This window comes from Actinomadura harenae, from assembly GCF_003696215.1.
In the GTDB taxonomy this organism is placed as follows: Bacteria; Actinomycetota; Actinomycetes; order Streptosporangiales; family Streptosporangiaceae; genus Spirillospora; species Spirillospora harenae.
The window spans coordinates 1-56,177 of record NZ_RFFG01000008.1 but is presented as its reverse complement, the minus strand read 5'-3'; the positions used below and the strand labels follow the sequence as shown (position 1 = coordinate 56,177).

The window sequence follows — 56,177 nt, the reverse complement described above, 5'->3', positions numbered from 1 at the left end:
GTGATCGTCGGCTGGTCCCCGTGCGGCTGCCCGCCGTGCCTGGAACGGGGCCGGGGCCTGCGCGGCCACCGCACCTACCTGTGCCTGGCCTGCAAGGACGAGCACGTGACCACCATGTGCTACCTCCCGCCCCACCTCCCCGGCGCGGACGCCGCGCACCGCTGGCCCTGAGCCGTGCGGTGCGCGGCGTCCCCGCTGAGTTCCTGCGCTGTCTTCCCGCGCCGTGTGCCCACGCAGAGTTCCCGCGCCGTGTTCCGGCGCGGCTCACTCGGTGCGCAGCGCGGTGGACGTGCGGGTCCGGGCGGCCCATCCGGCGGGCAGCAGCGCGCCCGCGACCGCGATGAGCACGCCGCCGAGCAGCAGGGCGCCCAGTAGCGGCAGGTGGAAGACGGCCGTGTCGGCGGCCGGGATGCCGGTCCCGGCGGCCTTCCCCATCAGCGGCAGGACGGCCGCGTGCAGCGCCATGCCGATCGGGATCCCCGCCGCCGCGAAGCACACCCCGACCGCCCCGACCGTCGTGACGATCATGGCGACGACCTCCCGCGGCGCCATCCCGAGCGCCTTCATGATGCCGAGGTCGCGCACCCGCTCGCGGGTGTCCAGCACGACGGTGTTGAGCACGCCGAGCCCGGCCACCGTGACGAGCAGCAGCGTCATCGTCCCGGCGAGGGCGTCCATGGCGACGACGGTGGTGCTCAGGTGCGGGCCGTCGTTCGGCCGGGCGGACGCGCCGATCTTCGCCAGCGCGGTGTTCAGCGCGGTGGCGTAGGACTGCGTGTCGGTGCCGTGCCTCGGGTCGATCTGGAACTCGGTCATCCCCGTGTCGAAGCGCACGCCGAGGGCGGCGACGGACGCCGCGTCGGTCATCACGTCCATGCCGTCGTTGCGCGTCGAGAGGACCTCGCCGACGATCCGGACCCCGGCCGTCCGTCCCGCGTTGGTCAGCGTGAGGGTGTCGCCGACCCGCGTGCCGGTCGCCTTCAGCAGCCCGGACGGCACGACCGCCTCGCCCGCGCCGTGGAACCAGCGTCCGGAGACCATCTGGAGGGCGCCCCACGACGCGTCCCCGGTGTAGGCGACGAGCGGGACGGCCGTGGTCAGACCGGAGAGGCCGATCCGCGTGTCGGACGTGCTGAAGTACCGGCCGGTGCCCGGCTGCGCCTCGATGAGCCGGGCGACCGCGTCCCGGTCGGCGGGCTTCCGCGGCCCCCCGCCCAGCGCCGTGGTCCGGTGCGGGTGCGGCTTCGCGGACGCGGGCCCCTGCGACGCGGTCGAGTCCTGTGTGGGGCCCGGGGCCGGTGGGGCGGGCGGTGCGCCGCCCGGGCCGTCCATCGCGACGGTGTGGGCGATGACGGCTCCGGGCTCGTTCCGGTCGATGCCGTTCTGGATGCCGTTCAGCGACAGTGCGAGACCGACGCCGAACGCGACCGACGCCGTGCCGAGCATCAGCGCCAGGCCCATCGCCACCGACCGCGCCGGACGGGCGAACGGCGCGGCGAGCCCGAGCGCCAGCGGGCGCGACAGCGGCAGCCCGCCGAGGACGCGGCGGACCGCCCGTCCCCGGCCGGGACGCGGCGCGCGGCCGACCGCGATCGCCTCGGCCGCGCGGAGCCGTCCGGCGCGGAGCGCGGGCACCAGCGCCGTGAGCGCGACCGCGGCGAGCGCGAGGACGGGCACCGCGACGTCGATCCACGGCGCGACCGTCGTCTGCGCCCCGGCCTGGTAGGCGGTGGCCTCCTGGCGCAGCGTCGGGATCGCCAGCAGGTTCCCGAACACGACGCCGAGCCCCGTCCCGATCGCCGCGGGGATCAGCGCCTTCCCCACGTACCCGGTGACGACCTGCGCGGGCGTGAAGCCGAGCGACTTCAGCACGCCGATCCGGTGCGTCGCGGCGGCGACGGCCGCGTTCACCACGACGCCGATCGTCAGCACCGACATCACGAGCGCGAGGATCCCGAACGCCACGATGAACGGCACGAACGTCGCGGTCTCCCGCTGCGCGGCGTGCCGGATCGACAGGTAGGAGCCCGTGCCCGTCAGCGCGCCGCGCGGCGCGGCCGCGGCGACGGCGGCCTTGCCCGCCGACACCTGCGCGTCGGTCGCCGCGTGCTTGAACCGGTAGAGCATCTGGTACTCGGGGGTGCGCGAGGTCAGGGACGGAACCTCCGCGGGCGCGACCCACGCGTCGGCGCTGCGTCCGATCGAGCGGGCGCGTCCGACGACGGTGAGCGTCGGACGGCCCGGCACCTGCGTGAACGCGACCTTGTGGCCGACGGGGACCGGCGCGCCGTCGAAGTCGAGGACGATCTCGCCCGGCGCCGTCGCCCACCGGCCCTGGACGAGGTCGACGTCGTCCACGGGGCCGTCCGGCCGGGGGCGTCCGGCGATGGTCATCGGGGGAGCGAGCGGCGCGGCCGGGTCGGGGTCGGCGTCCTCGACGAAGGACGGGCGGAGCGTCAGCACCGCGAACGGCCCGGCGGCCGCCGTCACCCCGGACGCGCGGACGGTCGCGGCGAGTTGGTCCGGCGTGGCGCGGTTCCCGTCGAACCGGGCGGTCAGCTGCGCGCCGTGCTGCCTGGCGAAGGCGTGGTCGAACGGCCCCTGCGACGCGGTGATCAGCCCCATCGCCAGGACGGACGCGGTCACCGCCAGCATCGTCGTCAGCGTCAGCACCAGCGTCTGCACCCGCTTGCGCGCCACGCCCGAGCGGACGATCCCGCCGAGCGCGCTCACCGGCTCACCATCCGCGTGATGCGGCCGTCGGCCAGCTCGATCGTCCGGGTCGCGCACGCGTCGGCGAGCGCGGTGTCGTGCGTGACCAGCAGCATCGTCTGGCCCTCGGCGTTCAGCGTGGTCAGCAGGTCCCGGACGTCGGCGGCGGACGCCGTGTCGAGCGCGCCGGTCGGCTCGTCCGCGAGCAGCAGCGGCGGCCGGTTCATCAGGGCGCGGGCGACCGCGACGCGCTGCCGCTCGCCGCCCGACAGCCGTCCGGGGAACACCTTGGCATGCCGGAAGATCCCGAGCTTGCCGAGCAGTTCCTCGGCGCGGTCGCGGGCCTCGCGGCGCGGCACCCGGGACAGCTGCGCGGGCAGCAGGACGTTGTCGATGACGGTCAGATCGTCCAGGAGGTTGAAGAACTGGAACACCATCCCGACCCGCGCCCGCCGGTACCTGGCGAGGGCGGTCTCGGACAGGTCGTCCACCCGCGTCCCGGCGACCGTGACCGTTCCGTCGGTCGGGCGGTCGAGGCCCGCGACCAGGTTGAGCAGCGTCGACTTCCCGCTGCCGGACGCGCCGAGCACGGCCAGCGCCTCGCCCTGCTCCACGGTCAGCGTCAGGTCCGACAGGGCCGGCCTGCCGTCGTCATAGGACTTCGTCACCGCGCGGATCTCGATCACGGCGTCTCCTCATCGTCTTCGGGGGGTCGGCCTCGACGGTAGGAAGAGGGACGCGGGTCGCGCGTCGCCCGCGCTGATGGAATCGGGTCGGCCGCGCGGACGACTCCCGCGGCGGGTCATCCGCGCGATGTACGCCTCGCGGCGGTCCGCGGGGGTCGCCGGGAGGATGTGCCGTGAACTGGCGGCTTGTCATAGTTGTCCGGTGAGCAGAACCGTCCTGACCGACCGCCGGGCCGCGCTCTGGTACGCCGTCTCGCGGGTGACCCCGGACCCGCCGTCACGCACGTCCCGCTGGGCCGTCGTGGCGGACGTGGTGCTCGCCGTCATCCTGGCGGCGGGACTGCTGAGCGTCACGCTGGACGCGTCCAGCGGCGACGGCCCGGGGAACGTTCCCGTGCCCCCCGCCCCGCCCGAGGGGGACGGGGTGGGCGGCGTCCCCGCCGCCCAGGTGCCCCCGCCGATCCCGCGCGGCGCGCACCTGCTGGAGCTGTCGCACACCTCGCTCTCCGGGACCTCGCTGTGGTGGCACTACGCGCTGGCCTTCCTGATCGCCCTGCCGCTCGCCGTCCGCCGCCGCTACCCCCTCGCCGCGCTCGGGGCCGTGTCGGTGGGGGCCCTGCTCTACCACCTGCGCGTGGACCTGGACCCCACGTACACCTTCGCGGCCCTCGTCATCGCCGGTTACAGCGCCGTCGTCTACAGCCCGCACCAGAGGCCCGCGATCGCGACGGCCGGCCTCGACCTCCTGCTGCTCGTCGTGTTCCGGCATGAGCTGCTGCCGCAGATGAGCCCGGGGCTGCTCGGGTTCCTCCTGCTGACCCCGGTCGGCCTCGCCGCCAACGCCGTCCACACCTGGCAGCAGCGCGTCCGCGAGGTCGAGGCGCGGCAGGAGGCGGCCACCCGCCGGGCCGTCGAGCGCGAACGCTCGCGCATCGCCCAGGAACTCCACGACGTCGTGACCCACAATGTGAGCGTGATGGTGGTTCAGGCGGGCGCGGCCCGCATGGTCCTGCGGGACGACCCGGACCGGGCGGAGACCGCCATGCGCGCCGTCGAGACCGGCGGGCGCGCCGCGATGACCGAGCTCCGGCACGTCATGAACCTGCTCACCATGGACGGCGAGCCCGAGGAGGCCGACCTCGCGCCGCGTCCCGGCCTCGCGCAGGTTCCGGCCCTCGCCGACCGCGTCCGCGCGACCGGCGTCCAGGTCGAGCTCGTCGTCACCGGCGCCCCGTCCGACCTGCCCGAGGGCAAGGACCTGGCCGCGTACCGGGTCGTCCAGGAGGCGCTCACCAACACCGTCAAGCACGCCGCCGGAGCGCGCGTCGGCATCGTCGTCGCGCACTCCCCGGACGGGCTGGCCATCGAGGTCACCGACACCGGCGGCAGCGCCACGTCCCACGCGGGGAACGGGCGCGGCCTCATCGGCCTGCGCGAACGCGTCGCCGTGTACGGCGGCGTCCTGGAGCACGGTCCCCGGGCCGTAGGCGGCTACCGCGTCCACGCGACCTTCCCGGCGGCCCGGTGACCGCGCCCGCAGGGCCCGAGGGCGCGCCCGGAGGGCCGGGGGCCGCGCCCCGCGTCGTGATCGCGGACGACCAGGCGCTCGTCCGCACCGGCTTCGGCATGATCCTCACCGCCGCGGGCATCGACGTGGTCGCCGAGGCCGAGGACGGGGCGCGCGCCCTCGAGGCCGTCCGCGCGCTGCGTCCCGACGTCGTCCTGATGGACATCCAGATGCCCGTCCTGGACGGCCTGACCGCCGCCCGCCGCGTCCTGGCCGCGGGCGACCCGCCCCGCGTGATCATGCTGACGACCTTCGACCTCGACCGCTACGTCTACGCCGCGCTCGCCGCCGGGGCCAGCGGCTTCCTCCTCAAGGACGTCTCGCCCGAGCACCTCGCCGCCGCCGTCCGGCTCGTCCGCACCGGCGACGCCCTGCTCGCGCCGACCATCACCCGCCGCCTGGTGGAACGCTTCGCGACCCGCGAGGACGCGTCCGCCCTGCACCGGGACCTGTCCCCGCTGACCGGCCGCGAACTCGAGGTCCTGCGCCTGCTCGCCCGCGGGCGCACCAACGCCGAACTCGCCGCCGACCTGCACCTGAGCGAGGCGACCGTGAAGACCCACGTCGCCCGCATCCTGTCCAAGCTCGACCTCCGCGACCGCGCCCAGGCGATCATCGTCGCCTACGAGACGGGCCTCATCACCCCAGGAAGCCCGTGATGTCCGAGTTCACCCGGATCAAGATCCGCGTCGGCGCCCTGGTCTTCCACGCGGACGAGGTCGCCCTCATCCACCGCGTCCGCCGGGCCGCGCCCCTCCACACCGTCCCCGGCGGCAACGTCGAACCCGCCGAGGACCTGCTCGCCGCGCTGCGCCGCGAACTCGCCGAGGAGCTGGCCCTCGACCTCGCCGACGCGACCCCGCCCCGGCTCCTCTGGACCGTCGACCAGATGGTCACCCGCCCGGGCCCGACCCCGTCGCCGCGCAAGCTCCACCTGGTCTACCGCGTCCACATCACCGGGGACGTCCGGCGGACGCTCGCGACCGAGGAGACCGACGACACGCCGGGCGGCCACGACGTCGGCCGGATCGTCTGGGTGCCCTACCGCGACACCGCGGGGCTCTCCCTGTACCCGCCGGTCGCCGCGCGGCTGGCCGCGCTGCCATCCCCGGACGCGCCCGTCACCGACGCCGCGGTCCCGCCCTTCAACGACACGAACTACTCGTGGCTGTGAGGACGGCGTCGATCGTCCGGCGGCACATGGCGGCGAAGGACGGATTCGTCTCGCGATAGTACGGAAGCCCGAGCAGCGCCATGGAGAGGGCCCAGCCGCGGCCGCGCAGCCAGGATGCGTCGTCGACGCCGAGCGCCTCGCGGAAGATGCCACGCTCGCCCGCGGGGAGCACGGCCCACGCAGGCATCAGGTCGCAGGACGGATCACCCAGCCCGGCGGTGCCGAAGTCGAGGACGCCGCCGAGCCGCCCGTTCCCCGCGACCAGCAGGTTGGCGGGGAGGAGGTCGGAGTGCGCCCACATCGGCGGCCCGTCCCAGGCGGGGGCGGCGACCGACTCGTCCCACAGGGCCGTCGCGCGCGCGGTGTCGAGGTCGGCTCCGAGACGCGTGATGGCCTCGCGGGTCGCGGCGTCCACGTCCGCCAGGTCACCGCCCCGGTAGGACGCCGGGCCGTCGCGGTAGGGGACGCCGCGGACGGCCCTGATGAATCCGGCCAGGTCGAGGGCGAGGCCGAGGGGCTGATCGGCTCCGGGAGCGGGGTGCGTTCCGTCCAGCCAGCGGTGCACCGACCAGGGCCAGGGGAACCCGGGGCCGGGTTCGCCGAGCGCGAGCGGTTCCGGGACGGGGACCGGCAGGTGCGGCGTGAGGAGGGGCAGCCATTCCCGCTCGTTGAGCAGGGCTTGCACGCCGCTCTCAACGCGGGGGAGACGGACGGACATGGTGTCGCCCAGCCGGAACAGGGCGTTCACCGTCCCCGGCGAGCTGACGCGGTCGATCGGCAGCTCGGCCCAGGCGGGGAACCGTTCGCGCAGGAGGCCGCGGACGAGTTCTTCGGTGATGGTCGCCTCGTCGGCGTGCATCCGGCTCATTCCCGGTATGAGACCTGGCGGGGGGAGGCGTGGGCAACGGATTTACGATCGGGGGATGCGGATTGATCTTGTGGCGCTGGTGGTCGACGAGTACGACCCGGCGATCGAGTTCTTCACCGGGGTGCTCGGGTTCGAACTGGTGGAGGACACTCCGGCGCTCACGAACGACGGGCGGCCGAAGCGGTGGGTGGTGGTCCGTCCGCCGGGCGGCGGGACGGGGCTGCTGCTCGCGCGCGCGGACGGGGAGCGGCAGAAGGCCGTGGTCGGGGACCAGGCCGCCGGGCGGGTCGGGTTCTTCCAGTGGGTGGACGACTTCGACGCGGCGTACGAGCGGATGGTCGCGGCGGGGGTGCGGTTCGTGTCGGAGCCGCGGGACGAGCCGTACGGGCGGGTCGCGGTGTTCCTCGACATCGCCGGGAACCGCTGGGACCTGCTCGGGGAGGCGGACGGGTAGGCGACCCGCCCGCCCCGGCCGAGGCGTCAGTTCGTGCGGATCAGGAGCTTGCCGATGGTGCCGCGTCCGGCGAGGTCGCGGTGGGCCTGCGCGGCGTCCTCGAGCGCGTACTCGGCGTGGACGCGGATCTTCAGCTGTCCCAGGAACGCCCAGTCGAGCAGGTCGCGGTAGCGGAAGCGGAGCTCGTCCGGGTCGGCGACGAAGTCGTTGAGGGTGGGACGGGTGAGCTTGACCGAGCCCGCGGCGGCGAGGCGCATCGGGTCGACCGGCGGGACGGGCCCGCTCGCCCCGCCGAACAGGACGAACGTGCCCCGCCGGCGCAGGGACGCGAGCGAGCGGTCGAAGGTGCTCTGCCCGACCCCGTCGTAGACGGCGTGGACGCCGAGCCCGCCGGTCAGGTCGCGGACGCGGCCGTCGAACCCGTCGTAGCCGACCAGGACGTGGTCGGCGCCCGCCTCGCGGGAGATCTCCGCCTTCTCGTCGGTCGAGACCGTGGTGATGACGGTCGCGCCGAGGATCTTCGCGACCTGCGTCAGGACGAGCCCGGTGCCGCCCGCCCCGGCGTGGATCAGGACGGTCTCCCCCTTGCGGATCGGGTGCGAGTCGGTCGCGAGGTAGTGGGCGGTCAGGCCCTGGAGGGGGAGGGCCGCGGCCTGCGCGTCGTCCACGCCGTCCGGGACGGGCAGCAGGCGCGCGGCCGGGGCGACCAGGTGCCGCGCGTACGAGCCGGGGACGCTCTCCCAGGCGACGCGGTCGCCGGGCTCGACCTCGGTGACGCCCTCGCCGACGGCGACGACGCGTCCGGAGCCCTCGCTGCCGGGCACGTACGGCAGCTCCATGGGGTAGCGGCCCTCGCGCTGGTAGATGTCGAGGAAGTTGACCCCGGCGTAGGCGGTCTCGACGATCGCCTCACCCGGTCCGGCCTCGGACGGCACGTCCACCCGCTCGGGCCGCAGGACCTCGGGTCCGCCCTGCTCGCGGATCACGATCGCCGTCGATTCCATGTGCCACTCCCCAGTTCTCGCGCCGTTGTGTCCCTTCACCGGGCAAACCCGCGGCGAAGGCTGGTCATTCCGATCGGAATGATCAACGTTCCACGATCCCACGAAGCTCCCGTCCGGGAGTGAAGCGCGGTCCTGGGTGGGTATGTGTGCCTATGTGTGGTGGCTGGGGGGCCTCAGCCCGCGGCGGCGCTGGTACGTCGGCGGGATGACGGCGCTCGCCGTCGTGGTCGTCCTGGTCGTCGCCGGACGGCTCACGCTCGCCCGCGCCGTGCGGCACGCCGGGCCCGCCGCCGACCAGTCCGCGCCCGGCCCGGTCGTGCTCGTGCCCGGCTACGGCGGCGGGACGGACGGCCTGGCCGCCCTCGCGATGCGCCTCGAACGCCTGGGACGCCGCACCGCGATCGTCGTCCCGCCCGGCGACGGCACCGGTGACCTGCGGAAACAGGCGAGCGTGCTGGACAAGAAGGTGAACGCCCTGCTGCGCGGCGGCGCGCCCTCGGTGGACGTCGTCGGCTACTCGGCGGGCGGCGTCGTCACGCGGCTGTGGGCGCGCGACCACGACGGCGCGCACAAGGCCCGGCGGATCGTCACGCTCGGCTCCCCGCACCAGGGCGCGGACGTCTCGGCGGCGGGCGCGGCGCTGTCGCCCGGCGCGTGCCCGGTCGCGTGCCAGCAGCTCGTCCCGGGCAGCGCGCTGCTGCGCAAGCTGGGCCACCGCGTCGGCGACCGGCCCGAGTGGATGTCGGTGTGGACGACTCGCGACCAGGTCGTCACGCCGCCCGGGTCCGCCCGCCTGGACGGCGCGGTCAACGTCGTCCTCCAGCAGGTCTGCCCGGACGCCGCCGCCGGTCACGACGACCTGCCGTCCGACCCGCTCGTGGACGGCATCGTCCTGCGCGCGCTCGGCGGCGACCCGATGACGGCCCCCGCGCCGTCCGACTGCGCGTCCCTCCGCGCGCCCGGATCGTGAAGCGCCCGGATCGTGACGCGCCCGGATCGTGACGCGCGCGGTCAGGCGGTGATGTCGCGGGTGGCGAAGTTGGCCCAGGCGGCGGCGAGGAACACCGCCACGTAGACGGCCTGGAGCGCGAGGCCGCGCCCGATGTCGTGCCAGAGGACCGGGGCGCGGAAGAAGTCGATCCAGGCGAGCCAGTACCGCGTGGGCAGGTAGGGGTGGACGGACGCCGCCGCGTCCAGCGACACGAGGATCTGGCTGGTCACCAGGGCGGCGAGCGCGCCGAGGGCCGCGCCGAGCGGCGAGTCCGTCACCGTGGACAGGAACAGCGCGATCGCGCCGACGCCGAGCATCGACACCCCGACGTAGAGCATCGCGCACGCCAGCCGCAGCAGCACCTGCGGCGTGGTCAGGCCCGTCCCGGACATCGAGGTCACCAGGCTCGCGCCGGTCACCGCCGAGGCGGGCTTCGCGCCGAACACCGCGATCCCGACCGCGTACGAGCTGACCGTCACCGCGACCACCGCGACCAGGACGAACCCGGTGAGCGCGGCGAGCTTGGCGACCAGCAGCCGCGTCCGTCCGACGGGACGGAGCAGCAGGTAGCGCAGCATCCCCGAGCCCGCCTCGCCCGCGACCGCGTCCCCGCCGACGACCGCGACCGACACGGGCAGGAACAGCGGCAGCACCATCGCGAGCGCCGCCGCCGGGTACAGCGTCCCGTTCGACAGGACGGCCGCCAGGAACGCGGGGCCCTGCCCGGCGGGCGGCGCGACCTTCGTGACGCCGAGGAACGCCGCGACGAGCCCGGGCAGCCCGCACAGCAGGAGCAGCGACACCCACGTCCGGGGCCGCCGCAGCATCTTCACCAGCTCGGTCCGGATCACGCGCCCTCCCCGGCCGGACGGTCGAAACGGTCGGCGCTCGCTCCGGTCAGGGACAGGACGACCTCCTCCAGCGTCCGCCGCTGCGGGCGGATCTCGGCGACCCGCATCCCGTCCGCGACGAGCCGCGTGTTCAGCTCTGCGGCGTCCGGGGCCTTGACCAGCAGCCGGTCGCCGTCGCGGTGCTCGACGAGGCCGTCCAGCAGGACGGCGGCGCGCGCCGCGTCCGGGGTGCGGACCTCGACCAGCCCGGTCGGCGCGCGCAGGTCGGCCATGTCCCGCTGGAGGACGAGCCGTCCCCGGTCCATCACGCCGACGCGCGTGCACAGCTCCTCGACCTCGCCGAGCAGGTGGCTGCACAGCAGGATCGTCGTGCCGTCGTCGTTCAGCGCGCGCAGCAGGTCGCGGATCTCGCGGATGCCGCGCGGGTCCAGGCCGTTGGTCGGCTCGTCCAGGATCAGCAGCGCCGGGTCGTGCAGGAGCGCGGCGGCGAGGCCGAGCCGCTGCCGCATGCCGAGCGAGTACGCCTTGACCGGACGGTCGTCCACACCGCCGAGCCCGACCCGTTCGAGGGCCTCACCGACGCGGCGGCGGCGCGTCCGCCGGGACCCGCGTCCCGGCCCGGACGCGTCGAGCAGCGCCAGGTTCGCGCGCCCGGACAGGTGCCCGTACGCGCCCGGCCCCTCGACCATCGCGCCCACGCGCGGCAGCACCTCGCCGGTGCGGCGCGGGATCGGCCGGCCCATCACCTCGATCTCCCCGGACGTCGCGAACACCAGCCCGAGCAGCATCCGGACCAGCGTCGTCTTGCCCGACCCGTTCGGCCCGAGCAGCCCGTACCGGTCGCCCTCGCCGACCGCGAGGTCCACGTCCCGGACGGCCACGACGCGCCCGTACCGCTTGGTCAGCCCCCGCGTCGCGATCATGACGCGAGCTCCCCGGCGGCGGCCGTCAGAACCTCGGGCCGGACGGCCCCGACCAGCAGGAACGTCGGCCCGGCGTCGGAGTGGAAGAGCATCGCGTTCAGCAGCGGCGTGGTCAGCATGAGGTACTCGCCGCCGCGTCCGCGCGGCGGCCGCAGCGGGGTGAGCGCCGCGCCCGCCTCCTGCGCCGCGCCCACCAGCTGCTGCCCGTACCGGGGCGGCAGCGGCGCGACCGCGAGCGATCCGAACCCGCCCGCGTACCCCCGGATGCTCGCGACGGACGCCGTCCCGGGGAGGGCCTCGCGTCCGGTGAGCCGGTCCGGCAGCCGCAGGTTCGTGAACGTGACCAGCCGGGACAGCAGGTCGGGCGCGTCGACCGTGCCGCGCGGGAGGCCGCGCGCCGGACGCGGCGCGACGTCCTTCGCGGCCGGGCGCTTCGGCGCGAACTCCAGGAACCGCGTGGTCAGCGCCGGACGCGCCGTCCCGCGCGACACCACGCGCACCTCCAGCGGCACGCCCGTGGACGGGTCGCTCCACACGTCCACCGCGCCGACCGTCGTGTCCGGGTCGGCGGCGGTGACGCGGAGGCCGTCGGCCGACCGTCCGGCGACACGGCGCGGCTTCAGGGTGGTCAGCTTGTCCTGCGCGCGCACGAGCTTCAGCAGGCGGCGCGCCAGCGCGGGCGGTGTCAAGTCGGTCGCGTTGGGCAGTCGCACGGCGGGATGCCCGGCGATGCGCGTGTACTGGTTCTGCTCGTAATCCCAGATGTCGAAGCTGTCGCCGTTGGACAGGTAGTCGCGCTCGCCGGTCGTGGACAGTTCGGCGAGCCGCCAGCGGCGCGTCCCGTCGTACCAGGAACGCATGCGGGACGTGCCGTGCAGTGGGCCGGTCGCCTCGTCCAAGCCGGGAAGGTCGGGAAGGCCGAGCGAGCCGGTGACCTCTATGAGCCCCTCGTGCGCGCGCGCTCCGGACCCGAGTACGCGCCGCACCAGCTCCGCCGGTTTCAACCCCGAGGACGACGCGGGTAAGGCGGAGAGCACGATCGGCGTGGCACAGAGCAATGCCACGAACGCCACCACCACAGCCCAGCGACACCGGGTCGCGCGACGGACCACGCTCACGTCAGCGAGCGTACGCGGCCCATCCTGATTTGCGTCAGTTCGTCCCAGGCGTGCTGTCGTTCCCCGCCAGGATCAGAGGTCGAGGCTCCCGCTGTTGTTGTTGATCTGGACGACCTTCTGCGCCGACCCGTAGAAGTTGTTGGAGTACGACGCCCGCGGCTGCGCCTGGACGGCGGCGCGCAGCGTCTCCAGCTCGCGCCAGAGCTCCTGGTTCGCCTCCGCCGCCTGCCGGATCAGCGCCTCCAGGGCCTCGGCCTCCCGGCGCACCTCGGGGTCGGCCTCGGCCGCGCGCCGGATCACGCCCGAAAGGGCCCGCGCCTTCTCCGGCCCCTCCGGTGCCTCCTCGGCCTTCGCGAGCTCCTCGTCGTCCTTGAACCGGCCCCGGATCAGGGCGTACAGCTGCCTGGTCCCGTTCCGCACGGGGTCGCCCGCCATCTCGACGGCCTTCCCCGTCGCGGCGGTCAGAACGGCGATCGTGATCGGATCCATCAGGAGCTCCCCGGGCCGGGTTCGAAGGGCCGTCAGGACGACGGCGCACCGACTCCATCATGCCCGTCCCCGCCCGGACGCGAATCGGTGTACGTTTCCGGCGGAGCGGTCGGAAACCCTTGCGGGAAAGGGGCTCGCGTGCGCGAAGGCGGCGACAACACCTTCACCGGGGACGCGCAGAAGGTCATCCAGATCGGCACCTTCAACGAGGCGCGGCCGGACTGGGACACCCCCTGGCAGGCGCCCGGCCCGGCCGACCTGTTCGTCGACCGCTCGGACGCCCTGGAGGAGCTCCTCGACTTCGCCAGCGACGCGACGGCGCAGCCGCGCACGGCCGTCGTCACCGGACCGCCCGGCGTCGGACGGCGCGCGCTCGTCCGCCGCTTCGCGTTCCGGACGCGCGACCGCTTCCCCGGCGGCAACCTGTACGTGGACGCCGCCGACCACGGCGCGGACGCCGACCCGTTCGTCCTGCTGGGCGAGTACCTCACCGGCTACGGCCTGACCTCGCGGTGGATGCCGTCGACGATCCCCGGACGCGTCGGGCAGCTCCGCACGCGCTCGGCGGGCCGCGCGACGCTCGCCATCGTCGAGAACGCCGCCGATCCCGCGCTGGTGCGGCGGCTCAAGCCGTCCGCGCCCGGCAGCCTCGTCCTGGTCACCCCGGCGCCGGGCGCCGACCTGGGCGAACTCCGCCTGGACGGCGCGCGCTCGGTCGACCTCGGGCGGCTCGCCGACGAGGACGCCCTCGACCTGCTGACCGCGCTCTGCGGCCTCGCCCCGGACGGCCCGCCCGCCACGCGGATCGTGGCGCTGTGCGGTGGGCTGCCCCTCGCGCTCCGTGTGGTCGCCGCGCAGATCGCGGCCCTGCACGACCGGACGGTGGACGATCTGGTCGCCGAACTGGCCGACGAGGGCCGCCGGTTGCCGGCGCTGTCCCTGGGGGAGGAACCGCTAGTGTCCGCCGCTTTCACCACGGTCTACGACAACCTCCCCGACCCCGTCCGCCTCCTGTACCGGCGGCTCGCGCTGATCCCCGGCCCCGACTTCGCCGCCGGCACCGCCGCCGTCGCGGCGTCCCTCGACGTGGACGCCGCACGGCGCGGCCTCACGGCTCTCGCGGCCGCCTCCCTGCTGGAACGACGTGCCGGTGGGCGCTACGCCTTCCACGACCTGGTCCGCGTCCACGCGCGCGAGCGCGCGCACGAGGAGGAAACACCGGAGCAGCGCGAAACCGCCGTCCACGAACTCGTCCGCCATCACCTGGCGACGGCGGCGTTCGCCGACCACGTCCTCATGGGGACCCGGACGCGCGTCGCCGACCTTCGCGACCTCCTCGCCTCGCGCGCCGACCCGTTCCGCGCGGACGGCCCGAAGGAGGACGACCCGAAGGAGGCCAAGCGAAAGGCGCTGGCCTGGCTGGACGCCGAACGCGCCGGGCTGGTCGCGGTCGTCGGGGCCGCGCGCGAGCGGGGCTGGCACACCGAGACCTGGCAGCTCGCCGAGGTCCTGACCGGCTACTACCTCAACCACCGGCACCTCGCGGACTGGGCCGCGACCAGCGGTCTCGGCGCGCGGTCGGCGCGCGAGTCCGGCGCCGTCCTCGCCGAGGCGCGCCTGCGCTCGCTGGTCTCGCGCGCCCACACCGACCTGGGCGACCACGCCCGGGCGGCCGAGGAACTGGACACCGCGATCCGGCTCGCCGACCAGGCCCTGCGCGACGCCGAGGGACACCCCGGGTCGGCCGATTCCGCGCGGGCGCGGATCCTGCTCGCGTCGGCGTGGGAGTTCCGGGGCAGGCTGCTCGACCTCACCGATCCGCAGGCCGCGCTGGACGCCTACGACCGCTCGTACGCCCTGAACCGGGAGGCGGGGGAGTGGCGCGGCGTCGCCCTCGTCCGCTACTTCCGAGGCCGGACCCTTCACGCCCTCGCCGACGGGAAGTCCACCGTGGAGTCGGACGGGCTCCGTCGTCAGGCCGCCGGTGAGCTGGACGCGGCGCTCGCGCACTTCCGGTCGATCGGCGACACGCGGATGGCCTCGCGCGTGCTGATCGCGCTCGGGGGGCTGCACGCCGACGGCGGCGACGCCGCGACGGCGATCGGGTTGCTCGAAGAGGCCGCCGCCGCGCTGGACGGTGTCCACTACGAGGCCGAGGCGAGGCTGCTGCTGGCCGGCCTCGCGGACGATCCGGACGCCGCGCGCGAGCACCTGCGGCGGGCGCTCGCGATCTACCGGGACGCGGGCGACCCCCGGGCCGACGACATCGCGCGGCGCCTTACCGAAGGGTGACGGTCACCTCACCTGTCGGCAAGACGAATCTTCCCTCCAAGGGAGCGCCCGCGCGGACGCACGTGTAGACGGCCGCCGCCGCGAGCGTCGGATCGTCCGTCCCGGCGACGTGAAGAAGACGGCCGTCGCGGTGGCCGACCATGCAGCCGCCCTCCGCCGTCACCGTCGCGGCGAGCAGCCGGGCGTCGTCCGCCAGCCGCCCCCGGACCCAGGACGCGTCCCCCGGCAGCCGCCTGACCAGCACCGACGCGTTCCAGAACGAGGCGCGGTCGCGTTCGTCCTCGGCGACCGAGCGGTGGTGGAAGGCGTCCGGGACGGGCGGCGGCCCCTGCGGAACGCCGATCGGGAAACGCCACAGCGCGATGCGCCCGGGCGCGGTCGGCCGCGTGTGCACGTGGAAGGAACGCGGCCGGACGACCGGTTCCGGAACCGGATCCTCGAAGGCGCGCACCGCCGCCGGAAACTCCGGAGGATCAAGACCGAGGCGTGAGTACAGCAGCGCGCGCAGCGCCTCGGCAGCTTGTCCCCGGTGATCGAAGACGTCCGCCGCGATCCCGGAGACCGGGCCGCCGGCCAGCGCCTTCTCGATCTGCGGCAGCAGCGGGAGCCGGACGTCCAGGCGCGGCGCGCGGCGGGACAGCTCGTCCGGCGGCGTGCCCGGGACGGCCGTCGTCGGCCCCGGCGGCCCGAGCAGCACCGGACGGTCGAGCGCCGCGCCGTACAGCGTGACCGAGCCGTGGTCGCCCACGACCAGGTCGGACGCGACCAGCGACGCCTGCCATCCGGCGCGCGGCGGGATCCGGACCAGCCCGGCGTCCGACGCGTCCGCGAGGACCTGGCCGACCTTCGCCGGGCCGTGCCGGCTCGCGATGTTCGGATGCGTCACGACCGCGACCGCGTACTCGTCCGCCGGGAGCGCGCCGAGCAGCCGGGCGGGCAGGTCCGGGACGCGGCCGAGCAGCGAGTCCGCCGCCCACGTGGACGTCACGACGAGCAGCCGCCGCCCCTCCGCGACCCCGAGCGCGGCGCGGTAGTACTCGCGCAGCGGCAGGCTCGCCCGCATCCGGTCGAACGCCGCGTCACCGACGGTCACGCACCGGTCCGCCGCGTCCGGATGGGCGTCCTGCAGGGCCTCGGCCTGCGCGTCGTGCGAGGTCACGAGGGACACGTCACGTCCGCGCAGGTACCGGTCCGGGACGACCCCGGAGACGCGCGTGCCGCCCGCCGTGTCCGGGACGATCTTGTGGAAGCCGATCCCGTGCGGCAGGACGACCACCGGGACGTCCGCGCGGAACCGGGACAGATCGACGTTCTCGCTCGCGGTCAGGACCAGGTCGCAGGCGAGGTCCCCGGCGTCCGCCCACGGGACGCGCCGCCAGCCCGCCGCGCGCACCAGCTCCTCGGCGCCGTCGAAGAACGCGGTGCCGTCGTCGAACGCGAACAGCACGTCCACACGGGGATCGCCGCGGAACACCGCCAGCGCGTCCAGCAGCCGGACGGCCGAGGTGTAGGTGCGCCCGACCGCGAGGACGAGCCGCTCCCCGGGCCAGGTCCCCCAGCGCCCGCGCTCGCCTGGATCCCACCGCGAGGCGACCTCGTCAGCGCCCACGGCCACGGGAACCGTCGCACCGCAGGTCAGAGGGCCCGAGCGCTCCTAATCCTCGCGAGGTCGCGAGGTCGCGAGGTCGCGAGGTCGCGAGGTCGGCCGCTTCTCAGGATAGGCACGGTTCTTCCGGAGGACGGGGAGGACGCCGGGAAGGGCATGGTTCGTCGAACTGTGCGGAGTTTACTGGCGGTTCAGCGCCCGGCTCACCCCCGCGACCGTCGTGGACGCCAGCGTCCACCCGGCCAGGATCAGCCCGTACGCGAGCCACTGGTACCCGCCGTGCGGCGCGAACCGGTCCTCCTGGCCGAGGCTGATGATCGGCAGCAGCAGGTCCAGCGCGTAGGCGAACGCGTTGAACGGCGGATGCTCGTCCGCCTTCAGCGGCGGCGGATGGTGCAGCGCGAACACCGTCGCGCCGACCGCCCACAGCGCGGCCAGCCACGCCGCCGCGCGCAGCGGACGGTACCCGTACCCGATCGTCCAGTCCTGGAGGTACCCCCAGGCGCGGCCGTACCAGGGCAGCGTCCGCCGGTAGTGCCGCTGCTTCGCGATCTGGACGTTCCGGGCGGCCTTCTCGTCCCCGATCCGCCGGTAGAACGCCGCGAGCTGCTCGTACGAGTGCGGCACGTACCCGTCCCGGTCCCGCTGGAACACCTCGATGCGGGCGAGCGCGGGCAGCCGCGGCGTCAGCGCGGCGTAGCTCAGCCCGTCCAGGCTCACCTTCTCCGGCCACACCCGCGGCGGGATGTTCAGCAACCGCAGGGACGAGCGGCGCAGGCTCACCTCCCCGACGACCGGCTCGGCGTCCTTGAACCAGACCTCGCCGATGTCGCAGCCGCTGGCCCGCAGCGCGACGTCGCCCGGGTTCGACAGCCGCGAGCGCGTGAGGTTGAGCTGCCCGCCGATGGTCGCGCCGCGCAGGTTGACCCGCCCGTCCGCGCGCAGCAGCCTGCCCCGGACGTCGCCCGCGACCGTCGCCATCGTGGCGTCCAGGACGGTGTGTCCCGGACGGGTCAGGACGGCCTCCTCCAGGTTCAGCGACCCGCCGATCCGCGCCCCGACCAGCCTGAACCGGCCGTGCACCTGGAGGCCGGGAGCCCACACGTCGTCGGTGAGCGTCGCGTGGTTGAGATGCAGGGCGCTCTTGCCGGCCGTGCTCCCCGGCGTCCCGAGCCGCGCGCGTTCCATGAACAGGACGCCGCCGATGTTCGCGCCGCCGAGCTCGATCGGACCCGGGACGACCGCGTCGGTGATCCGCAGGACGCCGGACACCCGGATCGTCGCCGCCTCCAGCCCCGGCAGGAACGACCGGCTCAGGTTCACCTGCCGGAAGTGCCCGCCGTACAGGTTCGGGACGTCGTCGAAGTGGCATCCCCACAGCCGGATCGCGTGCTCGACGGTCGCGTACCGCAGGTTCAGCCGCCCGGTGATCCGGGCGCCGCTCACGCGCAGCGCCGCGATCTCACCGTCCCGTGCCGGGCCGTCCAGCAGCAGGGCCCGCAGGACCCGCGCCCGGACGGTCCGCTCCGGCCCCCACGAGGCCCCGGACGACGCGTCCTCGTCCGGGGAGGCGCGGAAGTCGACCTCCCTGCCCAGCGCGAACGCCTGCCAGACCCGCCGTTCCGCCCCGGACAACTCGCTCCGCCGCACGCCGCCGCCTTCCACAGGAACCCCCTTGGTGACATGGACGACCTACCGGACACCGCCGTTCCGTGCCCCAGGGTCCGGGCACGCGAAAAATCCCCGTGCCGTCCGGCAGGGGATTCAGGGGGCCGCGCACTCCCGGGGGCCGGCCGTGTTCCCCGGGGCCGTCCGTCGCGGGACGGGCCCCGGGGGCCGCTTCAGGAAGCGGACTTCTCCTCGTCCGACGCGGGCTTCGCGGAGCCCAGAGGGGCGGCGGTCTGCTCGGACTCGTGGTCCTGGCGGCCCTGGGACGGCCAGGTGTCGAGCCGGGTGCGGCGGGGATTGGCCAGCGCGGAGCTCATCGTTGTCGTCGTCCTCCCATGGTCCCGTCCGCCGCCCGCGTGGTTCGCCGGCGGTGGGACGGAAGTGAGTACAGCGAACAGATTTTCGCGGATGACCCCGTCCATACCGCAATTTGGTCTAGACCTGCGGTCCCCGGGAGTTCGGACAAACTTGATCATTTAGGTATCGACCGGCGGGAGGCCGCTCCCTAGGCTCGACCCCGACGACCCACCCACAGTGACCGACCGACAGCTACCGACCACAGTGACGACGTGAGCGAGGACGAGCATGACCACCGCCCCGGAGGTCCCCGACATCCTGTCGCCGGAGTTCGCGGCCGACCCCTACGCCGCCTACTCCGCCTACCGGGAGAAGGCGCCGCTGCTGTGGCACGAGCCCATGCAGAGCTACATCGTCTCCCGTTACGAGGACGTCTCCCGCGTCTTCAAGGACCCGGTGTTCACCACGGCCAACTACGACTGGCAGCTCGAACCCGTCCACGGCCGGACGATCCTCCAGCTCAGCGGGCGTGAGCACGCCGTCCGCCGCGCCCTCGTCGCCCCCGCCTTCCGGGGCAGCGAGCTCGAGTCCCGCTTCCTGCCGGTCATCGAGCGCAACTCCGCCGAGCTCGTCGACGCCTTCCGCCGGGACGGACGCGTCGACCTCGTCGCGCAGTACTCCACGCACTTCCCGGTCCGCGTCATCGTCGACATGCTCGGCCTGGACCGCGCCGACCACGCCCGGTTCCACCGGTGGTACACCTCGATCATCGCGTTCCTCGGCAACCTCACCCAGGACCCCGAGGTCGCCGCGGCGGGCGAGCGCACCCGCGTCGAGCTGGCCGAGTACATGATCCCGATCGTCCGGGAGCGGCGCGCGAACCCCGGCGACGACCTGCTGTCCGCGCTCTGCGCCGCCGAGATCGACGGCACGGCCATGAGCGACGAGGACATCAAGTCGTTCGTCTCGCTACTGCTCGCCGCCGGCGGCGAGACCACCGACAAGGCGATCTCCGCCGTCTTCGCGAACCTGCTCACCCACCCCGGGCAGCTGGACGCCGTCCGCGAGGACCGCTCGCTGATCCCGCGCGCGTTCGCCGAGACGCTCCGCTTCACCCCGCCCGTCCACATGATCATGCGCCAGCCGTCCGAGGACGTCGAGATCGCCGGCGGCACCATCGAGGCGGGCAGGACCGTCACCGCCCTCATCGGCGCCGCCAACCGCGACCCGGACCGCTACGCGAACCCGGACGCGTTCGACATCTTCCGCGACGACCTCTCCGCGGACACCGCCTTCTCGGCCGCCGCCGACCACCTGGCCTTCGCGCTCGGCCGCCACTTCTGCGTCGGCGCGCTCCTCGCCAAGACCGAGGTCGAGGTCGGCGTGAACCAGCTCCTGGACGCCATGCCGGACGTCCGCCTCGCCGACGGCCACACCCCCACGGAACAGGGCCTCTTCACCCGAGGCCCCGCCGAGCTCCCCCTGGTCTTCACCCGCTGAGACGAACCGGGGGCGCACCGGTCAGTGGAGGGGCGCCCCCGGGTTCAGGGGAGGTCGAGCGGGAGGTCGGTGGTGGCGGTGAACTTCACGGGGAGGGAGTAGAGGCCGCGCATCCAGACCGACGGACGCCATTCGAGGGCCTCCGGGGCGACGGAGAGCTCCATGTCCGGGAGGCGGTCGAGCAGGACCTCCACGGCGGTCTTCGCGATGACCTCGGCCAGTTCCGGGGCCGGGAACGGGCAGCCGTGCTCGCCGTGGCCGAACGACATGTGCGCGCGGTTGGCGACCGGGCCGCCGAACTCGCGGGGCGTGACGCCGGGGTCGCGGTTGGCGGCCGCGAGGCCGAGGACGAGCAGGTCCCCGCGGCGGACGCGCTGGTCGCCGAGCTGGCAGTCGTGGACGGCCCAGCGCCCGATGAAGTTCTGCGTCGGGGTGTCCTCCCAGAGCACCTGGTTGAGGGCGTGGGAGGCGCTGCCGCGGCCGCCCTGCATGGTGTTGGAGAACTTGTCGTCCACCAGCATCAGGCGCAGGGCGTTGCCGATCCAGTTGCCGGTCGGCTGCTGCGCGGCGGCCATGACGATGAGCAGGTCGATGACGACCTCGTCGTCGGTGAGGTCCGCCGGGTGCGCGAGGAGCCGGGACGGGACGTCCGAACCGGGCTCGCGGTGCTTGTCGGCGACCAGCCGCACCATCCGCGCGTGGATCCGCTGGTGCGCGGCGACCGGGTCGGAGTCGACGTCGAGGGAGTCCGCGACGTCCTTGACCAGGGTCGGGATGTCCGCCTCGGGGAGGCCGAACAGGCGCGCGACGACGTGCAGCGGGATCTGGTGGGAGTACTGCTCGATCAGGTCCGCGTGCCCGTACCCGGCGAACGTGTCGACGAGCCGGTCGGCGACCTGGCCGACCGTCATGCCGAGCTCGGTCCGGTCGAACGCGTCCAGGGCGTCGCCGACCGCGCCCGCGCGGCGCTGGTGCTCGGCGCCCTCGGCGAACATGATGGACGGCGTCCAGCCCACGTACGGCATCAGCGGCCAGTCCTCCGGGATCATGTCCCAGGCGTTCCAGCGGCGGCAGTCGCGCGCGAACAGCTGCGGGTTCGCCGTGACGTGGTGCACCTCGCGGTAGCCGAGGACGAACCACGCCGGGACGTCGCCGTCCAGCAGGATCGGCACGACCGGCCCGTACCGCTCGCGCAGCGACCGGTACAGCTCGGCCGGGTCGTCGGCGATCGTCGGCCCGTACAGCCGGACGGGCTCCGGGCGCGCCGCGGCGTCCGGCGCCGGACCGGCCGGGACGCCGGACTCGGGGGCGGGGTCGGTCATCGCGCGTCCTCTCCGGCGGGAAGGTCGTGCAGCCTGGTCAGGTGGTGGACGAGCTCGATCAGCACGGTCTTGCTGGACTCGCGGAGCCGCGCGTCGCACTCGATGAGCGGGACGTGCCCGTCCAGGTCGAGCGCGGCGCGCACCTTCGCCAGCGACGGCCCGCGCTCGGCGAACCGGTTCACCGCCACCACGAACGGCATGCGGTGGTGCTCCAGCCGGTCGATGGCGTACCAGGAGTCCTCGATGCGGCGGGTGTCGACCAGGACGACCGCGCCGAGGCTGCCGGAGAACAGCTGGTCCCACAGGAACCAGAACCGCTGCTGCCCGGGAGCGCCGAACAGGTACAGCACCTGCCGGTCGTTGAGCGTGATGCGGCCGAAGTCGAACGCCACGGTCGTGGTCGTCTTCTCGGGGACGGCGCCGGCCTCGTCGATGCCCTCGCCCGCCCGCGTCATCAGCTCCTCGGTCGACAGCGGGCGGATCTCGCTCACCGACCCGACCATCGTGGTCTTGCCGACGCCGAACCCGCCCACGACGACGATCTTCAGCCCGTCGGAGGCGGTGCCGCGCAGCGGGGTCTCCGCCAGGGGCGGGGCGGCGGGCGGGTCAGAGGTTGTGGAGTCCAACGAGCACCTGCTTCAGGGTTTCCAGGTCGGGGAGTTGCTCGGGTTCGGGGGCCGAGACCGGGTGGCGGACGGTGATGCGGCCGTCCGCCAGCATGTCGCGCAGCAGGATCCGCACCACGCTGACCGGCAGCGCCAGGTGCGCCGACAGCTCGACGACCGCGACCGGGGTGTCGCGGCAGAGCCGCAGGATCCGCACCTGCTCCGACGACATGCCGGGGAGCGGGCCGATCTCGGCGACGACGAGCGCCACCAGGTCGAGGGACGCGTCGCGGCGTCCCCCGGTGATGGTGAAGTACCGGTCCGGGTCCTCCTGCTCGTGCCGCCGGGCGCTCATCGCCGCGCCGTGTGCCGGGGCGGGGCGGTCAGGTACGAGCCCATCTGCTCGACCAGCTCGTTCATGGAGTGGCCGACCAGGCCGACGTCGGCGTCCTCGGTGGCGACGACCGCCAGGTGCGCGCCCTCCCCGGCCGGGACGATCAGCAGCAGGCCGCCGGCGAACTCCAGCATGGACTGGCCCACGCCGAGGCCGGTGCCGAACTCGGCGGACGCGCTCAGCGAGAGGCTCTGCACGCCCGCCGCGACGGCGGACAGCTGGTCGGCCCGGTCGACGTCCAGGTCGCCGGTGAAGCAGATCTTCAGCCCGTCCTTGGACAGCACCAGCACGTGCCGCACCCCGGGGGTGCGGTCGCGCAGTCCGTCGAGCAGCCAGCTCAGGTCGCGTTCTTCGGAACTCATCGGGATCGCGGGGGGAACGCCACGGGACGTCCGCCCCTGCCTCCAATCTGTTGTGCCGGGCGGACCCGGGGATGTCCGCCGTGCGGGCGCTGGGGTGCGGGGACGGTCACGACCGCTCCCGGTCCGGCTCCGGAGCCGGGGCGTCCGGCGGGGTGGACGCCCCGCCACCGGACGCCGACGAGGCCCGCCCATCGGCGCCCCCCTCCGCGACCGGCGCGCCGTCCTCCACGGACGTCTCGCCGTGCGCGGGGGACCCGCCATCGGTCTCGTCGTGCGCGGAGGATTCGTCGTGCGTGGGGGACTCGGTGTGGGTGGAGGGCTCGGCGTCGTGCGTGAGTGCTTCGTCGAGGGGAGCGGTGACCTGGGTGGACGCCTGGTCGTGCGGCTGGTCGTGCGGCTGGTCGTGCTGCAGGTCGTGCGGCTGGTCGTGCGGCGGGGTGCCGTCCGGTGCCGGGGCGGGGGTCGGGGGCTCGGGGGCCTGGAGGCCGCCGGTGTCGCGGGCGACCGTGCGGGGGCCGCCGGTGGCCGACCGGAACGCGGCGAACCGCTGGCCGGGGGCGGGGCGCCCGTCGCCGCGTCCGACCTCGGCCATGACCGGGTCGGGGGAGGCGCGCAGGGTCTCGCCGCGGCGGCGCTGCGGCAGGTCGAACGCGTCGTCCGCCTCGCTCGCCTCGGTGGAGAGCGGCGCGCTGGAGAGCGGCGCGGTGGGGAGCGGCGCGGTGGGGAGCGGCGCGCGGGACGGCTCGGCCGGGGGTGGGGGCATGGTGGACGCCGCGGACAGCAGCTCCTCGGGCGTGTCCGGGGCGGTGTCCAACCCGCGTGGGAGGTCGGTGGGAAGTCCGGTGCCCGCGAGGGGCGGGCGGGACGAGCCGTCCCACGGTTCGCGCAGCTCGGGCGGGAGGAGGTCCTGGCGGGGCTGGGTGACCAGCTGGCGGGGGACCAGGACGATGGCGGCGGTGCCGCCGCGCGAGGACGGGCGGAAGCTGATCCGCAGGGCGTGCTTGGCGGCGAGGCGGCCGACGACGGCGAGGCCGAGGCGGGTGCCGGGCAGCGCGGTCAGGTCGGACGGCTCGTTCACCAGGCGCTCGGCGCGGGCGCGTTCGCGCTGCCGCATGCCGAGGCCGCTGTCCTCGATGGTGACGACGATCCCGGCGTCCTCCTCCTCGACGTACACGTGCACGTCGGTGTTGGCGGCGGAGAAGGACGCGGCGTTGTCCATGAGCTCGGCGAGGCAGTGCATGACGCCCTCGGCGGCGTAGCCCGCGATCGCCGACGTCGTGGTGAAGTGCAGCTTGACGCGGCGGTAGTCGTGGATGCGTCCCATCGCGCCGCGCAGGATCGACTCCATGACGATCGGCTTGGTCCAGCGGCGGCCGGAGCGCCCGCCCGCGAGCAGCGCGATGGAGTCGGCGATGCGCCCGGCCTGGGACACCTCGTGGTCGATGTCGAGCAGGTCGTGGAAGACCGGGTCGTCGCCGTAGCGGTGCTCGAGGTCGCGCAGGTCGCCGAGGAGGCGGGTGCAGGCGGCCTGGATGCGGGCGGCGGCGTTCGCGCAGGACATCATCGCGGCGGCGCTGCCGCGTTCCCCGGTGGCGAGGTCGTCGACGACGCGGGCGAGCAGGCGGCGCAGCTGCGGGGACTCGGGCTCGCCGACCTCGGGCAGCAGGGTCTCGGGTCCGGCGCGGTCCCGGCGGATGCGCTCGACGATCACCGGCATGGCCTCGCCGACGAGCCGGTCGACCTCCCGGTCGAGGCCGTCGACGACGGCCAGCGCGCTCGCGGCCTCGCGCTGCCGGGCGGCGGCGTCGAGCGCGGTGATCTGCAGGACGCGGCGCAGCGCCGGGTCCGCGGGCGGCAGGATCTCGCCGAGCGCGGTGTCGGCGGGCGCGCCGGAGCCGACCCGGTGCAGCAGCGCGGGCAGCGTGGAGTCGGCGACCTCGGCGATCTGCCGTTCCAGGGACGCCGCGCCGCCCGTCTCGGACCGGACGCTCTCGCGGACGCGGGCGGCGAGCGCGGCGTAGTAGGCGGCGACGGCGATCGTCGCGCAGAGTGTCAGCGCGGCCGCGCCGCCCGCCCACGCGACGAGCGGCCGGAGCTCGTCCCCGGCCTTGAAGACGCCGTACAGCCAGGCCGCGCCGAACACGACGACGGCGACGAGCCACACCGCGAGGGCGCGTTCCAGCGGGGCGTGGTCACCCCTGCGACCAGCGGGGACGGGTGCTGACATGGATCGGGTCCTCGGGGGGCGGGGTCAGGCGGACGGCGTGCGCGCGAACCGGTTCACGGCGGCGCGCGTCGACGACGTCACGGGACGCGTGCGACCGGCCCGCCGCAACGGCGCGTCGAGCGTTCGGACACATTCCGTAGGATGCAGCACCCCGTCCGCGCGACACCGGATATTCGCGAAAAAGACCGCGCACGCCATGGGCCCTGACGTTAGATGATCACGGTCCGCCACGCGAACTCACCCCCTGCGCCCCGGCCCCCTGGTCACACGCTGGTCGCACGCGCCGTCCAGGCCCGGACGGCGCGTGTGACCGGGGGGCCGGGCCTCTCCGCGCACGGTGTTCACCGGCGGTTCCACGGGTGTTCACCTGCGGGAGGCCGGTGCCGCGGACCGCCGCGAACCGGGCGCTTCCGGCGATAAGGACGGGGACTAGAGTGTGCGCGTTCGTCCGCTCGTCGATGGAGTGTCCCGATGCGACCGTGGGTGCCGTGGGCCGGTGCGGCCATGGCCGCCGCCGTGGTCGCGGCGGCCGTGGCGGGTGGCGAGGGCCTGCTGTCCGGCGGCGGGACGCACGCGTCCGCGACGGTCCTGGAGGCGTCGATCGGACGCTGCGGGACCGGCTGGACCCACGCCCGTCCGGGCGCGCAGACGCTGCTCGTCCGGAACACCGGGAACGCGATCGCCGAGGTCAGGCTCGTGGACCGGGCGGGCGCCGTGCACGCCGAACTCGAGGGGCTCGGCCCGGGGGTGACGCGGCCGATGCGGGTGACGCTCGGCGCGGGCGAGTACGCGCTGCGCTGCTCGGACGACAGCGCGGGCGACCCGCGCACCGGGACGTTCGTGCGGATCACGGGCGGCGGGCCGGGCGGTCCGGCCGTCCCGGCGGTGAGCACGAGCGACCTCGCGGGCGCCGTGTCGGCGTACTGGACGAAGGTGACCGCGGGCGTCGGGCGGCTCGCCGGGCTCACGGACGCGCTCCGGTCGGCCGTCGCGTCCGGCGACGCCGGCGAGGCGCGCCGCGCGTGGCTGCCCGCGCATCTCGCCTACGAACGCCTGGGCGCCGCGTACGGGACGTTCGGCGACTTCGACGGCAAGATCAACGGGCGTCCGGAGGGGCTGCCCGGCGGCGTCCACGACCCGGGCTGGACGGGCTTCCACCGGCTCGAGTACGGGCTGTGGCACGGCGAGGACACGTCCTCGCTCGGACGCGTCGCCGACCGGCTCGACAAGGACGTCCGCGACCTGCGCGCCGATCTGCCGCAGCAGCGCATCGACCCGGCCGACCTCCCCCTGCGCGCGCACGAGATCCTTGAGGGGACGCTGCGCTTCGAGCTGACCGGCGAGGCCGACCAGGGCAGCGGCACCTCGCTGGCGACGGCGGCGGCGAACGTCGAGGGGACGCGGCTGGTGCTCGACGCGCTGCGTCCCGTCCTGCGGTCGCGCTACGCGGCGCTGCCCGAGACGGACGCCTGGCTCGCGCGCCTGGACGCGCGGCTCAAGGGGCGCACGGCGCTGTCGGAGCTGTCCGCGTCCGAGCGCCGCCGCCTGGACGGCACGACCGGGCAGGCGCTCGAACTGCTGGCCCCGGTCGCCGAGATCCTCGCGCCCCGCCGCACGTCATGACCCTTCGCATCGTGTCCCACCGTGTCCCATCGCGTTCCACCGTGCCGTCCGCAGTGCGCCCAGGAGGGTGACGTGACCGATCGCCGATCGTTTCTGCGCGGGGCGTTCGCCGCCGGGGTGGGCGGCGTCGCCACCGCCTCCGTCTCCGGAGCCGCCGCGTCCGTGTCCGGAGCCGCCGCGTCCGAGGCGGGGGACGCGGAGCGGCCGCTGCGCGGGTTCCACGGCGTCCACCAGGCGGGCGTCGAGGAGGCGCCGCTGCCCCGGACGTCCGTCGTCGCGTTCGACGTGATCGCGGAGAACCGGCGCGAGCTGGCCGACCTGATGCGGGCGATCACCGACCGGGCGCGCGTCCTCACCGCCGGGGGCGTCCCGGACGGCGCGGGCATCACCGCGCCGCCCGCCGACTCCGGCGTGCTCGGACCGGACGTCCCGGGCGGGAGACTGCTGGTCACCGCGGGTGTCGGGGCGTCGCTGTTCGACGGGCGGTTCGGGCTCGCGTCCCGGCGTCCGGCGGGGCTGACCACGATGCCGACCTTCCCGAACGACGCGCTCGACCCGGCGTGGTGCCACGGCGACCTCAGCCTCCAGCTGTCCGCGCGCGACGAGGACACGGTCGTCCACGCGCTGCGCGACATCGCCCGGCACACCCGCGGCGCGGCGCAGATCCGCTGGCGGATGGACGGGTTCGTCAGCCCGCCGCGCCCGTCCGGCACGCCGCGCAACCTGCTCGGCTTCCGCGACGGCACCGCCAACCCCGCGCCCGCCGACCTCGGGCGCCTCGTCTGGAACGCCGACGGCGGCACGTTCCTGGTCGTCCGGCTGATCCGGATGCTGGTCGAGTTCTGGGACCGCGTCGGCATCACCGAGCAGGAGCAGATCATCGGCCGCGCCCGCGACACCGGCGCTCCCCTGGACGGCGACGGCGAGTTCGACCCGCCGAGGTTCGCCGCCGACCCCATCGGCAAGATCATCCCGCTGACCAGCCACATCCGGCTCGCGAACCCGCGCACCGCGCAGACGGAGGGAAGCCGGATCCTGCGCCGCGGCTTCAACTACGACCGCGGAGTGGACGCGGTGGGCGACCTCGACATGGGCCTCGTCTTCACCTGCTACCAGCGCGACATCGCGTCGCAGTTCGAGGCCGTCCAGCATCGGCTGAAAGACGAGCCCCTCGTCGACTACGTCCGCCCGTTCGGCGGCGGATACTTCCTCGTCCTTCCCGGAGCGCGCGATGACCGGGACTTTCTCGGCCGCGCTCTGCTGGCCTGACCGCCGCGCCGGAAAGGATGAGTAGAACGCTTGCCTAATTAACCGTCCGCTAACCTTTCTCCTCTGATCGCCTTCTCGCTTTCCGCCGGTCACCTTCGCGTTACCTGGGGCCCTTGAGTTCGTCGCCCCGCGCTGGTTGGGTACGGCCCGGAGATCAAATCCGGCGACCGGTTCCGACCCTCCCCTGCAAAGGTCGGCGGCCGTGACCCGTTCAGGAGGAAGAATGACCCCCGGCAACTGGACCAGGCGGCGCACCGCCACCGCGGTCGCCGCGGGCGCGATCGCGCTCGCCGCCGCCGCGGCCTGCGGCACGACCTCGGTGCACGGCACGTCCCTGGCGGCGGCCGAGACGTTCACCGACGCGTCCCGGGCCCACACCGCGACGCCCGTCAAGCACGTGGTCGTGCTGTTCGACGAGAACAACTCGTTCGACCACTACTTCGGCACCTACCCGAAGGCCGCGAACACCGACGGCACGAGGTTCAAGGCGGCGAAGAAGACGCCGCGCGTGAACGGCCTGACGAAGAACCTGCTCACGCACAACCCGAACCAGTACAACCCCAAGCGGCTGACGCCGAAGCAGGCGCTCACCTGCGACCAGGACCACACCTACGGCAGTGAGCAGAAGGCGCTCGACGGCGGGCGGATGGACAAGTTCGTCCAGTCCACCGAGAAGGACAAGTGCACAGGTCAGCCGGTCATCTTCGGTGAGCCCGGCCTGGTCATGGACTATTACGACGGCAACACCGTCACCGCGCTGTGGAACTACGCGCAGCACTACTCCATGAGCGACAACTCGTGGGACACGGTCTTCGGCCCGTCCTCGCCGGGTGCCGTCAACCTGGTCTCCGGGCAGACCCACGGCATCTACGCCGTGGACAGCAAGACCCATGCGAAGGTCACCGACCCCTACGTCGTCCAGTCCCCGGACAAGAACGGCGTCGGGACGATGATCAACGACCCGCAGCCCGCGTTCGACGACTGCTCGGCCAAGAACCACACCGCGGCCAACAACCTGGGCGTGCTCACCGGCCCCAACGTCGGCGACCTGCTGAACAGGAAGAAGGTCACCTGGGGCTGGTTCCAGGGCGGGTTCAAGCCGACCGGCAAGAACGGCTCCTACGCGGCCTGCGACGCGAGCCACCCGAACGTCGGCGGCATCGCGTCCACCGACTACATCCCGCACCACGAGCCGTTCCAGTACTACAAGTCGACGGCGAACGAGAAGCACCTGCCGCCGACCTCGGTCGCCAAGATCGGCCACCAGGACCAGGCGAACCACCAGTACGACCTCACCGACTTCGACGCCACGCTCAAGGCGGGCAACCTGCCCGCGGTCAGCTTCGTCAAGGCCGGCGCCTACCAGGACGGCCACGCGGGCTACTCCGACCCGCTGGACGAGCAGAAGTTCCTGGTGAAGTACATCAACGCCGTCCAGAAGTCGAAGTTCTGGAAGGACACCGCGATCGTCGTCGCCTATGACGACTCCGACGGCTGGTACGACCACCAGAAGCCGCGCGTCCTGAACGGCTCCACCGACTCCGCCGCCGACTCCTCCACGGTGTGCGGCAAGGCCGCCGTCGCCGGCGGGTACCAGGACCGCTGCGGACCCTCCCAGCGCCTCCCGCTGCTGGTCATCTCGCCGTTCAGCAAGGTCAACCACGTCGACCACGGCTACAGCGAGCAGACCTCGGTGCTCCGCTTCATCGAGGACAACTGGAAGCTCGGCCGCATCGGCGACCACTCCTTCGACACGCGGTCGGCGGGCCTGAACGGCCTGTTCGACTTCCGCCACCCGAAGGCCGGAAGGCTGATCCTCGACCCGGCCACGGGCGCCCGCGCCTGACCCATCGCTCCCAGCGGCCACGAAACGCCGCCCTCGCCGTCCGCCCCCGCCGTCCGCCTCCCCGGACGCCGGGGGCGGTCGCCTTTCGGAAGGGCCTTCCCGTCTGGTAGTTCCAAGGGGTATGCGCTGGTTCTCCCTCCGTGCCGTGGCCGCCGCTTCGGTCGTCCTCGGCGTTTCCCTGCCGGCCGCGGCCGTGGCCGCGACCCCGTCGTCCCCGGAGCACATCCGTTCGTACGCGGTCACCTTGGAACTCGGGGCGGACGGGCTGCTGCGCGTCCACGAGGACATCGGGTACGACTTCGGTGACGCGTCCGGGCGGCATGGCATCGAGCGGGACATCCCCACGGACCGGGTGGCGATCGGTGACGTGCGGGTCTCCAGCACCGACGCGCCCGCGGTCAGCCAGATCACGAAGAAGAAGCACGAGCTGGACGTCCGGATCGGGGACGCGGCGACGGCGGTGACCGGGCTGCGGCACTACGCGATCGACTACGACGTCCGGCACGTCGTGGCGTCGGACACGCTGGACTGGAACGCGATCGGCACCGAATGGCCCGTCCCGATCGATGTGGCGACGGTCGTGCTCAAGGGACCGGCCGCGTTCCGGTCGCTTGCCTGCGAGGCGCGAACGGCGCATGCGACCAGCCCGTGCAAGGGCGTCTGGAACACCGGGGGCGGGAACGCGGCGTTCGGGCAGAACCTGAGCGCGGGGCAGGGCCTCACCATCAAGGCGAAGTTCCCGTCCGGGGCGGTGCGGAACCAGCGTTCCGGCGGGTCCGTGCTGAAGGTCGGCACCCCGGGGCTGGTGGCGCTGGGTGTGGCGGTGTTGTTCGTGCTCTGCGGGGTCGGGCTGCGATGGTACGACCAGTGGCGGCGCAAGCGGCTCCCCTCATGGATGACCCGCGCCGACGTGCCGCCCGCCGAGGTCGGCGGCATCCCGAACGGCGTGGAGCCGTGGGATCCGCTCGCCGTCGTCGCGCTCGACCTGGCCGCGCGGGGGCATGTGCGCGTCGCCGACAACGGACGGCGGATCACGCTCACCCGCGTCCCCGGCGCCACCGATCCGGTCCAGAGCGACTATGAGCGGGCCTTCCTGGAGTCCCTCTTCACGGATGGGGACACGGCCGAGGCCGGGCCGTCCACGCGGACGTGGCTGAAGCCGGTCGAGGACCAGATCATCGCGGCGAGCCGCCTCCGCGGACGCCCCTACCACCGCGCCTGGATGGACCGCGTCGGACGCGCGCTGCTCCCCGCGTCCTGGATCGCGGGAGTCGCCGGACTCGTCGTGACCCTCGCAGGGCTCTGGGCGGACGGCGGCATCGGCGACGTGACGGCGATCGGCGCGGCACTGGTCGTCCTCGCCGCCGCGTTCGGCCGCCTCCGTCCGAGGAGCAGCGTCACGCGGAAGGGCCAGGACCTGAGCGTCACCTACCAGCGCTTCGTCCTCGCGCTGTGGGACAGGCGCGACGAGGACGACGCCGAAGCCGACCTTCCGTACATCGCCGCGACCGAGCAGAGCGCGTGGACGAACGCGTTCCACGAGAGCCACGCGCCGGACGGCACGCTGCCGTCCTGGTACTCCTACACCGGTGGCCCGGCCAAGGCCCAGGCCCGTTTCACCGCCCTTCTCACGATGTTCGCGGGCAAGGGAAGGCCGTACGTGGCGCCCGCCCGCGTGCGTCCGCGCTCGTCGTCCGGGGTGCGCCGTTCGTCCGGTGGCCGGTTCGCCCACGGCCACGGGTACGGCGACAGCGGCGGGTTCGGCGGTGGCGGCCACGGGGGAGGCGGCCACGGCGGGGACGGCGGCGGAGGCGGCCACTCCTGGTAGACGCCCCGGAAACAGCGAACCGGCCCGTGGCACGGATGCCTCGGGCCGGTTCGCTGAAGGGGTCAGCCGAGCTGGTTCGCGATGGCGTCGAGGCCGGCCTGCGCGATGGACTCGTCGATCGAGCCCTGCGGGGCGCCGCCGACGCCGATGCCCGCGATCGGGGAGCCGCCGGACGCGACCGGGACACCGCCCGCGAGGAACAGCGTCCCCGGGATGTCCTTCACCGAGGGGCCGTTGCCGGTGGCGTTCTGGGTCAGCTTGGAGGTCGGCTGGCCCCACGCGACGGCGGTGTAGGCCTTGCGCTTGGCGGACTCGACGGTCTGCGGGCCCGCGCCGTCGCCCTTGACGACCAGCTTGAGGTCGCCGGACCGGTCCACGATCACGACGGCGACGCGCTGGTGCTGCCTGGCGGCCTCCTTCTGCGCGGCGTCGGCGGCCTTCATCGCGGCGTCCGCGGTGAGGACGCGGGTCTGGGCGACGGCCTGGGCGCCCTTCGCGGCGGCGGGCGCGGCGGGGGCGGCCGGGGCGGCGTTCGCGGTCGCCGCGCCCATCGCCACGGCGCCGCCCACCAGGGCCACGCCCGCCGTCATGCCGACCAGGGTCTTGATGTTCTTCATGCTGGTGGTCCTTTCCGTTGTGCGATGTCTCCAGCCTGGCCGCCGGGTTTCCTCCCGCCATCGCAAGGACGGTGGGGACCGGCATCAACCGAACGATGGATGCCCCGGAGGCCCACCCCCGCCGCCGCTCCGAGTACCGTCGGTGATCAGGGAAGGAGAGGCCTGTGACCAGCGCGAATGCCGGAACGACGGCCGCCGCCGCGCGCATCGCGCGGACGCGGATCGACCTGGCCATGCACGTGGCGTTCTTCCTGCTGCTGGCCTCGTCCGCGTCCCGGTTCGCCGTCCGGCACGGGCTGGAGGAGTCCGCCTGGCCCAAGTTCGCGCTCTGCGGCCTGCTCGCGCTCCTCTACGTCGCCGGGACGGTCCTGTGGGACCGGCTCGGCCACCGGGGCCTGCTCGCCTGGCTGGTCGTCGTCATGATCGTCTGGCTGTCGCTGGTGCTGATCGCGCCGAGCTTCGCCTGGTGCGCGCCGCCCCTGTACTTCGCCGCGCTGCGGCTGCTCACCCGCCCGGCGGCCGTCCTCGGCGCGGTCGTCGTGACCGCCGCCGTGGTGTTCGCGCAGCTCAGGCTGACCGCGACGTTCGACCTCAGCCTGGTGCTCGCGCCGGTCGCGGTGTCCGGGATGATCCTGGTGATCTTCCTGGAGTTCGACCGGCTGGCGGACGCGCTGGCCGCGACCCAGCGCACCGCCGGGATCCTCGGCGAGCGGCAAAGGCTGTCCCGGGAGATCCACGACACCCTCGCGCAGGGCCTGACCAGCATGGGCATGCTGCTCCAGGCCGCCGACCGGTCGTTCGGCACCGACCCGGCGGAGGCCCGCGCCCTGGTCCGGCGGGCCGCGGACGAGGCGGCCGCGAACCTGGACGAGGCGCGCCGGTTCGTCCGCGCGCTGGCGCCGTCCGACCTGGCCGCCGGGTCGCTGCCGCACGCGCTGCGCTCGCTCGCCGACCGGGAGGGCGCGGCCCTGCGCGTCGAGGGGGAGGAGTACCCGCTGACGCCCGAGGAGCAGGCCGCCCTGCACCGCGTGGCGCAGGGTGCGCTCGCCAACGCCCGCGAGCACGCCGCCGCCGCGCACATCGTGATCACCCTGTCCTACCTGGACGACGAGGTCGCGCTGGACGTCGCCGACGACGGCTGCGGCTTCGACCCCGCCGCGCCCCGCCCCGGTGGGGCGGGCCGGGGCTACGGCCTGCCCGGCATGCGCGACCGTGTCGCGGGGGTCGGCGGAACCCTGGTCGTCGAGAGCGAACCGGGCGAGGGCACCGTCGTCGCCGCCCGCCTTCCGAGGAGCCGCCCATGAGCACGGCCGACGCCCCGATCCGCCTCCTGATCGCCGACGACCACCCGGTGGTCCGCGCGGGCCTGCGCGCCCTGCTCGCCGGGGAGGACGACCTGGAGGTCGCCGGCGAGGCCGGGACGGGCGAGGAGGCCGTCCGGCAGGCGGGCCTGCTCCGCCCCGACCTCGTCCTGATGGACCTGCGGCTCGGCGAGGGCATCGACGGCGTCGAGGCCACCCGCCGCGTCCTCGCCCTCCCGGACCCGCCGCGCGTGCTCGTCCTGACCACCTACGACTCCGACGCCGACATCTCCCGGGCGCTGGACGTCGGCGCGTCCGGCTACCTGCTCAAGGCGGGCCCGCCGGACGAGCTGTTCCAGGGCGTCCGGACGGCCGCCCGCGGCGAGACCGCGCTGTCCCCGGCCGTCGCGACCCGCCTGGTCAACCGCGTCCGGGACCCGGCCCCGGCGCTCAGCCCGCGCGAGGTCGAGATCCTCGAGCACCTCGCGCGGGGCCTGTCCAACCGGCAGATCGCGCGCGCCCTGTTCATCAGCGAGGCGACGGTGAAGACGCACCTCGTGCACGTCTTCGCCAAGCTGGGCGTCGACTCCCGCACGGCCGCCGTCCGGGCCGCCGCCGACCGGCGCCTCATCCGCCTCGCCGAGTGAGGGTCAGAGCGGGAACGGCCCGCCGTCCATCCAGCGGGCCAGGTCGTCGCGTCCGACGAGGAACAGGCGGCCCGGTTCCGCCTTCCCCGCCTCCTCCCGCGCCTGCGCCGTGAACGTGTTGTTGGTGACCAGCACGCCGACGCGGCCCGCGTAGCTGGAGTGCACCGCGCCGATCAGGTTCCGGACGCGGTCCGCGCCCACCGGCTTCGCCTGCCGCTTGCACTGGACGGCCAGCTCCCGCCCGTCCGGGGCGGTGGCGAGCACGTCGATGCCCCGGTCCCGCGACCGTCCGACGACCGCGACGTCCAGGAACCCGTCGCGTTCGAGGAGGCGCGCGGTGAGGTCCTCGAACGCGTCTCCGCTCATGACGTCCACCTGCTCGAGATGGGCGAGCTCGCGCAGCTCGGCCTCACGCGCCCGCAGCTCCGCCTCATGCGCCCGCGCGATCTCCCGCCGATGCCGGACGTACAGCCCGACCCCACCGGCGACGAGCCCGCCGACGAACAGGACGGAGAGGATCTGCTCCCAGTAGAACCACAGCAGGACCATCGCGAGGAGCCCGCCGGCCAGCCCGGCGACGGCGGACCCGACGCGTCCCGGCGGACGGCGGGCGGACGGGGTGTCGGCGGGGAGCGGCGCGTCCATCGGCGACCTCCGGGGGAGTCGAGGCACTGCCGTCACCCTGACACGGATCCCTGACGAACTCCGTGCCCCGTACGCCACAAAGATCCCGGCCCCCTGACCGCAACCGGTCAGGGGGCCGAGGGGTGCCCGGGTGGTCCCGGGGTGGTCCCGGCGCGGAGCTGGGAGGTTCCGCGCCGGGACCGGGGAGGGGGCGGGGTCAGGAGTGGGCGGCGAGCGCCGGGAGCAGGGCCGCGGCGTTCGGGGTGCCGAGGCCGGTGACCGGGTCCCAGCCCTTGGTGGCCGCGAAGCCCGGGATGGTCGGGAAGTCCGGGTTGGAGTTGTTGCCCGTCGTCACGTCGTAGAAGTACGCGCCGTAGTCGGGGCCGTTGGCCAGGTCGTAGAGCGACTGGTTGATCTGGCCCAGCGGGTGGCCGGCGATCTGCGCGGTGATGGCGACCAGGCCCGCCCACTGCGGGGTGGACGCCGAGGTGCCGCCGACGACGTACCAGCCGGAGCTGCACGGGTCGCCGCTCGGGCACTTGACGCCGGTCGCGCCGGGCGCGGTGTCCCGGACGAGGACGCCGGTCGCCGAGCTGGCCTGCGACGCGATGTCCGGCACGCCGCGCATGGATCCGATCGGGGTCGACCCGGCGGGCAGCGTGTTCTGGTACGCGGGCTTGCTGAAGACGTGGCTGAAACCGCCGCCGGCGAACGTCCAGGCGACCTCGCGCTGACCCGGGAAGGTCGAGCACGCGGCCGGGGCGCTGCTGTTGTCGACGTGCGTGCCGGTCGCGCCGTCCAGGCACAGGAAGGTGCCGCCGACGCTGGTGACCAGCGGGTCGGACGCGGGCCAGCCGACGGACGCCTGCGGGATCGCGGCCGGGTTCTTCACCGGGGCCTTGAAGTCGTTCTCGCTGCCGCCGTCACCGGAGCTGGCGAGGACCGTGACGCCCTTGGACGCGGCCGACTGGAACGCGTGCCGCAGGTTCTGCAGCACCGCGGTCGAGTGGAACGCCTCCTCGCCGGAGCCGAAGCTCTGCGAGATGACGTCGGCCATGCCGTCGTCGACGACCTTCTGCTCCAGGTTCATCAGCTGCGGGAAGCCCTGGGTGCCGAGGGTCTCGGCGGTCGAGGAGGAGACCAGCACGATGTTCGCGCCGGGGGCCATGGCGTGCGCCATGTCCAGGTCGAGCGCGACCTCCAGCGCCCAGCCGTTGCTGTCCTCCTGGCCGGTGCCGTTGCTGCCGGGCGGCGGCTCGTTCACGGGCCGGTTGCCCTGCTTGAGCCGGGTGAAGGTCGGCATGCCCGGCTTGCAGGCGACGTCCGGCATGCCGCACATCAGCGGCAGGCCGAACTGCTGGCTGTAGATCTTGAGGTCGGCCTCGGCCTGGTCGTAGCCGAACGAGTCGACGATGGCGATCGTCCGGCCGCGTCCGTCCTGGCCCTTGGCGTGCAGCGGGCCGACGTTGTAGGCGTTCTGGAGGGCCTGCGGCGTGAAGCAGCGGCGGCCGACCGACGCGCAGTCGCCCTGGGTGGGCGGCGTCACGGACGCGCCCAGGTAGGAGAAGTCCGTCGCGTGCGGACGCGGCGCCGGAAGGGCGTCGCCGTCGCCGGACGAGGCGGCCACCGGAAGGGCGGCCAGGGTGGCCCCGGCGAGCGCGACGGCCGCGAGCCAGACGGGCGCGCGGTGCCCGTGAGCGGTGTGGAGCAGGGACAAGGGGACTCCCGGCACGAAGGGACTCCGCGCGGCGGTCGTCGCGCGGACGGTGTCCCCGGGGCCGCTCCGGTCCGCGCACCGCCCAGTGCGGAGGACCAGCGTGCACCGCAGATGCATCTAAGACCTCCAAGATCACGCCGTCAAGAGGGGACACTTCGGCCGATTCCGGTCAGGGCTCGTCCGGCCCGACCAGGCCGGTTCCGATGTCAGAAGAACATTTCTGTCTATTGAAGCGGGACGCGCCGCCGCGATGTCCTTGTCGCGGGGCGGATCCGCGGTCTACGGTCCGGGTGATCACTCAGCGGGACACATCCGGGAGCCGCCATGCGCCGCCGCAGGACGCCGTCACTCGCCACCGCCGCACTCCTCACCGCCGTCGCGCTGACCGCGCCGTCCACCACCGCGCACGCCGCCACGAACGCCGCCACGAACGCGGCCACGAACGCCGCCGCGAACGCGGCCACGGCGAAGGCCGCGCGCGCCGCCCGGCCTGGCCCGCCCGCGGTGCCGGACATCATGTCGGTGCTGCCGGGCTTCGATCCGCTCAAGCCGTCGTCCAGGCCGGCCGGGCTGGTGGACGCGCAGCGCGACCTGCACGTCACCTACACCTCCGGCGGCGCGACGAAGACGCTGAACGACTACCTGGCCGGATCCGGCACGCAGGGCTTCCTCGTCCTCGACGGGAACAAGATCGTCACCGAGTGGTACGCGCCCGGGTTCGGCAAGGACAGCCGCTTCCAGTCCTGGTCGATGGCCAAGTCGTTCACCGGCGACGCGGTCGGCATCGCCCTCGCCGAGGGCAGGATCCACTCCCTCGACGACACGGTCGCCCGGTACATCCCCGAGCTGGCGAACGCCGACTACGGCAAGGTCACCCTCTACAACCTGCTGCGCATGTCGTCCGGCATCGCCTGGGACGAGACGACCGACGACATCACCATGCACCCCGCGTTCAGCCTCGGCCTCAGCACGCCCGTCCAGTGGGCCGCCGGACGCCACACCGCCTCGCCGCAGGGCGGCAAGTTCAACTACACGAGCCTCAACAGCGCGCTGCTCGCCCAGGTCGTCGCGAACGCGTACGGGATGCCGTTCACGCGGTTCCTGCAGAAGCGCATCTGGGAGCCGACCGGCATGGCCGACACCGACTACGTCGGCACGGACTCCCACGGGCACGCCCTCGGCTACTGCTGCATCTACGCCACCGACCGCGACTTCGCCCGCTTCGGGAAGATGATGCTGGACGGCGGACGCGTCGCCGGACGCCGTGTCGTCCCGGCGTCCTGGGTCGAGCGGGTGCACACGCCGTCCGGGGTCAGCCCGTCCTACGGCCTCCACTGGTGGATCGACGGGACCGACGGCTACTACGCGAGCGGCCTCGGCGGCCAGCTCATCTACGTGGACCCGGCCCGCAAGGTCGTGATCGTCCGGTCGACGTTCTACTCGTTCAACGACGGCGACACCCTCGCCGCCCTCCACGCCGTCGCCAAGGCCGTGGCCGCCCAACGCGGCTGACCCCGACGACCAGGCGGAACGACCCGGCCCGGCTGACCCCGACGGCCGGGCGGACGGCTGATCGTGGAGGTCAGGAGGCCAGGAGGGCGGACGGTCAGGAGGGCGGACGGCGGCGGCGTCGGTGCTCGGCGGTGATGATGCCGAGGTCGCGCAGGCGAGGCGCGGGACCCTCGCGGCCCTCGCGTGTCCACATGCTGTGGACGGTCGTCAGCACCACGTGCCGGGCGGCGTAGAAGAGCAGCCCGGCGAGCGGCAGTTCGCCGAGCAGCGCGGTCACGACGCTCAGCGTGAAGTCGCCCGATCCCCACGACAGCGTCATGTCGAACCACGCGTCGCAGACCAGGAGGGTGCCGCACACGATCTGGCCGAGGACGACGACCTGGAGCCTGCGCCACGCGGCGAACGCCGTCGCGGCGAGCGCGAGGGTCAGGCCGACGTCGAAGCCGGTCCAGGCGACGCGCCACTGCCCGCCCGTGGAGTGGTCGGGGAGCGTGAAGCCCAGCATCACCGTCCAGGGGACGAGCCAGACGCAGCACGCGGTGAGCATGGCGAGGCCGAGCCGCCGCCGCAGCCGCAGGTGCGGGGCGGCGAGGGGGTCGTCGTCGGCCAGCCGGATCAGTTCCCGCAGCAGTTCGGCGCGCTCGGCGGGGGGCAGCCGGCGCAGGTCGTCTGAGCTGAGCACGCTCACATGGTGCACGCTCCGAAGCAAGGGGGGAATCCCTAGCGCTTGCTCAAGCGAGCAACTTTGGCGGCTCGTCACAGCCGTCCGTGTGCCCGGCTGGCGACGAGTGACAGAAGTAGAGAAATGCCGGGTTTTGGGCTATTCGTACCGGGTCTTCCCGTGTGATTCTCCGGGCGGCGCGTCTCCCATGCGCGCCGACCTTGTCCCCCCGCTACAGGAGGAGAGCCCCATGCGGCGACCCCCACTGCGGTACGCGATGACCGGGATGATCCTGGCCGCGGCGTCCGTGCTCAGCACCCCGTTCGGAACGGCCTCCGCGAGTCCGGCCGTCCCGGCCGCCCCCGCCGGGACGCACCACGCGTGCGCCACCGCCCGCGCCGGCCAGGCGCACTGCCACGCGATCGTCCGGAACGACGTGGCCGTCTCCGAGCAGACCCTGAAGGCCAAGCTCGCGGCCCCCAGCGGTCTCAGCCCCGCCAACCTGCAGAGCGCGTACAAGCTCCCGTCCTCCACGGCCGGCTCGGGTCAGACCGTCGCGATCGTCGACGCCTACAACGACCCGACGGCCGAGGCGGACATGAACGTCTACCGGGCGCAGTACGGCCTGCCCCTCTGCACCAGCAGCAGCGGCTGCTTCAAGAAGGTCGACCAGAACGGCGGCAACAACCTGCCCGCCACCGACGGCGGCTGGGCGCAGGAGATCTCGCTCGACCTGGACATGGTCTCCGCGGTCTGCCCGAACTGCAAGATCGTGCTGGTCGAGGCCTCGTCCGCGTCGTTCGCCAACCTCGGCACCGCCGAGAACACCGGGGCCAAGCTCGCGAACGTCGTGAGCAACAGCTACGGCGGCTCGGACGCGTCGGACTCGTCCTACGGCAAGTACTACAACCACCCGGGCATCGCGATCACCGTGAGCTCCGGTGACGCCGGCTACGGCGTCGAGTACCCGGCCTCGTCCCACTACGTGACGGCGGTCGGCGGCACCTCGCTCAGCACCAGCGGCAACGCGCGCGGCTGGACGGAGTCCGCGTGGAACGGCGCGGGCAGCGGCTGCTCGTCCTACAACACGCAGCTGACCGGCCAGGCGAGCGTGGGCACCGGCTGCTCCCGCCGCGCCGTCGCCGACGTCTCCGCGGTCGCCGACCCGTCGACCGGCGTCGCCGTCTACGACAGCACCGCCTACCAGGGCCAGTCCGGCTGGATGGTCTTCGGCGGCACCAGCGTGTCGGCCCCGATCATCGCGGCCGTCTACGGCCTGGCGGGCAACGCGGCCTCCGTCGACAACAACTACCCGTACTCGCACACCTCGTCGCTGTTCGACGTGACGAGCGGCAGCAACGGGTCCTGCTCGCCGTCGCAGCTGTGCACCGCCCGCGTCGGGTGGGACGGCCCGACCGGGCTCGGCACCCCGAACGGCACCGGCGCCTTCTGATCCCCTGATCAGAGCCTGAGCCGCACGGCGGCCGGACCTCCAACCCCCGGGGCCCGGCCGCCGTCGCCCTGTCTCCGCCCCCACGACCGGCGGTGGCCGTCAGCCGATCCGCTGGAGGGCCTTCTCCCGGTACGCGGCGACGCGCGCGCCCGACTCGCGCCGCGCCATCCGGCGCAGGACGACCGGCGCGATCAGCAGCCCGGCCACGGCCCACGCGCCGAGCACCCCGAACGTCTCCAGATGCCGCCACGAATGGTGCAGCTCGACCGAGGCCATGCCGTCCGGGAGGAGCGCTGAGCGCATCCCGAGGCCGAGCCAGTACACCGGGAAGACCTGCGCGATCCCCTGGAGCCAGCCGGGCAGCGCGGTGATCGGGTAGAAGACCCCGGAGATCGAGATCACCGCCATCACCGGCAGCGTGAGCAGCCCGGCGGCGCGCGGACTCGACACCAGGGCGCCGAGCGCCGCCCCGACGGACTGCGTCGCGACCAGCCCGAGCGCCACCACCCAGGCCAGCGTGAACCAGGACGACACCGAGCCGAGCCGCAGGCCGTCCACCAGGAACGCGCCCGGGACCAGCAGGATCGCCAGGTACGCGAGCACGCACCCGGACGTCATGACCAGCTTCCCGACGAGGTACGCGCGGATGCCGTGCGGCGTCGCGCGCGCCCGCAGCAGCGTGCCGTCCTCGCGCTCGACGGTCAGGTACTGGATCACCAGGACCATCCCGAGCGCGACGAACATCCCGAGGACGCCCGGCAGCACGAGCCCGCCCAGCCTGATCCCGGTGTGCCGGAACTCCCGGTTCCGGTAGAAGAAGATCGCGACCAGCGTCAGCACCGGCCACAGCAGTTGGTTGACCAGCTCGGATCCGCTGAACGCCTGGCGCAGCTCGATCAGCCCCCGGGCCACCCCGATCCGGAACGTCCGCATCACGCCCTCCCCTCGGCCTGGCGCACGAGCGCCAGGTAGGTGTCCTCCAGCGAGGACGGACGGACCGCCAGCCCCGCCACCGCGTCCCCGTGCTCGGCGAACAGCGCCCGGACGAACCGGGTCGCGTCCCGTGTCGACGCGACGTGCCTCCGTCCGTCCAGCGTCCACGCCACCTCGTCCTCGCCCGCGATCCGGTCGGCGAGCTCGGCCGCCGTGCCGTCGGCGACGATGCGCCCGCCGTCGAGGACCACGATGCGGTCGGCCAGCTTCTCCGCCTCGGCCAGGTCGTGCGTGGTCAGCAGGACGGTCGTGCCGCCCGTCCGGGACAGCCCGAGGACGATGTCGTGGAACTCGCGCCGCGCCTCCGGGTCGAACCCGGTGGTCGGCTCGTCCAGGAACAGCAGCTCGGGGCGCCCGACCATGCCGATGGCGACGTCCAGGCGCCGCCGCTGCCCGCCGGACAGCCTCCGCACCTGCCGGTCCGCGTGCTCGGTGAGCCCGACCGTCGCGATCAGCTCCGACGCGTCCCACGGGTCCGGGTAGTACGAGCCGAGGTGCGCCAGCAGCTCCCGGACCCGCCACTTCCCGTGGTCGCGCCACGATTGCAGGACGATCCCGAGCCGCGCCCGCCACGCCTCGCCGCCGTGCGCCGGGTCGTCGCCGAGCACGTCGACGCGCCCGGCCGACCGTGTCCGGAACCCCTCGAGGATCTCGATCGTCGTGGTCTTGCCCGCGCCGTTCGGGCCGAGCAGCGCCAGGACCTCGCCCCGGCGCGCCTGGAAGGTCACGCCGCGCAGCACGTCGTGCGTCCCGTACCGCATCCGCAGGTCGTCGACGTCGAGGACGATCTCTCCACCGTCGTTCACGTTCCGTCCACCACCGCTCGCGCCCTCGCCCTCAGCGCCTCGACGTCCACCCCGGCGAGCGCGAGCACCCGCGGGACCGTCCCGACCTTGAGGTCCAGAATCCCCAGCACGATGTGCGCGGGTCCGAGGTCCTTCTTCCGCGCCCCCGCCATCGCCACTTCGAGCACCCGCCTTCCCGACTCGCCGATGTCGGACGGCATCCGCGGCGACTCGCGCGGCCGCAGCACCTCCTCGTCGGCGACCGACACCCCGGCCGCGCCGAGGCTGTGCTCGAACTCCCGCTGCAACGCGTCCTGGACGGCCAGCCGGTCGAGGCCCGCGGGGGAGAGCAGGCCGGGTGCGTCCCCTTCCGCCTCACTCGCGAGCGCGAGCAGCAGGTGCTCCGCCTCCGTCAGCCGTGCCCCCCGGCGCCGTGCCTCCTCGGCGGCCCGCACGAGCACCGAGTCCACATAGGTCCGGCCCATCACTTCCTCCTCCGCAACTGCACCCCGGCGTCGATCAGGCGCCTCACGTGCTTCTTGTGCACGGCCTGCCGCGTGACGCCGAGCGCCTGCGCCACGTCCGACCAGCTCCACCCGGCCCGCATGGCCCGCTCGACCGCGGCGTCCTCCATCCGGTCGGCGAGCCGCCGCATGGCCACCACGGCCGCCAGCTCCTCGCCGGGATCCCGCTCCGCGTCCTCCATGTAAGCAACTTAGGTTGCTTATCCTCGACGTGTCAACCGAGGTTGCTTATGCGGGCGGCCACACGGGCTCGCCTTGACGCTCGAAGGGGATGACCGCCATCCCTGGGCCGGCCCGGCTGGAGAAGGCGGGACTGGTCGCCTGCGAACGCGTCTGGTCGCGGGCCGGGGACGACCCCGACGACGCGTGAGCGATCCCGGAGACGCCTGAACGAATCCGAGGACGCATGAACGAACGCGGCGCCGCGCCGCCATCGCCCGCGCCGCCATCGCCCGCGCCCTCGCCAACGAGCCGCTCGTCCTGCTCGCCGACGAACCCACCGGGAGCCTGGACGGCGCGGCGACGCTCGACGTCCTCCGTCTCGTCCTGGCCGTCAGCGCTTTGAGAGCGACGTCACCTGCGAGGGCTCGCCGTTCCGCAGGGCCTGGGGACCTGCGGACGGCGGTCGTATGACATCGTCCGGCGCGATCGGAACGTCATATCCGAGGCTGCGAACCACCCGTTTCGTGTCGTCCACGACACCTTGAGCCGACGAATTGGCGGTCAGCGTCCGCAGTCTGATCGGGGGTCCCGGCCGGACGAACGTCGGCACGAACGAAGGCCGGGCCCTCCACCGTCCCCGGACGTCCCGGCTGAAAGTGAACCTGGCGACCAGCCCTTCATGCGTGGCCCCGATGTTCGCGGACGGATTGGCGACCTGATTCCCCATCCCATACGCGACCCACTTGCCATTGATTCGCTCGAATGGCTGGACCACATGGACATGGTCGCCGAGAATCAGATCGATATCGTCGGAATGCAGAAGCCTCCGCGCCAGCCTCCGCTGCTCACCGGTCGGCCCATGCCGATACTCCTCGCCCCAATGCAGGCTGACCACCACGACCTCGGCGCCGGCGCTTTTCGCTCGGGCCGCGTCGGCGAGAATCCGGGCGGGCTTGAGCGTGTCATTGACGAGCCAAGGGGCGCCGGACGGCTTGGGAATGCCGTTGGTCCCGTACGTGTACGCGAAATGTGCGACCTTGACCCCTTTGACGTCCCGGAGGTCGATCCGTTCCGCCTCGCGCCGGCTCCGCGCCGTCCCCGCGTGCCCGATGCCCGCCCGGTCCAGCGCGTCCAGCGTCCGCCGCACCCCGCGTTCCCCCTGGTCGATGGCATGGTTGGACGCCGTGGAGCAGGTGTCGTACCCCAGCCGCCGGATCGCCTTCACGATCTGCGGCGGCGAGTCGAACACCGGGTACCCGCTGAACGGCCCGGACCGCGAGCCCAGCGGCGTCTCGATATGGCAGACCGCCAGATCCGCCTGGCCGATCACCGGCTTGAGCTGAGCGAGCATCGGCATGAAGTCGTATCCGCCGCCCTTCCGGGAGTCGGCCGCCGCCTGCTCGATGAGCACGGAATGCAGCAGGAAGTCCCCGGTCCCCACAACGGTGAACCGGTCGGTCCCGCGCACACTCGGAGGCCTGACCGGGGCGGCGGAGCGAGCCTCCACGCTCCCGCACCCCGCCGCAAGACCGAGCGCACCGACCAGCAGCACCCCCAGGACGGCATTCTCGCCCAAGGGGCGAACCGAAGCTCCCATATCGGAAGGTCTTCGACTCGTCAGGCGACCCGAAACGGCGATTTACCGGAAGGTGGCCCGTTATGATCAGCTCTTTCCGCCCGCGACGGAACCCGCACACCCGGAACGGCACGACAAACGCGACAACCAACACGCAACGGGGCGAACTGGTCTCGGAAATGGCGAAGTCGGCGCCCCGGAGAACGCCGACCTTCGATATCGAAACGGGTGCGCCGTCAGGGACTTGAACCCCGAACCCGCGGATTAAGAGTCCGCTGCTCTGCCAATTGAGCTAACGGCGCTTTGTCGTCGGACCTTGTCGGCGACAGGGACAACTCTAGCAGCACCCCATCCGTGCTCAGGACGCTCCGTCCGCTTAGCCGAACCGCACCTGCGAGCCGCTGACCCGCATCATCACCCCTGATCCGGTCACCGACAGGCTGTCGAACCGCATCCCCAACGGCAGTCCGCCGACCGGCACCGTGAAGTCGAGATCATCGCCCAGCCCGCTCAGGTCGAACCCCTCGGCGGAGAGCGCCTTCACGTGAATGCTGTTCCCCTCCTTCGTCACCGACGCGATCGCCGTCGCGTCCAGCCCGAACGCGCCGACCTTGGCCTTGATCTTGTCCGGGCCGTCCGCCTGGAACTCCAGGCCGCTCCCGCCCGCCTTCGCGAGATCACCGAACCCGACGAACGCGCTCCCCGTGACGTTGCCGAGCGTTCCGCTCTGATAGTCGGACCTCAGCCGCACGTCCGTCGCCCGCACGTCCAGCCGCGTCACGTTCAGCGGCCCCGCCGGGATGTTCTTCGCCCTCAGCCGCACGTCCCCGAAATGCCGTCCCGCCACCTGCGTCAGGAACGGGAACCCCTCGACGGTCACGTCCGGCTTGGTGGGGAACCCCTGCTTCTTGATCTCCCCGGCCATCGCGTCCTCGGTGACGTACAGCGCGACCCGGTCGGCGATCACCGCCAGCAGCACCAGCACGACGACCACGACCCCGACGACGATCGGCCACCGCCTCCTGCGGGGCCGGGGCAGCCGGTCCACCCGCGTGACCGAGGCGCTCACGCCTCCCACCCCCTCGCGCCCCGTCCACATCCGGACGGACCGCCGCACCACTCCATCAAGGTCTCCACGCCGTCCTCACCACGGTCGCAACGCTGTGACCTGCCCAGAGGTCACACGAACGGGGCCGGCGGGAGCACGAACAGCGAGCAGGGCCCACCCTCCGCGGAAACACCTGTGACGGGGGAAACGGCCGGGACACGAGCACGCCACAGTGCCGGAAGGGACGCCCTGACCTGCGCGAACACCTCATCGGGAGGCGGCCTGCACCGGTCGGCATGGACTCATGCAAGGCCGCCGAACCCGTCCTGTCAATGCCGGGTGCGACGTCTTACACTCCGGGCATGACGGCGGGTCCCGAGGCCGGGTCCATGGCACCGCCGCTCCTGGTCGTCCGGACCCGGGAGCGGCTCCACCGGCTGCGTCCAGGCGGAACGTACCGGGTCGGCCGCGACCCGGAGTCCGACATCGTGCTCACCGACGGCCGGGTCTCCTGGCACCACGCGGTCCTCTCCACCACCCCCGCCGGCTGGACCCTCGAGGACACCGGCAGCCGCAACGGCACCTACCTCGACGGCCACCGCGTCCACCAGGTCCCCATCGACGGCGAGCGCATCTTCCACCTGGGCCACCCCACCGACGGCACCCCTTTGGCCTGCTCCGCCTTCCGGCCCCCGGACGCCCGTCCCAGCGTCGACCGAAACCCCAGCCAGATCTTCCAGCTCCCCACCCCCGCCCACAGCGCCGCTCCCGCAGGGAGTTCGACAACCAGCCGGGACCCGGACGCCCAGCAAGGCGGATCCGCAGCCCCGCGCCCCGGCCCGGCACCAGGGGCAGCCCCTGCGTGGGGCTCCGCCCCCGCGCAGAGGCCCGCTCCTCCACACAACCCTGGGCCCGGCCCCGCTCGCGCACAGGGCGCACCCCCCGTGCGGGGTGCAGGTCCTGCGGGTGGCGTTGTTCCCCCGCAGGGCGTACCTCCTGCACAAGGTGGAGGTCGTGGCCAGGGCTCCGGCCCGGCCCAAGGCCCCGGCCGTGCGCAGGGTGCAGGCCCTGCGTGGGATTCCGGGCGGGTGGTTCGGCGGGGTGGGGGGTTCGGGCGGACGCGCGGGGGCCGGGGGAGCGTTCGGGCGCTGCGGATCGGGCGGTCGCCGGACAACGATGTCGTGGTGCCGGACCTGGTGGTGTCGCGGTACCACGCCGAACTGGAGGTGACGGGCCCCGGACGCGCCGAGATCGTGGATCTCGGGAGTCACAACGGGACGTACGTCAACGGCGTCCGGATCGATCGGGCGGTGCTGGCCGAGGAGGACCTGCTCGGGATCGGGCATGCGACGTTCCGGCTGGTGGGCAGCGAGCTGCGGGAGTTCGTGGACACGGGGGACGTGTCCGTCCTCGTGCAGGACCTCACCGTGCGGACGCCCGAGGGCAAGGTGCTCCTGGACGGGGTCGGGTTCCCGATCCCGGAACGGTCGCTGGTCGCGGTGATCGGGCCGTCCGGGGCGGGCAAGTCCACGCTGCTGGGGGCGGTGACCGGGATGCGGCCCGCCACCGAGGGGACGGTCCGCTACGACGGCCGTGACCTGTACGCCGACTACGACGAGCTCCGGCACCGGATCGGGCTCGTGCCGCAGGAGGACATCCTGCACACCCGGCTCGCGACGCGGCAGGCGCTGCTGTTCGCGGCGGAGCTGCGGTTCCCCGGCGACACCCGGCGGGACGAGCGGGAGCGGCGGGTGGACGAGGTGCTGGCCGAACTCGGCCTCACCCCGCACGCCGGCACGCGCATCGACAAGCTGTCGGGCGGCCAGCGCAAACGCGTGTCGGTGGCGCTCGAACTGCTGACGAAGCCGTCGCTCCTCTTCCTGGACGAGCCGACGTCGGGTCTCGACCCGGGCCTGGACAAGACGGTCATGGAACTGCTGGGGGACCTGGCGCACGACGGCCGGACGGTCATCGTCGTCACCCACAGCACGGAGAACCTCGTCGCGTGCGACCGGCTGCTGGTGCTCGTCCCCGGCGGGCGCATGGCCTACTACGGCCCGCCCGAGGAGGGGCTCCGGCACTTCGGCGCCAACGCGTGGGCCGAGGTGTTCCAGGCGTTCGACCGCGAGCCGGACCGCGACTGGGCCGGCGAGTTCCGCACGTCCCCACGCTGGTCCCGGTACGTGGGATACGGGATGGGCGGCGCGGTCGGGCCCACCGACGCCCGGACGCCCGCCCCACCGCCGCCCCGGCAGAGCAAGTTCGCCCAGCTCTCCACGCTGTGCCGCCGCTACTTCTCGGTCATCACCTCCGACCGTTCCTATCTGGTGCTGCTCGGACTGATGCCGCTGATCATGGGCGGGCTGATCGCCGCGATCCCCGCCCCGAGGGGGCTCACCGGCCCGCCCGGGAGCAACGCGGACGCCGCGTCCAAGCTGATGGTGCTGATCTTCGCGTCGTGCTTCGTCGGCACCGGCAACGCCGTCCGCGAGCTGGTGAAGGAACGCACGATCTATCGCAGGGAACGCGCCGCCGGCCTCTCCGCGGGCGTCTACCTCACCTCCAAACTCCTCGTCCTCGGGCTGATCACGACACTGCAGGCCGTCGTCCTGGTCGGCATCGGCCTGGCGGGCGTGAAGCTGCCCCCGTCCGGCGTCTTCACCTCCCCGTTCCTCGAACTGGTCCTGGCCACCGGCCTGCTCGGCCTGGTCTCGATGACCCTCGGCCTGCTGGTGTCGGCGTCGGTGAACAGTTCCGAGAAGACCCTTCCGCTGCTGATCGTCCTGTCCATGTCCCAGCTCGTGCTGTGCGGCGCCCTCGTCCGCCTCGCGGGCAAACCGGGCCTCGAACAGGTCGCCTGGCTCGCCCCGTCCCGCTGGGGCCTCGCCGCCGCCGCCGCCACCGTCGACCTCGGCCACATCGTCCCGTCGTCGCTGAAGCCCGACCGCGTCTGGCTGCCCGACCTGAACACCTGGGCCCTGGACATGGGCGTCCTCGCCGGGCTCGGCGTCGTCTTCACCGTCCTCGCCTGGTGGCAGCTCGAACGGCTCCGCCCCAAGCGCCGCCGCGGCCGCCTTTGAACCACCTCCACCGCGGGGTGTGTCGATTAGGTCCGGAAGGTCCATGGTTTGAGGTGATTTTGCTGGCATAGCCTCGCGGCGTGACGGATATCGAGGTCGGCGACGTTCCGTGGAACGATCCGGACGCGAGCGCGCTGCGCGCCGCCCTGCAGTCCGAGCTGGACGAGCGCTACGGCGACATCCCGCTCCCACCCGGGGCCGACGTCGGGGACCTGGTCGAGGCGATGACCGTCCACCCCGAGCGTGTCGCCTGGGTCGGTGTCGCGCGCGTGGCGGGAGTGGCGGCGGGCCACGTGGCCCTCTGCCATGGGGACGACGAGCCCGAGCTGACCGGCATGCCCACCGAGACGACCCGCGTCTCCCTCGAACTGAAGCGCATGTACGTCGCGCCCGTGTTCCGGGGGACGGGCGTAGCGCGGGTGCTGCTGGACGCCGCAGAGGACGCCGCTCGTGCACGCGGCGTGGCCCGGATCGTCCTGCAGACGGGCCCCAGACAACCCGACGCGGTCCGCATGTACGAGCGGGAGGGCTACAGCCACATCCCGCTCCTGCCCGCCTACCGGAAGCTCACCTTCTCCATCTGCATGGCCAAGGACCTGCCCTGTCCCAGCGGGTGAGCCGGTTCAGGGGCGGAGGACGGCCTCGACGGCTTCCTCGATCGTCGGCCAGAGGCCCATCTGGCGGGTCATCCGCCCGTCCCGCAGGACGCGCAGGAGGTCCTCGAGGTGGCAGCAGAACGCCAGCCGGCAGCCCACGGCGTCGGCGTGCCGGACGGCCTGCATCAGCGAGCGCAGGCATCCGGTGTCGCAGAAGGCGACCCCGTCGAGGCTCACCACGAGCGGCAGGTCGCTCTCGGTCAGCTGGCAGAAGAGCTCGGCCTCCAGGGCCGGCATGCTCGCCGCGTCGAGGTCGCCGTAGAGGGCGACGACGCGGTGATCCGGATTGCGGACCACGATCGCCTGGTAGTCGTCCATGCCTCGCCCCTGTTCACCGCGACGGCGGCGGCCGTCTCCCGCCGGGGCGGGAGGTGCCCTCCAGTGAACCAGGAACGTCCTCGCGGGGACCGGCGGTCGGTGAAGAAAACACGAAAGCCCCGGACGACAGGACCGTCCGGGGCTTTCATAGCGGGTGCGCCGTCAGGGACTTGAACCCCGAACCCGCGGATTAAGAGTCCGCTGCTCTGCCAATTGAGCTAACGGCGCGTGTCGTTCTGGTCGGCTCTGCGGCCTCCCTGGCGACGAGAAAAAGATTAGCAGGGCCCCGCGCCCTGCGCGAATCGGTTATCCCGCCCGGCCCGCGGGCCCGTCCCGCCCCCGGAATCCACTTGATCAAGCCCGCCGGAAGGCCGTGGACGGACGGTCAGTCGTGGCCGGGGAGGGCGCTGACCAGGCCGCGCCACAGGGCGATGGCGGTGGCGCGGGAGCTGACGCCGAGCTTGGCGTAGATCCGGTTCACGTGGTTCTTGACGGTCTTCTCGCTGAGGAACAGCTGCCGGGCGATCTCGCCGTTGGACCGTCCGGTGGCGATCAGGTCCATCACCTCGGACTCGCGGGCGGACAGGCCCATGCTGATCCGGCTCGCGTCGCGGACGCCGCGGAGCACGTCGCGGGCGGTGAACGCGCCCGGGACCAGGTGCCCGCAGGCGCCGCCGCGCACGGCCGAGTCGACGGCGACGGGGTCGTCCGGACCGGCGAGGACGAACACGCGCGCGGCGCGGGCCAGCTCGGCGGTGCGTCCGGCACGCGCGGCGGACGCGTCCAGCAGGACGATGTCGGGCCGCAGCCGTCCGGCCAGTTCGACGGCCGCCGCGGCCTGTTCGGCCTCGGCGACCACGTTCAGTTCGTCGCTGGCCGACAGCAGGCGGGCGACGTCCGCTCTGGCGGAGGCGTCACCGCCCACCACCAGTACGCGAAGGGGGGCCGTCTCGTCCACGCTCATCCCGTCTCCGGTGGTCGCGTTCACGGTGGGCAGTGCAGGGCAGGAGCATAACCCGACGATCATTCGGATACCACGGGGTCCGCGGGGCGGTGATCTCCCGATCCGGGCCTCCGGCGCCCGTCCGGCCCACCGATCGGAGGCGTTCGCGCAGGTCGGCCGCCGTCTCGCGCCTCCGGCCCCGGCGCGGACGGCGTCCGAACCGACTCGCAACAACCTTCAACCGAACGCGTAAGGCCCACTTCCGCCCCTTGGCCGGACGCGGGCGGGTGGGGGAGACTGAGCGGCGATGATCACGACAGAACGCACGAAATGAGCACACACCAGCTTCTCCCGCCCGCGTTCGCCCTCCTCGGCCTGCTTTTCGCCGGGGCGGGCGTGTACAGCCTCCGCACGACCCGGTACCTGCGGAGGAAGGGCCACCGCGTCCCCGGGCTCGTGCACGCGCTCAACTTCGAGAGGAACTCGGAGGGCGGCGGCAACCACTACCCCGTCCTGCACTTCCACACCCTGGACGGCTCGTTCGTCATGACCACGTCCGACGTGGGGACGAACCCGGCCCGCTCGCGCGCCGGCGACCGGGTGGTCGTCGTCTACGACCCGGACCGCCCGGACCGCGCCCGCCCGGAGAACCTGCTCGGCGTGGGCACCGTCATGGGCGTCGTGTTCCTGCTGCTCGGCCTGGCCGTGTGCGCCGTCGCCAGCCTGATCACGGCCAACGTCTACTCCTGAACCCCCGGATGGGGCGGCGGTCGCCGCCGCTCGGCTACTCCTGGGTGAGGCGGACGGGCAGGGAGCGCAGCTGCCACACCCCGGGCATGCGCGCCCGGTCGAGGTCGTCTCCCGGGACGGCGAGGGAGAGATGGGGGTGCCGTTCGAGGAGGGCGGTGAAGGCGACCTCGGCCTCCTGGCGGGCGAGGGCGGCGCCCAGGCAGTAGTGCAGGCCGTGCCCGAACCCGAGGTGGGCCTCGCGGCGTCCGTCGGGCTGGCGGGTGATGTCGAACCGGTGCGGCTCGTCGAAGCGGCGCGGGTCGAAGTTGGCGGAGACGAGGCTGGCCATGACCGGCGAGCCCTTCCGCAGGATCCGGCCGCCGATCACGACGTCCTCGGCCGCGAACCGGAACCGGGTGGACTGGACGGGCCCGCACCAGCGCATCAGCTCGTGGACGGCCCCCGGCATCAGCCCGGACGGGTCGGCGCGCAGCCGTTTGAGCTGGTCGGGATGGTCGAGAAGCGCGACGAGCCCGTTCCCGATCAGGTGCGCGGTCGTCTGGTGCCCGGCCAGGACGAGCGCCAGGACCAGCGTGACCAGCTCGAACCCGCTGAGCGCCGAACCGTCCTCGTCGTGGACGCGGATCAGGGCGGTGAGCAGGTCGTCGGCGGGTTCGGCGCGGCGCCGTCCGACCAGCTCGGTCACGTAGTCGACGATGCCCGCGACGGCCGCGCCGATGCCCTCCGGTTCGTCCTGGCGGAGCAGCGCGGCGCCCCACTCCCGCCACAGCCCCCGGTCCTCCTCGGGGATGCCGACCAGCTCGCAGATCACCGTGATCGGCAGCGGGTAGGCGAAGTGCTCGACGAGGTCGACCACGCCGTCCCGGACGGGCAGCCGGTCGAGCAGGTCGCCGGTGATCTCCTGGACGCGGGGCAGCATCTCCTGGACGCGCCGGGGCGTGAAGGTCCGCGCGACCAGCCGCCGCAGCCGCAGGTGGTCCTCGCCGTCCGCGTCGAGGACGGTGCTGAGCAGGTAGGGCGCGTACTCGTCGGCGACGCCCATGCTCCGGACGGTCGTCTCCCGGACGTCCTTGAGCCCGAGCCCCGGGACGTTCGCCGGGCTGTTCACGAACGCTCGGTCGCCGAGCACCGCCCGGACGTCCTCGTAGCGCGTGACGAGCCACAGCGGCGACCCCGCGCCGCCGAAGGCGACCTGCACCATCGGCGACCGCTCGCGCAGCCGGGAGTACCCCAGGAAGGGGTCGCTGAGCAGGTCGGCGTCCATCAGGTCCACGGTCACGGGCTCGGTCACGGGCTCGGCGTCCTCTCCGTCGGTCCCGCGCTCCGGACGGCCCCTCGGCGGCCGTCCGGGCGCTGCTGGACGATGCGTCGTTCCAGGTGTAACCGGCGTTCCCGGCCGCCACCCTGCCCCCGGGAGCCTCACTGGTACCCCGGCGCGGACACCCTCCCGTCGCCTTCCCCGTCGGCGGGGTGGAGCTAGGGCCACCCCGAAGACGGCAGCCTGCGCCATCGGGCCGGAGGGGTGCCCGGCGGTCTAATCGATCACATGAGGAAAACGGGGACGAGACGTCCACTGGTGTTCACCGCGGCCGTGCTGGCCGCGTCCGTGGCGGTGGGGACCGCGACCGCATCGGCCGCGCAGACGTCGGCCAGGACGCCGGTCGAGGCGAAGCGGCAGCAGTTGCCGCCGCTGGACCCGGCACTGGTGAAGGCGGCCATCGCCGGCCTGCCCAACGCGACGGTCACGGGCGCCCTGGTCAAGATCAGCGGACCGGCCGGGCGGTTCAGCGGGACGTCCGGCGTCGGGGACGTCCGGACCGGCGCGCCCGTCCCACTGGACGGCCGCTTCCGCGCCGGGAGCATCTCGAAGGTGTTCACCGCCGTGGTCGTCCTGCAACTCGCCGCCGAGCACAGGATCGATCTCGACCAGAGCGTCCAGCACTACATGCCGCACCTGCTGCCCGCCGAGTATCCGAGGGTCACCGTCCGGCAGCTGCTCGACCACACCAGCGGCCTGCCCACGAGCGGCCACCTCGGGGATTCGCAGGGGGACCCGAACCGCTGGTTCGTCGACCACCGCTTCGACAGCTGGACGCCGAAGCAGATCGTCGCCGACGCCATGACCACCCCCAAGGACTTCGCGCCCGGCACCAGCCAGCGCTACAACGGCCTCAACTACTACGTCGCCGGGCTCCTCATCGAGAAGGTGACCGGGCGCTCGTACGCGCACGAAGTGCAGCAGCGCGTCCTCAAGCCGCTGAACCTGCGCTCCACCTTCGTCCTGGACCGCCGCGACCCGCGCCTTCCGGGCCCGCACCCCCACGGCTACGTCGCCGTGACCGAGAACGGCAAGGCCGTCCTGCACGACGTGTCGGAGCAGAGCCCCTATCCGTGGGCCGAGGGCGGCGTGATCTCCAGCGCCGACGACCTGACCAGCCTCATCCGCGCCATCTTCCAAGGACGCGTCGTACCGCGCTCGATGCTCGGCGCCATGTTCGCCGTCCCGAACGTGAAGTACGCCGACGACTCCCACTGCAACATGGGCTCCGACACCGGGCACGCCTGCTTCAGTGCGGGCCTGATGCGAGTGACCCTGCCGAACGGCGTGACGGTCTGGGGCAAGACCGGTGCCCGCCCGGGCTACACGAGCGGTGTGTTCGCCACCAGGGACCTGCGCCGCGTCAGCGTCTACGAGCTCAACCCCACGGGCAACAAGGACGGCTCGGAGTCCCCGTACGTCATGCGCCTCGCCGCGGCCGTCTTCGCCCCGGACCTCCTCGGGCACTAGGAACCCGCACAAGCCGAAGGGGCCGGATCCGATGATCGGATTCGGCCCCTTCAGGATCGGGCGCCGAGCCGCCGCGCGGCGACGGCCGGCGCGGCCGTCAGCCGTTGAGGAGCGTCGGGTCCACGGCGAAGAACGCGCGCTGTCCCTCGGCCTCGGTCAGGCCCCAGATCTCCTTGACCTGGTAGGGACTCCCCGGCTCGTACCAGGGGGCGAGGTCCTCGGGGTGCCGTACTTCTCCGTCAGCTGGTATTGAGCCCCTTCACGTCAGTGATCTTCTGCAGGGGTGGCCGGGCCGGTGGTGTCCGGGAGGCGTGCGGGAAAGAGAAGAGGCCGGTTCCGCTGTGCGGAACCGGCCTCTTGCCTGGGGTGAGTGAGGGGACTTGAACCCCCGACATCTTGGACCACAACCAAGTGCTCTGCCAGCTGAGCTACACCCACCAGGGCCGGGCTTGCCCGGCGAGAATCAGTGTAGCGGTTCGCGGGGGGTGGTCGCGCACCTCATTTTCCAGACGGGGAGGTCACGCCTGGGAGAGGATCTCCGCGGCCAGGGCGCGGGCGTGCTCGGAGTCCGGGCCGGGCTGCGGGACGAAGACGGCGGCGCGGTAGTAGCGGAGCTCGACGATCGACTCGGTGATGTCGGCGAGGGCGCGGTGGCCGCCCTTCTTCTCCGGGCTGGCGAAGTAGGCGCGCGGGTACCAGCGGCGGGAGAGCTCCTTGATCGAGGAGACGTCGACCATCCGGTAGTGGAGGTGGCCGTCCAGCGCGGGCATGTCGCGGGCCAGGAACGAGCGGTCGGTCGCGATGGAGTTGCCGCAGAGCGGGGCCTTCTTCGGCTCCCGGACGTGCTTGCGGACGTAGTCCAGGACGGTCTGCTCGGCCTCGGCGAGGGTGACGCCGCCGGCCAGGACGTCCAGCAGGCCCGACGAGGTGTGCATGTCGCGGACGACCTTGCTCATCTGGGCGAGGGACTCCTGCGGCGGCTTGATCACCACGTCCACGCCCTCGTCGAGGATGTTGAGCTCGCTGTCGGTGACCAGGGCGGCTATCTCGATCAGCGCGTCGTGGCGCAGGTCGAGGCCGGTCATCTCACAGTCCACCCATACGAGCCGCTCATTCATGGGTTCACCATACGGCCACCCGGCGGGCGGTGGGTCATCCGGATTGGAACGTGGCCAGGATGTGCCCGGGGACCGGAATGCCGGGCTTCAGGGCGGGGTCGGGGACGGGCTCGCCGTAGGTCGTCCGGACCGGGATCACGCCCGCCCAGATGTCCAGCGCGTAGTCCTCCGGCTCGTCGCCGGGCTGTCCCTCGCGGACCTTGACCGACGCCTCGTCCAGGGAGAGGGCGAGGACGGAGGTGGCCGCGAGCTCCTTGCGGGTCGGGGCGCGGGTGGCGTCCCACTGGCCGGGGGCGACGTTCTCCACGACCGCGCGGAGGCCGAGCAGTCTCTCCTCCTCGTCGAGGACCGGGGACGGGACGCCGTAGATCATCGCGCAGCGGAAGTTCATCGAGTGGTGGTTGGCCGAGCGGCTGAGGACCAGGCCGTCCACGAGGGTGACCGTGACGCAGATCTCCCCCGAGGGCGCCTCCAGGAGGCTGGACGCTCCACTGGATCCGTGCAGGTAGAGGGTGTCGCCGACGCGTCCGTAGGCGGTGGGCAGGACGCGCGGCGCGCCGTCGATCACGACGCCGAGGTGGCAGATCGACGCCTCGTCCAGGATGGCGTGGAGCTCGGCGCGGTCGGTCCGGCCGCGCTCGCGCATGCGGCGCAGACGGGTGCGGTCGGTGCCGGACAGCGCCTCGGCGGCGTCCGGCTGCGCGGTGCTGGTCGGTGGCTCGGTGCTGGTCAGTGGCTCGGTGGTGGACGGCGGCGAAGGGTGCCCGGTGCTCATGGACCTACGCTAGGAGCCGAGTGGACCGCGCAGAAGGGCCACTTCACAGGGATTCCGGGAGACCACTTTGGCGATGTTCGACCTGCCGCTCACCGTGGACCGGGAGTCGCCGGAGCCGCTCGGCGCGCAGCTCGCGGGCCGGTTGCGGGCCGCGCTGCGGGACGGGCTGCTCGTCGCGGGGGAGCGGCTGCCGTCCGGGCGGGCGCTCGCGGCGGCGCTCGGCGTCAGCCGGACGGTCGTCACCGAGGCGTACGGGCAGCTGTACGCGGAGGGCTGGCTGGAGGGACGGCACGGGTCCGGCACCTACGTGACCGAGATCGTCCCGGTGCCGCGCCCGGTCTGGGAGGGCCCGGAGCCGCACGAGCCCGTCGCGCCCGACGGCGTGATCGACCTGCGGCCCGGCGCGTCCTGGACCGGCGGCCTGAACGACCCGGCGTGGCGGCGCGCGTGGCG

The 56,177-nt window shown here is 73.3% G+C and carries 52 protein-coding genes and 3 tRNA genes (1 of these 55 running past the window's edge); 21 read left to right on the top strand and 34 right to left on the bottom strand.

Annotation, left to right across the window (positions count from 1 at the left end; genetic code table 11):
* Positions 1–171: the 3' portion of a hypothetical protein gene (locus EBO15_RS06385; RefSeq protein ID WP_147481394.1), read on the top strand. 60 nt of this gene lie to the left of the window's left edge; 171 of the gene's 231 nt are visible here — the last part of the coding sequence; its start codon lies beyond the left edge, outside the window; it ends in the stop codon at positions 169–171.
* Positions 172–264: 93 nt separating this feature from the next.
* On the opposite strand, the gene EBO15_RS06380 is transcribed toward EBO15_RS06385, so the two are convergent.
* Together EBO15_RS06380 and EBO15_RS06375 are read right to left on the bottom strand one after the other, a co-directional pair.
* Positions 265–2,733 carry an ABC transporter permease gene (locus EBO15_RS06380; protein WP_122193364.1) on the bottom strand — a complete coding sequence of 823 codons (2,469 nt, stop codon included), beginning with the start codon at positions 2,731–2,733 and terminating at the stop codon, positions 265–267.
* Positions 2,730–3,398: an ABC transporter ATP-binding protein gene (locus EBO15_RS06375; RefSeq protein ID WP_122193363.1), complete on the bottom strand. Its 669-nt coding sequence runs from the start codon at positions 3,396–3,398 to the stop codon at positions 2,730–2,732. The genes EBO15_RS06380 and EBO15_RS06375 overlap by 4 nt, the downstream gene beginning before the upstream one ends.
* A 202-nt stretch (positions 3,399–3,600) precedes the next feature.
* Here EBO15_RS06375 and EBO15_RS46735 point away from each other — a divergent pair, with 202 nt between their 5' ends.
* The 3 genes from EBO15_RS46735 to EBO15_RS06360 are packed head-to-tail and all read left to right on the top strand — an operon-like array spanning position 3,601 to position 6,139.
* Entirely contained in the window at positions 3,601–4,926 is a 1,326-nt protein-coding gene (locus tag EBO15_RS46735) for a sensor histidine kinase (RefSeq protein ID WP_267898385.1), read from the top strand.
* Complete coding sequence (locus EBO15_RS06365; RefSeq protein WP_267898384.1) at positions 4,923–5,624, top strand: response regulator; 702 nt, start codon at positions 4,923–4,925, stop codon at positions 5,622–5,624. The genes EBO15_RS46735 and EBO15_RS06365 overlap by 4 nt, the downstream gene beginning before the upstream one ends.
* Positions 5,624–6,139, top strand: a complete 516-nt coding sequence (locus EBO15_RS06360; RefSeq protein WP_122193362.1) for an NUDIX hydrolase — start codon at positions 5,624–5,626, stop codon at positions 6,137–6,139. Before EBO15_RS06365 ends, EBO15_RS06360 begins: the two co-directional genes overlap by 1 nt.
* On the opposite strand, the gene EBO15_RS06355 is transcribed toward EBO15_RS06360, so the two are convergent.
* Complete coding sequence (locus EBO15_RS06355; protein WP_199744360.1) at positions 6,111–7,007, bottom strand: aminoglycoside phosphotransferase family protein; 897 nt, start codon at positions 7,005–7,007, stop codon at positions 6,111–6,113. The genes EBO15_RS06360 and EBO15_RS06355 overlap by 29 nt on opposite strands.
* 55 nt (positions 7,008–7,062) lie before the next feature.
* Here EBO15_RS06355 and EBO15_RS06350 point away from each other — a divergent pair, with 55 nt between their 5' ends.
* The gene (locus EBO15_RS06350; RefSeq protein ID WP_122193360.1) at positions 7,063–7,461 is read left to right on the top strand and encodes a VOC family protein; all 399 of its coding nucleotides are present in this window, start codon (positions 7,063–7,065) and stop codon (positions 7,459–7,461) included.
* Between the two features lie 26 nt (positions 7,462–7,487).
* Here EBO15_RS06350 and EBO15_RS06345 read toward each other — a convergent pair whose 3' ends face one another.
* Positions 7,488–8,465 carry a quinone oxidoreductase family protein gene (locus EBO15_RS06345; RefSeq protein ID WP_122193359.1) on the bottom strand — a complete coding sequence of 326 codons (978 nt, stop codon included), beginning with the start codon at positions 8,463–8,465 and terminating at the stop codon, positions 7,488–7,490.
* Between the two features lie 142 nt (positions 8,466–8,607).
* Here EBO15_RS06345 and EBO15_RS06340 point away from each other — a divergent pair, with 142 nt between their 5' ends.
* Positions 8,608–9,435, top strand: coding sequence for an esterase/lipase family protein (locus EBO15_RS06340; RefSeq protein ID WP_122193358.1), 828 nt, complete (start codon positions 8,608–8,610; stop codon positions 9,433–9,435).
* 41 nt (positions 9,436–9,476) lie between these two features.
* On the opposite strand, the gene EBO15_RS06335 is transcribed toward EBO15_RS06340, so the two are convergent.
* From EBO15_RS06335 to EBO15_RS06320, 4 genes are all read right to left on the bottom strand, one after another.
* The gene (locus EBO15_RS06335) at positions 9,477–10,307 is read right to left on the bottom strand and encodes an ABC transporter permease (protein ID WP_122193357.1); all 831 of its coding nucleotides are present in this window, start codon (positions 10,305–10,307) and stop codon (positions 9,477–9,479) included.
* Complete coding sequence (locus tag EBO15_RS06330) at positions 10,304–11,230, bottom strand: ABC transporter ATP-binding protein (RefSeq protein ID WP_122193356.1); 927 nt, start codon at positions 11,228–11,230, stop codon at positions 10,304–10,306. The genes EBO15_RS06335 and EBO15_RS06330 overlap by 4 nt, the downstream gene beginning before the upstream one ends.
* Positions 11,227–12,216 (bottom strand): hypothetical protein, encoded by a 990-nt coding sequence (locus tag EBO15_RS06325; protein ID WP_147481393.1) that lies wholly within the window; start codon positions 12,214–12,216, stop codon positions 11,227–11,229. The genes EBO15_RS06330 and EBO15_RS06325 overlap by 4 nt, the downstream gene beginning before the upstream one ends.
* 204 nt (positions 12,217–12,420) lie before the next feature.
* Positions 12,421–12,837 carry a hypothetical protein gene (locus EBO15_RS06320; protein WP_122193354.1) on the bottom strand — a complete coding sequence of 139 codons (417 nt, stop codon included), beginning with the start codon at positions 12,835–12,837 and terminating at the stop codon, positions 12,421–12,423.
* Positions 12,838–12,975: 138 nt separating this feature from the next.
* On the opposite strand from EBO15_RS06320, the gene EBO15_RS06315 reads away from it, so the two are divergent.
* Positions 12,976–15,129: a hypothetical protein gene (locus tag EBO15_RS06315; RefSeq protein WP_122193353.1), complete on the top strand. Its 2,154-nt coding sequence runs from the start codon at positions 12,976–12,978 to the stop codon at positions 15,127–15,129.
* Here EBO15_RS06315 and EBO15_RS06310 read toward each other — a convergent pair.
* The 3 genes from EBO15_RS06310 to EBO15_RS45135 form a co-directional block, all read right to left on the bottom strand.
* A complete protein-coding gene (locus EBO15_RS06310) occupies positions 15,116–16,738 on the bottom strand; it encodes a hypothetical protein (protein ID WP_147481392.1) in 1,623 nt (540 codons plus the stop codon). The genes EBO15_RS06315 and EBO15_RS06310 overlap by 14 nt on opposite strands.
* 177 nt (positions 16,739–16,915) lie before the next feature.
* Entirely contained in the window at positions 16,916–18,385 is a 1,470-nt protein-coding gene (locus EBO15_RS45810) for a membrane-associated oxidoreductase (RefSeq protein WP_122193452.1), read from the bottom strand.
* A 191-nt stretch (positions 18,386–18,576) separates the two neighbouring features.
* The gene (locus EBO15_RS45135; protein WP_199744359.1) at positions 18,577–18,720 is read right to left on the bottom strand and encodes a hypothetical protein; all 144 of its coding nucleotides are present in this window, start codon (positions 18,718–18,720) and stop codon (positions 18,577–18,579) included.
* Between the two features lie 268 nt (positions 18,721–18,988).
* Here EBO15_RS45135 and EBO15_RS06300 point away from each other — a divergent pair, with 268 nt between their 5' ends.
* Positions 18,989–20,200, top strand: a complete 1,212-nt coding sequence (locus EBO15_RS06300) for a cytochrome P450 (RefSeq protein WP_122193351.1) — start codon at positions 18,989–18,991, stop codon at positions 20,198–20,200.
* 44 nt (positions 20,201–20,244) lie between these two features.
* On the opposite strand, the gene EBO15_RS06295 is transcribed toward EBO15_RS06300, so the two are convergent.
* From EBO15_RS06295 to EBO15_RS06275, 5 genes are all read right to left on the bottom strand, one after another.
* Positions 20,245–21,522, bottom strand: coding sequence for a cytochrome P450 (locus EBO15_RS06295; protein WP_122193350.1), 1,278 nt, complete (start codon positions 21,520–21,522; stop codon positions 20,245–20,247).
* Entirely contained in the window at positions 21,519–22,148 is a 630-nt protein-coding gene (locus tag EBO15_RS06290; RefSeq protein WP_122193349.1) for a GTP-binding protein, read from the bottom strand. Before EBO15_RS06290 ends, EBO15_RS06295 begins: the two co-directional genes overlap by 4 nt.
* Positions 22,129–22,482: a DUF742 domain-containing protein gene (locus EBO15_RS06285; protein WP_122193348.1), complete on the bottom strand. Its 354-nt coding sequence runs from the start codon at positions 22,480–22,482 to the stop codon at positions 22,129–22,131. The genes EBO15_RS06290 and EBO15_RS06285 overlap by 20 nt, the downstream gene beginning before the upstream one ends.
* Positions 22,479–22,883 (bottom strand): roadblock/LC7 domain-containing protein, encoded by a 405-nt coding sequence (locus tag EBO15_RS06280; protein WP_122193347.1) that lies wholly within the window; start codon positions 22,881–22,883, stop codon positions 22,479–22,481. Before EBO15_RS06280 ends, EBO15_RS06285 begins: the two co-directional genes overlap by 4 nt.
* 106 nt (positions 22,884–22,989) lie before the next feature.
* Positions 22,990–25,110: a sensor histidine kinase gene (locus EBO15_RS06275; protein WP_147481391.1), complete on the bottom strand. Its 2,121-nt coding sequence runs from the start codon at positions 25,108–25,110 to the stop codon at positions 22,990–22,992.
* Positions 25,111–25,581: 471 nt separating this feature from the next.
* On the opposite strand from EBO15_RS06275, the gene EBO15_RS06270 reads away from it, so the two are divergent.
* The 4 genes from EBO15_RS06270 to EBO15_RS44055 all read left to right on the top strand — a co-directional run bounded on the left by EBO15_RS06270 (position 25,582) and on the right by EBO15_RS44055 (position 31,676).
* Positions 25,582–26,733 carry an EfeM/EfeO family lipoprotein gene (locus EBO15_RS06270; protein ID WP_122193345.1) on the top strand — a complete coding sequence of 384 codons (1,152 nt, stop codon included), beginning with the start codon at positions 25,582–25,584 and terminating at the stop codon, positions 26,731–26,733.
* Between the two features lie 72 nt (positions 26,734–26,805).
* Entirely contained in the window at positions 26,806–28,002 is a 1,197-nt protein-coding gene (locus EBO15_RS06265) for a Dyp-type peroxidase (protein ID WP_122193344.1), read from the top strand.
* Between the two features lie 223 nt (positions 28,003–28,225).
* Positions 28,226–29,848, top strand: a complete 1,623-nt coding sequence (locus EBO15_RS06260) for a phospholipase C (protein ID WP_122193343.1) — start codon at positions 28,226–28,228, stop codon at positions 29,846–29,848.
* 145 nt (positions 29,849–29,993) lie between these two features.
* The gene (locus EBO15_RS44055; RefSeq protein ID WP_158628142.1) at positions 29,994–31,676 is read left to right on the top strand and encodes a DUF2207 domain-containing protein; all 1,683 of its coding nucleotides are present in this window, start codon (positions 29,994–29,996) and stop codon (positions 31,674–31,676) included.
* 62 nt (positions 31,677–31,738) lie between these two features.
* Here the strand turns inward: EBO15_RS44055 and EBO15_RS06250 are convergent, their stop codons facing one another.
* A complete protein-coding gene (locus tag EBO15_RS06250) occupies positions 31,739–32,293 on the bottom strand; it encodes a GlcG/HbpS family heme-binding protein (protein WP_122193342.1) in 555 nt (184 codons plus the stop codon).
* Between the two features lie 164 nt (positions 32,294–32,457).
* Between EBO15_RS06250 and EBO15_RS06245 the strand changes: the two genes are divergently transcribed.
* The gene (locus EBO15_RS06245) at positions 32,458–33,597 is read left to right on the top strand and encodes a sensor histidine kinase (protein WP_199744358.1); all 1,140 of its coding nucleotides are present in this window, start codon (positions 32,458–32,460) and stop codon (positions 33,595–33,597) included.
* A complete protein-coding gene (locus EBO15_RS06240) occupies positions 33,594–34,241 on the top strand; it encodes a response regulator (protein ID WP_122193341.1) in 648 nt (215 codons plus the stop codon). Before EBO15_RS06245 ends, EBO15_RS06240 begins: the two co-directional genes overlap by 4 nt.
* Positions 34,242–34,244: 3 nt before the next feature.
* Here the strand turns inward: EBO15_RS06240 and EBO15_RS06235 are convergent, their stop codons facing one another.
* Positions 34,245–34,886, bottom strand: coding sequence for a restriction endonuclease (locus EBO15_RS06235; RefSeq protein ID WP_122193340.1), 642 nt, complete (start codon positions 34,884–34,886; stop codon positions 34,245–34,247).
* Positions 34,887–35,082: 196 nt separating this feature from the next.
* Complete coding sequence (locus EBO15_RS06230) at positions 35,083–36,582, bottom strand: S53 family peptidase (RefSeq protein WP_147481390.1); 1,500 nt, start codon at positions 36,580–36,582, stop codon at positions 35,083–35,085.
* A 324-nt stretch (positions 36,583–36,906) separates the two neighbouring features.
* On the opposite strand from EBO15_RS06230, the gene EBO15_RS06225 reads away from it, so the two are divergent.
* A complete protein-coding gene (locus EBO15_RS06225) occupies positions 36,907–38,094 on the top strand; it encodes a serine hydrolase domain-containing protein (protein ID WP_122193338.1) in 1,188 nt (395 codons plus the stop codon).
* Positions 38,095–38,188: 94 nt separating this feature from the next.
* On the opposite strand, the gene EBO15_RS06220 is transcribed toward EBO15_RS06225, so the two are convergent.
* Positions 38,189–38,776 carry a hypothetical protein gene (locus EBO15_RS06220; RefSeq protein WP_147481389.1) on the bottom strand — a complete coding sequence of 196 codons (588 nt, stop codon included), beginning with the start codon at positions 38,774–38,776 and terminating at the stop codon, positions 38,189–38,191.
* A gap of 229 nt (positions 38,777–39,005) precedes the next feature.
* Between EBO15_RS06220 and EBO15_RS06215 the strand changes: the two genes are divergently transcribed.
* Entirely contained in the window at positions 39,006–40,208 is a 1,203-nt protein-coding gene (locus EBO15_RS06215) for a S53 family peptidase (RefSeq protein WP_199744357.1), read from the top strand.
* Between the two features lie 99 nt (positions 40,209–40,307).
* On the opposite strand, the gene EBO15_RS06210 is transcribed toward EBO15_RS06215, so the two are convergent.
* The 7 genes from EBO15_RS06210 to EBO15_RS06175 form a co-directional block, all read right to left on the bottom strand.
* Positions 40,308–41,141: an ABC transporter permease gene (locus EBO15_RS06210; RefSeq protein ID WP_122193336.1), complete on the bottom strand. Its 834-nt coding sequence runs from the start codon at positions 41,139–41,141 to the stop codon at positions 40,308–40,310.
* Positions 41,141–41,962, bottom strand: coding sequence for an ABC transporter ATP-binding protein (locus tag EBO15_RS06205; RefSeq protein WP_122193449.1), 822 nt, complete (start codon positions 41,960–41,962; stop codon positions 41,141–41,143). The genes EBO15_RS06210 and EBO15_RS06205 overlap by 1 nt, the downstream gene beginning before the upstream one ends.
* 41 nt (positions 41,963–42,003) lie before the next feature.
* On the bottom strand, positions 42,004–42,471 hold the full coding sequence (locus tag EBO15_RS06200) for a Clp protease N-terminal domain-containing protein (RefSeq protein ID WP_122193335.1): 468 nt from the start codon (positions 42,469–42,471) through the stop codon (positions 42,004–42,006).
* Complete coding sequence (locus EBO15_RS06195; RefSeq protein ID WP_122193334.1) at positions 42,471–42,692, bottom strand: hypothetical protein; 222 nt, start codon at positions 42,690–42,692, stop codon at positions 42,471–42,473. Before EBO15_RS06195 ends, EBO15_RS06200 begins: the two co-directional genes overlap by 1 nt.
* Positions 42,693–43,063: 371 nt before the next feature.
* A complete protein-coding gene (locus tag EBO15_RS06185; RefSeq protein WP_158628141.1) occupies positions 43,064–44,248 on the bottom strand; it encodes a CapA family protein in 1,185 nt (394 codons plus the stop codon).
* Between the two features lie 229 nt (positions 44,249–44,477).
* Positions 44,478–44,550: transfer RNA gene (locus tag EBO15_RS06180), tRNA-Lys, on the bottom strand.
* 74 nt (positions 44,551–44,624) lie between these two features.
* A complete protein-coding gene (locus tag EBO15_RS06175; RefSeq protein ID WP_158628140.1) occupies positions 44,625–45,317 on the bottom strand; it encodes an LmeA family phospholipid-binding protein in 693 nt (230 codons plus the stop codon).
* A gap of 275 nt (positions 45,318–45,592) precedes the next feature.
* On the opposite strand from EBO15_RS06175, the gene EBO15_RS06170 reads away from it, so the two are divergent.
* Positions 45,593–48,376 (top strand): FHA domain-containing protein, encoded by a 2,784-nt coding sequence (locus tag EBO15_RS06170; RefSeq protein WP_325051873.1) that lies wholly within the window; start codon positions 45,593–45,595, stop codon positions 48,374–48,376.
* An 80-nt stretch (positions 48,377–48,456) separates the two neighbouring features.
* Positions 48,457–48,993, top strand: coding sequence for a GNAT family N-acetyltransferase (locus tag EBO15_RS06165; RefSeq protein ID WP_122193331.1), 537 nt, complete (start codon positions 48,457–48,459; stop codon positions 48,991–48,993).
* A gap of 6 nt (positions 48,994–48,999) precedes the next feature.
* Here the strand turns inward: EBO15_RS06165 and EBO15_RS06160 are convergent, their stop codons facing one another.
* From EBO15_RS06160 to EBO15_RS06150, 3 genes are all read right to left on the bottom strand, one after another.
* A complete protein-coding gene (locus EBO15_RS06160) occupies positions 49,000–49,350 on the bottom strand; it encodes an STAS domain-containing protein (protein ID WP_122193330.1) in 351 nt (116 codons plus the stop codon).
* A 155-nt stretch (positions 49,351–49,505) separates the two neighbouring features.
* Positions 49,506–49,578 (bottom strand) — tRNA-Lys (locus EBO15_RS06155).
* Positions 49,579–49,735: 157 nt separating this feature from the next.
* Positions 49,736–50,338, bottom strand: coding sequence for a response regulator transcription factor (locus EBO15_RS06150; protein ID WP_233616012.1), 603 nt, complete (start codon positions 50,336–50,338; stop codon positions 49,736–49,738).
* A gap of 285 nt (positions 50,339–50,623) precedes the next feature.
* Here EBO15_RS06150 and EBO15_RS06145 point away from each other — a divergent pair, with 285 nt between their 5' ends.
* Positions 50,624–51,043, top strand: a complete 420-nt coding sequence (locus EBO15_RS06145; protein WP_122193329.1) for a DUF3592 domain-containing protein — start codon at positions 50,624–50,626, stop codon at positions 51,041–51,043.
* 34 nt (positions 51,044–51,077) lie between these two features.
* On the opposite strand, the gene EBO15_RS06140 is transcribed toward EBO15_RS06145, so the two are convergent.
* A complete protein-coding gene (locus EBO15_RS06140) occupies positions 51,078–52,334 on the bottom strand; it encodes a cytochrome P450 family protein (protein ID WP_233616011.1) in 1,257 nt (418 codons plus the stop codon).
* A 255-nt stretch (positions 52,335–52,589) separates the two neighbouring features.
* Between EBO15_RS06140 and EBO15_RS06135 the strand changes: the two genes are divergently transcribed.
* The gene (locus EBO15_RS06135; protein WP_199744355.1) at positions 52,590–53,831 is read left to right on the top strand and encodes a serine hydrolase domain-containing protein; all 1,242 of its coding nucleotides are present in this window, start codon (positions 52,590–52,592) and stop codon (positions 53,829–53,831) included.
* Positions 53,832–54,193: 362 nt separating this feature from the next.
* Here EBO15_RS06135 and EBO15_RS06130 read toward each other — a convergent pair.
* From EBO15_RS06130 to EBO15_RS06120, 3 genes are all read right to left on the bottom strand, one after another.
* Positions 54,194–54,269: transfer RNA gene (locus EBO15_RS06130), tRNA-His, on the bottom strand.
* Between the two features lie 80 nt (positions 54,270–54,349).
* Positions 54,350–54,949 (bottom strand): oligoribonuclease, encoded by a 600-nt coding sequence (orn, locus tag EBO15_RS06125; protein ID WP_122193328.1) that lies wholly within the window; start codon positions 54,947–54,949, stop codon positions 54,350–54,352.
* A 34-nt stretch (positions 54,950–54,983) separates the two neighbouring features.
* The gene (locus tag EBO15_RS06120; RefSeq protein WP_233616023.1) at positions 54,984–55,595 is read right to left on the bottom strand and encodes a pyridoxamine 5'-phosphate oxidase family protein; all 612 of its coding nucleotides are present in this window, start codon (positions 55,593–55,595) and stop codon (positions 54,984–54,986) included.
* Positions 55,596–55,797: 202 nt separating this feature from the next.
* On the opposite strand from EBO15_RS06120, the gene EBO15_RS06115 reads away from it, so the two are divergent.
* On the top strand, positions 55,798–56,177 hold a 380-nt coding region (locus EBO15_RS06115; protein ID WP_147481405.1), incomplete at its 3' end, for a GntR family transcriptional regulator.

What these genes read in the sequence shown, in the direction of transcription:
- EBO15_RS06360 (WP_122193362.1), top strand. Translation starts at nt 5,624, where the DNA reads ATGTCCGAGTTCACCCGGATCAAGATCCGCGTCGGCGCCCTGGTCTTC.
- EBO15_RS06355 (WP_199744360.1), bottom strand. Translation starts at nt 7,007, where the DNA reads ATGAGCCGGATGCACGCCGACGAGGCGACCATCACCGAAGAACTCGTC.
- EBO15_RS06350 (WP_122193360.1), top strand. Translation starts at nt 7,063, where the DNA reads ATGCGGATTGATCTTGTGGCGCTGGTGGTCGACGAGTACGACCCGGCG.
- EBO15_RS06345 (WP_122193359.1), bottom strand. Translation starts at nt 8,465, where the DNA reads ATGGAATCGACGGCGATCGTGATCCGCGAGCAGGGCGGACCCGAGGTC.
- EBO15_RS06340 (WP_122193358.1), top strand. Translation starts at nt 8,608, where the DNA reads ATGTGTGCCTATGTGTGGTGGCTGGGGGGCCTCAGCCCGCGGCGGCGC.
- EBO15_RS06330 (WP_122193356.1), bottom strand. Translation starts at nt 11,230, where the DNA reads ATGATCGCGACGCGGGGGCTGACCAAGCGGTACGGGCGCGTCGTGGCC.
- EBO15_RS06320 (WP_122193354.1), bottom strand. Translation starts at nt 12,837, where the DNA reads ATGGATCCGATCACGATCGCCGTTCTGACCGCCGCGACGGGGAAGGCC.
- EBO15_RS45135 (WP_199744359.1), bottom strand. Translation starts at nt 18,720, where the DNA reads ATGAGCTCCGCGCTGGCCAATCCCCGCCGCACCCGGCTCGACACCTGG.
- EBO15_RS06300 (WP_122193351.1), top strand. Translation starts at nt 18,989, where the DNA reads ATGACCACCGCCCCGGAGGTCCCCGACATCCTGTCGCCGGAGTTCGCG.
- EBO15_RS06295 (WP_122193350.1), bottom strand. Translation starts at nt 21,522, where the DNA reads ATGACCGACCCCGCCCCCGAGTCCGGCGTCCCGGCCGGTCCGGCGCCG.
- EBO15_RS06285 (WP_122193348.1), bottom strand. Translation starts at nt 22,482, where the DNA reads ATGAGCGCCCGGCGGCACGAGCAGGAGGACCCGGACCGGTACTTCACC.
- EBO15_RS06280 (WP_122193347.1), bottom strand. Translation starts at nt 22,883, where the DNA reads ATGAGTTCCGAAGAACGCGACCTGAGCTGGCTGCTCGACGGACTGCGC.
- EBO15_RS06275 (WP_147481391.1), bottom strand. Translation starts at nt 25,110, where the DNA reads ATGTCAGCACCCGTCCCCGCTGGTCGCAGGGGTGACCACGCCCCGCTG.
- EBO15_RS06270 (WP_122193345.1), top strand. Translation starts at nt 25,582, where the DNA reads ATGCGACCGTGGGTGCCGTGGGCCGGTGCGGCCATGGCCGCCGCCGTG.
- EBO15_RS06260 (WP_122193343.1), top strand. Translation starts at nt 28,226, where the DNA reads ATGACCCCCGGCAACTGGACCAGGCGGCGCACCGCCACCGCGGTCGCC.
- EBO15_RS06250 (WP_122193342.1), bottom strand. Translation starts at nt 32,293, where the DNA reads ATGAAGAACATCAAGACCCTGGTCGGCATGACGGCGGGCGTGGCCCTG.
- EBO15_RS06240 (WP_122193341.1), top strand. Translation starts at nt 33,594, where the DNA reads ATGAGCACGGCCGACGCCCCGATCCGCCTCCTGATCGCCGACGACCAC.
- EBO15_RS06235 (WP_122193340.1), bottom strand. Translation starts at nt 34,886, where the DNA reads ATGGACGCGCCGCTCCCCGCCGACACCCCGTCCGCCCGCCGTCCGCCG.
- EBO15_RS06225 (WP_122193338.1), top strand. Translation starts at nt 36,907, where the DNA reads ATGCGCCGCCGCAGGACGCCGTCACTCGCCACCGCCGCACTCCTCACC.
- EBO15_RS06215 (WP_199744357.1), top strand. Translation starts at nt 39,006, where the DNA reads ATGCGGCGACCCCCACTGCGGTACGCGATGACCGGGATGATCCTGGCC.
- EBO15_RS06210 (WP_122193336.1), bottom strand. Translation starts at nt 41,141, where the DNA reads ATGCGGACGTTCCGGATCGGGGTGGCCCGGGGGCTGATCGAGCTGCGC.
- EBO15_RS06205 (WP_122193449.1), bottom strand. Translation starts at nt 41,962, where the DNA reads ATGCGGTACGGGACGCACGACGTGCTGCGCGGCGTGACCTTCCAGGCG.
- EBO15_RS06200 (WP_122193335.1), bottom strand. Translation starts at nt 42,471, where the DNA reads ATGGGCCGGACCTATGTGGACTCGGTGCTCGTGCGGGCCGCCGAGGAG.
- EBO15_RS06195 (WP_122193334.1), bottom strand. Translation starts at nt 42,692, where the DNA reads ATGGAGGACGCGGAGCGGGATCCCGGCGAGGAGCTGGCGGCCGTGGTG.
- EBO15_RS06170 (WP_325051873.1), top strand. Translation starts at nt 45,593, where the DNA reads ATGGACTCATGCAAGGCCGCCGAACCCGTCCTGTCAATGCCGGGTGCG.
- EBO15_RS06160 (WP_122193330.1), bottom strand. Translation starts at nt 49,350, where the DNA reads ATGGACGACTACCAGGCGATCGTGGTCCGCAATCCGGATCACCGCGTC.
- EBO15_RS06145 (WP_122193329.1), top strand. Translation starts at nt 50,624, where the DNA reads ATGAGCACACACCAGCTTCTCCCGCCCGCGTTCGCCCTCCTCGGCCTG.
- EBO15_RS06135 (WP_199744355.1), top strand. Translation starts at nt 52,590, where the DNA reads ATGAGGAAAACGGGGACGAGACGTCCACTGGTGTTCACCGCGGCCGTG.
- orn (WP_122193328.1), bottom strand. Translation starts at nt 54,949, where the DNA reads ATGAATGAGCGGCTCGTATGGGTGGACTGTGAGATGACCGGCCTCGAC.
- EBO15_RS06120 (WP_233616023.1), bottom strand. Translation starts at nt 55,595, where the DNA reads ATGCGCGAGCGCGGCCGGACCGACCGCGCCGAGCTCCACGCCATCCTG.